The following is a 54,355-nucleotide window of genomic DNA, read 5'->3' on the forward strand; positions in this document are numbered from 1 at the left end:
CCTGCTTGCCGGCCTCTTGAAGGCGCCCTCGCGGCTGTCGCCGGCGCGCGATCCCAAGGCCGCCGAGGAGCGTTCGCAGCTGGTGCTCGGCGCCATGCGCGAGGAGGGCAAGATCAGCGAAAAGGAGCTGAAAACGGCGCTCAGCGCACCGGCGACGCGCTCGCCATCCTACTGGACGGGTTCGGAAAACTATGTCGCCGACACCATCATGGAAGAATTGCCCGACCTGATCGGCGACGTGCGCGGCGATATCGTCATCGATTCTACCGTGGACCTGAACCTGCAGAAACTTGCCGAAAAGTCGATACGCCGGCTGATCGACGACAGCGGCAAGAAGCTCAACGTCACCCAGGGCGCGCTGGTATCGATCGACGATTCCGGCGCGGTACGCGCCATGGTCGGCGGCTACGACTATTCGACCAGCCAGTTCGACCGTGCCTCGGAGGCGCGCCGGCAGCCGGGCTCGGCGTTCAAGCCGTTTGTCTATATGGCGGCACTTGAAGCCGGCCGCACGCCTGACAGCATCCGCAACGATGCGCCGATCAAGATCGGCAACTGGACGCCGGACAATTACGGCGGCAAGTATTTTGGCAAGGTCACCTTGGCGACAGCGCTGGCAAAATCGCTGAACTCGGTTGCCGCGCAGCTGACCATGGAAGTCGGCCCGAACGCGGTGGTGGAAGCCGCGCACCGCATGGGCATCCAGTCCGACCTGCAGGCCAACACCTCGATCGCGCTCGGCACCTCGGAAGTGACGCCACTGGAGCTGACTTCGGCCTATGTGCCCTTCGCCAATGGCGGCTACAAGCCGGACATCCATTTCATCCGCCGCGTGACGACGTCAGACGGCAAGGTGCTCTACGACAGCGCCGGCGGCAGCGCACCGCGCGTGATCAAGCCCGAGATCGTCGGCATGATGAATTCGATGATGACCGGCACGGTCGAGGTCGGCACCGCCAGGAAGGCGGCTTTCGCCTGGCCGTCGGCCGGCAAGACCGGCACCAGCCAGAATTCGCGCGACGCCTGGTTCGTCGGCTATACCGCCAATCTGACCACCGGCGTATGGTTCGGCAACGACGATGGCACGGCGATGAAGAAGGTCACCGGCGGCGCGCTGCCGGCGCAGGCCTGGCACGAGTTCATGGTCGCCGCGCATGAGGGCGTGTCCGTGCGGCCGCTGCCCGGCACCTGGAAATCGACGCCGGCCGACACCATCGTCCCCGACGAGATTCCCTCGGCCAGCACCAACCAGCCGGCACCGGTTCCGTCGGCGTCCGTCGGCCAGCAGCCGCCGGCCGCGCAGGCGACAGCACCGGCAACGCCGGTCCGTGCGGCGCGGCCTGCCCAGACCGTCGATGCCGATGGCTTCGATATGCCGGCGGATGACGGCACCACCGCTTCGGTCGGACATCCGGTGCCGCCAGGCAGCGTCGGCGGTCGGCTCAAGAAACGGCAGACGTCGATCCTGGATATCCTTGGCGGCGGCTGAGCAGCCGGCTGGCGGCGTCAATCCGCCTCTCGCCACCTCAGCGGCATTCGGCTACATGTCCAGCCCGGAGACCGCGACATGACCGAGACCGACACCAGAAAAACCATCGTGCTGACCGGCGCCAGCCGCGGTATCGGCCATGCCACTGTCAAGCGCTTTTCGCGCGAGGGCTGGCGCGTCATCACCTGCTCACGCCAGGCCTTTGCCGAGGATTGCCCGTGGCCGGCAGGGCCGGAAGATCACATCAAGGTCGATCTCGCAGACCAGGAAGATGTCGGTATTGCGGTCTCGGAAATCCGCCATCGGCTGGAAGCGCATGGTGGCCAGTTGCACGCGCTGGTCAACAATGCAGGCATTTCGCCCAAGCTCAAGGACGGCAACAGCCGCATGAACTCGATCGACACGCCGATGCATGTCTGGCGCGACGTGTTCCAGGTCAATTTCTTCGCGCCGATCATGCTGGCGCGCGGCCTGTTCAAGGAATTGGCGGCGGCCAGGGGCTCGATCGTCAATGTGACGTCGATCGCCGGCACCCGCGTGCATCCCTTCGCCGGCACCGCCTATGCGACCTCGAAGGCCGCGCTCGGCTCGCTGACGCGCGAGATGGCGCATGATTTCGGCCCGCACGGCATCCGTGTCAACGCCATCGCGCCAGGCGAGATCGACACCGCGATCCTGTCGCCGGGCACGGAAAAAATCGTCGAGACCATCCCACTGCGGCGCCTGGGCACCACGGCTGAGGTCGCCGACATCATCTTCTTCCTGTGCTCGAGCCAAGCGTCCTACGTGACCGGCTCGGAAATCCACATCAATGGCGGCCAGCACGTGTGAACTGATCGAGCCAAGGCCCGCTAATCTGGCCAGCGTGACAACAGCCTTCGCAGTTCATTCGTGGCTTGATCAACGCGCCTGTGGGCAGCGCCGGCTCAGGCAGCGGACGGTTCAGCGACCCGCGGCTTGTGGCCAAGCACCTCTTCGACAATGCCGCGCGCGATCTCGCGTTCGCCCATGATCACCGTATCGGCGCCGAGCCCCTTGAGATGCTCGACCTCGGCGTCGGAGTGGGCGCGGGCGACGACGTTGATGTTGGGATTGGCGGCGCGTGCCCGCAGCACGATCTGGCCGGCCTCGAACGCGTTGGGAATGGCAAGGATCAGCCGCGTGGCGCCTTCGGGATTGGCGGCGGCGAAGACTTCGGCGTTGGCGGCGTTGCCGGCGACGGTTTCGATGCCGTCCGTTTTCAGCTTCGCCAGCGTCTTGTCGGCATCCTCGATGACCAGGAAAGGCCGTGCTGCTTCTTTCAACGCGGCGCCGACGAGGCCGCCGACGCGGCCGTAGCCGATCAGGATGGCATGACCGGTGAGCACCGTCCTTGGTGGCGGGCCGTCTTCCTTTTTGGATGCCACGGCGACCGAGGCGACATGGCCCGGTTCCGTCGCAGGACCAACCGGCTTGGCGTCCGCCGGCGGCGCCGTCCTGGCAGCGCGGGCCTCGAGCCACGGCTTCATCCAATCGATGACCAGGAACATCAGCGGGTTGAGCACGATCGACAGGATGGCGCCGGCCAAGATGAGGTCCCGTCCCTGTTCGGGCAGAAGCTTCAGCCCGACGCCGAGTTCGGCCAGGATGAAAGAGAATTCGCCGATCTGGGCGAGGCTGGCCGAAATCATCAAGGCCGTGGCCAGCGGATAGCCGAAGGCGACGACGATGACGAACGCCGCCAGCGACTTGCCGATGACGATGATGGCCAGCGTCGCCAGGATCGGCAGGCCGTTGCTGAACAGGCTGAACGGGTCGAACAGCATGCCGACGGAGACGAAGAACAGCACCGAGAAAGCATCTCGCAGCGGCAGCGATTCTTCCGCGGCACGGTGGCTGAGCTCGGATTCGCTCATGATCATGCCGGCGAAGAAGGCGCCCAGCGCCAGCGAGACGCCGAACAGTTTTGCCGCGCCGAAGGCGACGCCGAGCGCTATTGCCAGCACCGAGAGGCGGAACAGTTCGCGCGACCCGGTATGGGCAACGTAGTGCAGGATCCAGGGAATGACCCTGCGGCCGACCACCAGCATGACGACGACGAAAGCGGCGACCTTCGCCAGCGTCATGCCGACGACACCCCAGATGCCGTAACTGGCCGGCAGCGCCAGCAGGCCGCTCGAATGGGCATCGGCCGGTTCCTGGCCGCCGAGTACGCCGGCAAGGGCCGGCAACAGCACCAGCGCCAGCACCATGGCCAGATCCTCGACGATAAGCCAGCCAACGGCGATGCGGCCGCGCTCGGTCTCGATCAAGCGGCGTTCCTGAAGCGCGCGCAGCAGCACCACGGTCGAGGCGACCGATAGCGCCAGGCCAAACACCACGCCCGCCCCCATCGACCAGCCGAGCATCCAGGACAGCCCGGCGCCGAGCGCCGTGGCAAAGCCGATCTGGACAATGGCTCCCGGCACGGCAATGGCGCGGACCGACAGAAGGTCCTTCAGCGAAAAATGCAGGCCGACGCCGAACATCAGGAGGATGACGCCGATTTCGGCCAATTCGTTGGCAAGGCCGGCGTCGGCGACAAAACCGGGTGTGTTCGGCCCAACCAGCACGCCGGCTACGAGATAGCCGACCAGTGGCGGAATGCGGAACCGATTGGCGAGGGCGCCGAAGACGAAAGCCAGCCCCAGACCGGCGACGATGGTGGCGATAAGGGGCGTGTCATGCGGCATTGTCTATGGAGCGCCTTTCAAGCCAGCGATGTCGGATATGCGCCGCCCTAAGCCGCCGCCTGTTTGCAATATGGTGGACGGGGTGTCGGCGATGCAACCCGCAAAGCCGCGAATCAACGTCGAGACGGCAAAAACCTGACCGGCAGCTGAGTGACTGCCGGTCAGGTGCTTGGGTTCAGTGGCGACCGTGCTGCGACCCGATGGGCGCCTTCGCCGCGCGTGGTCAGGCTGCCTGCAGCAATGCCTCGATCTCGAAAATGGCGTGGTTGGTCATGGTCTTCGGGATTTCGGCCGTCACCTTGTCGCCAACCTCCTTATGCAGCTTCTTGCGCATCGCGCCGAGCACCATGGGCGGGGCGACAAGCACAAGGCTGTCGAATGCACCCTCATGTGCAAGCTTGTAGAGGCGGGCGGCAATCTCCTCGGCGAAGCGTTCCTTGCCGATGCGATGCCAGTCGGTCTCCTCGACCGCGCTGCGATGCACGGATGGGCCGTCATTGTATCGACCGGGGCTGTCGCTTCCCTGTTCGCGTGTGGGCGGGTTCTCCTGTTCCATCACCTGCACGACTTCAAGGTTGGGAAACTTGGTGTCGCCGGCGTTCTTGAGCAGGAGCGCCTTTTCGCCGTCGGCCACCAAAACCCAAATGCCATGCTTCAGTTTGATCGTGTTCATAGGGACGCTCCTTGTTGAGTGGTGGCTATACCGGGAACGCATTTTGACCCGTCAACGTTCCACCCGAACGGAGCACCGAGTGGCCGTGCAGACAGGCGCTGAAGACGAAATCACCACCGGACGACTTTAATCTACTGAATTGGTAGAAATTAGAAAAAACTGTTTTGTGGGATCGGTCGCCGGCAGCTAAAAGTGCCTGAAATCAAGGCGCGTTTCAGCAGCCCGGGCGCTCCCGGTGCATGGGCATGGAATATTTTTCTCCTGCCCTTCGCGGTTGCGGAAAAGCGATTGCCTGCCATCACCGGATGCGCGAGTGCTTTGCTTCTGCTTTTTTACGCTTGGGCGTAAAACTGCGACCCTGTTCCCGGATCTGCTTTGTCATGTCGCAAGCCACCACCAAGCTCAACGCCTTCCCCGTCTTCATGCGGGTCGAGGGCGAAGCCGTGGCCATTGTCGGCGGCGGCGAGGAGGCTTTGGCCAAGGCGCGGCTGATCGCCCAGTCGAGCGCGGTCCTGCACATCATCGGTGGGGATGCCGAACCGGATCTGTTGGCCTTCATCGCCGAGACGGGCGCGAACCATATGCCCGGCGCGTATGATGCTTCGCAGCTTGAAGGCGCCGTGATGGTGTTTGCCGCCAGCGGCGACGAGGCGCTCGACCGTCGCGTCGCCGCCGACGCGCGCCGGCTGGGCATTCCCGTCAATGCCGTCGACCGGCCGGACCTCTGTGATTTCTTTACTCCGGCGCTGGTCAACCGCGCACCGGTCGCCGTGGCGATCGGTACCGAAGGCGCGGGCCCCGTGCTTGCCCAGATGCTGCGCAGCCGCATCGACCGCATGCTGTCGCCCTCGCTCGGACCACTGGCAGCGCTTGCGGCGTCGTTCCGCAATGCCGCCGAGAGATTGCCCAGGGGCAATGTACGTCGCCGTTTCTGGAGCGACTTCTTCGGCGGAGCGCCAGCACGCGCCGTCGAGGCCGGCGAATTTTCACAGGCGCGCGAAGCCGCCACCGATTTGCTGTTGTCCGACGCGCCCATTCGCGGCCACATCGCCCTGGTGGGCGCCGGTCCCGGCGCCGAGGACCTCCTGACCCTGCGGGCGCATCGTCTGCTGATGGAGGCCGATGTCATCGTCCATGACGCGCTGGTGCCGGAGGCGATCGTCGCCATGGGCCGCCGCGATGCCGAGCGCCTGCCGGTGGGAAAGCGCAAGGGCTGCCATACCAAGAGCCAGGCCGAAATCAATGCGCTGCTGGTGGATCTCGGCCGTCAGGGCAAGCGCGTCGTGCGGCTGAAATCGGGCGATCCGCTGGTGTTCGGCCGCGCCGGCGAGGAGATGGCCGCGCTTCGTGACGCCGGCATCGCCTATGAGGTGGTTCCAGGCGTCACAGCGGCCTTTGCCGCTGCCGCCGATTTCGAACTGCCGTTGACGCTGCGCGGCGTTTCCTCCTCGATGGTGTTCACCACCGGCCACGATCTCAAGGGCAATTCACTGCCGGATTGGGCCAAGCTCGCGATTTCCGGCGCTACCGTTGCCGTCTACATGGGCCGCTCGGTCGCGGCCGAAGTTGCTGGCCGGCTGATCGAGGCGGGCTTGTCGCCGGACACGGCGGTCGCCGTGGTCGAGAATGCCAGCCTGGCCAATCGCCGACGCTTCCACGGCACGCTTGCCGACCTGCCGTCGCTGGAAGCGCGCGCCGATCTGTCGGGCCCGGTCATGACCATCATCGGCGACGCCGTCGCCGGCGCCAATTTCGAGCAGTCCGAGCCGCTCGCGGCACACAGGCACGAGAGCGTGCCCGTAGCAGCCGCCGAGGGAGTTCAGCCATGAAGATACTGACCGCCAATCGCCTCGGCGACGGCATTGCCGTGTGGTACGCCGATGGCGGCTGGGCCGAGACGGTGGACCATGCGGACCTTGCCCACGACAAGGCGGCCGAGGATCGGCTGGAGGCGATCGGCGCCAAGGCCCATGCCGACAATGAAGTGGTCGACGTCAATCTGATCGACGCGGACATCGTCGACGGCGTTGTCGAGCCGGTGCGGCTGCGCGAGAAGATCCGCGCCGCCGGCCCGACCATCCGCAACGACCTCGGCAAGCAGGCCGAGCGGGCGGCATAGCCAGGACACCAGGTGAACGGGCGGACGCGCCCTGAAAGACGAAGCATGTATCGTTACGATGAGTTCGACCACGATTTTGTCCAGGCCCGCGTCGCCGAGTTCAGCGACCAGGTCGAGCGCCGGCTGTCCGGCGAGATCACCGAGGACCAGTTCCGGCCGCTCCGGCTGATGAACGGTGTCTATCTGCAGCTGCACGCCTACATGCTGCGCATCGCGGTGCCCTACGGCACGCTGAACGGCAAGCAGTTGCGCATGCTCGGCCACATCGCCCGCAAATACGATAAGGGCTACGGCCATTTCACCACGCGCCAGAACATCCAGTTCAACTGGCCGGCGCTGTCGGACATTCCGGCAATTCTGGCGGACCTGGCCAGCGTGGAGATGCACGCCATCCAGACCAGCGGCAACTGCATCCGCAATGTCACCGCCGATCATTTTGCCGGGGCTGCCGCCGACGAGGTCGCCGATCCGCGTCCCTATGCGGAAATCCTGCGGCAGTGGTCTTCGGTGCATCCGGAATTCTCGTTCCTGCCGCGCAAGTTCAAGATCGCGGTGACGGGAGCCGAGCGCGATCGCGCCGCCATCCAGACGCACGATATCGGCCTGCACCTGAAGAAGAACGCCGCCGGCGAACTCGGCTTCGCCGTCTATGTCGGTGGTGGCCAGGGCCGCACGCCGATGGTGGCGAGGAAGATCCGCGACTTCTTGCCCGAAGCCGACCTTCTCTCCTACTGCACGGCGATCCTGCGCGTTTACAATCTCTATGGCCGCCGCGACAACAAGTACAAGGCGCGCATCAAGATCCTGGTCCACGAGACCGGCGCCGAGGAAATCACCCGCCAGGTCGAGGCCGAGTGGCAGGAATTGAAGGACGCGGAGCTGAAGCTGCCCGAGGCGGACATCCGCGCGATCGAGGCCTATTTCGCACCGCCGGCGCTGACCGGGCGGCCGGACGGCGACGCTGCCGTCAAGGTGGCGCGGCTGGATTCCAAGGGCTTCTCGGACTGGCTCGACCAGAACGTGGTGACGCACCGCCACCCTGACTACGCGGCGGTGACGATCTCGCTCAAGGGTATCGGCGAGGTGCCGGGCGATGCGACCGACAGCCAGATGGAAGCGGTCGCCGACATTGCCGAGAAATATGCCTTCGACGAGCTTCGCGTCAGCCACGAGCAGAACCTGATCCTGCCGCATGTGGCGCGTGCCGACCTCAAGGCGGTCTATGACGCGCTGGTCGACATCGGGCTGGCGACGGCTAATTCCAACCTGATCTCGGACATCATCTCGTGCCCGGGCCTCGATTATTGCGCACTGGCGACGGCACGCTCGATCCCGATCGCACAGGAAATCTCGCGCCGCTTCGCCTCGCTGGAGCGGCAGCGCGAGATCGGCGAATTGAAGCTGAAGATCTCCGGCTGCATCAATGCCTGCGGCCACCACCATGTCGGCCATATCGGCATCCTCGGTGTCGAGAAGAAGGGCTCCGAACTCTACCAGGTGACATTGGGCGGTTCGGCCGACGAGAACACTTCGGTCGGCGAGATCATCGGCCGTGGCTTCTCTTCGGAAGAAATCACCGACGCCATCGAGCAGATCGTCGACACCTATCTCGGCCTTCGGCTCAACCCTCAGGAAAAATTCATCGACGCCTACCGCCGTGTCGGTCCCGCGCCGTTCAAGGAGGCGCTCTATGCTGGCGAAGCCAAGGCCGCTTGACCATATTGCCGAGGTCGATGACGGCATCGCCGCCAAAGCGGCGGGGTTTGACGCGCTCTACGGTCATCTCAGCCCGATCGACATCATCGAACGATCGGCCAATGATCTGTTTCACGACGAGATCGCCGCCGTGTCTTCGTTCGGCGCGGATTCGGCGGTACTGCTGCATATGATCGCCAAGATCGACCGCACGCTGCCGGTCATCTTCCTCGATACCGGCAAGCATTTCGAGGAGACGCTCGGCTATCGCGACGCGCTGGTCGCCGATTTCGGATTGACTAACATCCGGGTGATCAAGCCGGACGAAGCGGCGCTCGAACGGATCGACCCGACCGGCAATCTGCACCAGAACAACACCGATGCCTGCTGCGACGTACGCAAGGTCGAGCCGCTGGCGCGTGGCGTCGCACCCTTCCGCGCCTGGTTCACGGGCCGCAAACGCTTCCAGGCCTCGACACGGGCCGCACTTCCGGTGTTCGAGGCGGTCGGGCCTCGCATCCGCATCAATCCGCTGGCGCACTGGACGACGTCGGACCAGGCCGACTACATGCGCGCGCATGCGCTGCGCGAAAACCCACTGGTCGCCTATGGTTATCTGTCGATTGGCTGCTTTCCCTGCACGCAGCCGGTGCAGCCGGGCGAGGATGCGCGCAGCGGCCGCTGGGCCGGCCACGCCAAGACCGAGTGCGGCATTCACCTGTCGGGACTGGAAGTGTCGCTGACCGACGCATCACTATAGGGTATGTTGCCATTCAGGTGAGGCCGGGCTGCAAACGGCGGCTTCCTGCGCTTCCGGTGCTCACGGACTTCAAGTACGTTCCGCTCCGGTTCTCGCAAGCCGCCGTTTTCGACACAGCCTGACCTGAATTTCAACACACGCTCGAACTCTTCGAATTTTAGGAATTTTGATGACTGGACCGACGACACCGGAGACACGGCTCTGGACCCCGGAGGGTTTTCGCGAGGACGAGTGGAGCCATGCCGAGAGCGCCGACGCGCTTTCCGGCAATGGCCGATTCATCCTGCCGCTGCAGGCGTTCCTCGATCTCGACCCGGAGGTGCGCCGCTCGGCGAAGGAGCGGCTCGGCGTCGTGCTGCAGCCCGGCGACCAGCTCGAGAAGATCGCCGACCTGCTCGATCAGCTGTCGCTGGTGGCGCTGGCCTTCCCGGCTTTCGGCGACGGCCGCTCCTTCTCAAAGGGCGAACTGCTGCGCAGCCGTTATCATTTCACGGGCGCGCTGCGTGCCACCGGGCAGGTCTTGGTCGACCCGTTGCCGCACATGCTGCGGCTTGGCTTCGATGAATTCGAGATCTCGAATCCAGTGCTCATGAAGCGCCTGGAAGAAGGCCGCACCGGCGGGTTGGGGCTTTATTACCAGCCGGCCGCCATAACGGAGACCAAGGGACCGAAATATTCCTGGCGGCGCCTTCGCAACAGCTGACGCTTTTTCTAGCAAGGTCGAAGGCCTCTACTCCAAAAAACTGGTCGTACCAATTGTGCGATTTGCACTTTTCCTCCCGGCATCTTGCTCTTAGGATATCGCTGTTATTTCGCAACCCGAAATAAATGGCCACAAAGGGAGGAACCGGGAATGGCTGGCAAGAAGATATTGATGCTCGTTGGCGAGTTCAGCGAGGAATACGAGATTTTCGTCTTTGAACAGGCCATGCATGCCGTCGGCCATACCGTGCATGTCGTTTGCCCGGACAAGAAGGCGGGCGATGTGCTGAAGACATCGCTGCACGATTTCGAAGGCCACCAGACCTACACCGAGAAGCCCGGACACGATTACATCCTCAACAAGACGTTTTCCGAGGTTGATCCGGCCCAGTACGATGCCGTCTACGCGGCGGGCGGGCGCGGTCCCGAATACATCCGTATCGACAAGCGGGTGCAGGCGCTGGTGCGGCACTTCCATGAGACAGGCAAGCCGATCTTCACCATCTGCCATGGCGTGCAGATCCTGATCGCGGTCGACGGCGTGGTGCGGGGCAGGGAAGTGGCGGCGCTTCACTATTGCGAGCCGGAAGTCACGCTGGCCGGCGGCATCTATATCGACGTCGCGCCGAACGGGGCCCATGTCGACGGCAATCTCGTTTCGGCCAAGGGCTGGCCGGGCCTGTCCAATTTCATCCGCGAATGCCTGAAGGTGCTGGGCACGGAGATCCGCCATGGCCAGATCCTGATGCGCGACGAGCGGCAAGCGGCCTGAGAAAGGTTTGGGAAATACCGCCGCGCTGGCGCGGCGGTATGCTCTACGCCGCCATCCGCGCTTCGCGGAACGACACCAGTTTGTGGCTGCTTTCGTCCCACAAGGCCAGTTTGACGCAGCGCAGGCTCTCGAGGAGCGTGACGCGGCCGATGCCGCGCAGCTCGGGATAATCCCGCAGCACTTCCTGCAGCCGGTAGCCGGGCACCTTGGCGGAGAGGTGGTGGACGTGGTGAACGCCGATATTGCCGGTGAACCAGTTCAGCACCGGCGGGAGGTCGTAATAGGACGAGCCGTGCAGGGCGGCGCGCTGGAACTCCCATTCCTCATCCTTCGCCCATTCGGTCTCCTCGAACTGGTGCTGGACATAGAACAGCCAGATGCCGGCCGAACCGGCGAGAATGACGATCGGCAGATGGACGATCAGGAACGCGCCGGGACCGATGACCCAGATGAGGATGGCCGCGGCAAGCGCGATGCCAAGATTGGTGGTCATTGACGACACCCAGGGCGTCAGGCCGCCACGCATCATGCCGATAGGCAGCCTTTGCGAGAAGATGAACAGCCAGATCGGCCCCAGGCCGAACATCACCAGGGGATGACGGTAGAGGCGATAAGCCAGGCGACCCCGCCAGGACATCCGCCGGTATTCGGCGACGGTCAGCGTCCTGATGTCGCCCATGCCGCGTTCGTCGAGATTGCCGGCGCTGGCATGATGGGTGGCATGGGCACGCCGCCAGCAGTCGTAGGGCGTCAGCGTCAGGATGCCCAGTGCGCGGCCGATCCAGTCATCGGCGATGCGATTGGCAAAGAAGGAGCCATGGCCGCAATCGTGCTGGATCATGAAAATCCGCACCAGGAAGCCGGCCGCGGGCAGGATCAGGACCAGTCCCCACCAATGACCATAGGCATAGGCAGCGGAAGACAGAGCCCACAGCGTGGCGAAAGGAATGAGGGTGATGGCGAGTTCGAGTGTGCTACGCCGCCTGTCAGGCTTCTTGTAGCGCGCCAGGATCTTGAGCCAGGCGCGCTTGCTGTTGGCAGCTGCCTCGGGGGAAATCATGTTCATCAGGAAGCATAGGCAGCGTGTGCCGCCACCGCAAGCCAAGGATCACGCAAAGTTACTGTGCGTAATTGTCGCGTAAAGCCCGGGCGGTCCTACTGCCGTCGCCAGCCGGCGTCGCCATCCTCGACCCGGTCGAGATGCTCGAGCAATTGCTCAAACCGGTCCGGGATGTCAGGTTCGATGCGGAAGGCTGGCAAGGTGCGCAGAAAGCGCGTCACTGCCTCGGCGCCGAACTGGCGCCGAACCTCCGCAGCGAGCCTTTCGCCTTTTTCAAGCTTGTTGCGGGTCATCATTTCAAAAATCCTGCGTCGGCTCCGAAACTCCCCCAGCAGCGGAATGGTTCCCGCATCACCGCCTCGTGGCAAGCAAAGCCGGCAAGTACGGTAAAATTTGAATTAAAATCGAGGCGTCCCCATCGTGCTTTCCTGGTCAGGCCGCAGGCGCCTGCGGTCGCTTTCCCCTTGATTTTTGGCCTGCGAACCTCGATATCGGGCACAAAATCCATACCATTCGAGATGACGGGAAACGGCGATGAGCGACCAGGCAAAAGACGAACGCACGCCCAATGAAGCCGAGGCGGCCGAGGCCAATGCCGAGCGCACGGAAGGCAGCACCGATGGCGACTACGAAGCGCTTGTACGGCTGCTGAAGGAAAATGAAGAACTGAAGGACCGCGCGCTGCGGGTCGCGGCCGAGATGGAAAACCTGCGCCGCCGCACCGCGCGCGACGTGCATGACGCGCGCACTTATGCGGTGGCGAATTTCGCCCGCGACATGCTGTCGGTGTCGGACAATCTGCGCCGCGCCCTGGATGCCATTCCGGCCGAGGCCAAGGCATCGGGGGATGCCGGCTTCAAGGCGCTGATCGAAGGCGTCGACCTGACCGAGCGCGCCATGCTGTCGGCGCTGGAGCGGCATGGGGTCAAGAAACTCGCTCCCGAGGGCGAGAAGTTCGATCCCAATTTCCACCAGGCAATGTTTGAAGTGCCCAATCCCGATGTTCCGGCCAACACCGTGGTCCAGGTCGTGCAGCCGGGCTATTCGATCGGCGAGCGGGTGCTGCGCCCGGCCATGGTCGGCGTCGCCAAGGGTGGTCCGAAAATCGCCGCCGACGCGCCGGTCGAGCCAGGGCCGGTCAATGAGCAGGCCGAGAAGGATGCGTGATTAGTGGGGTAGCGATAGAGAGTTGTGAGTAGCAAGGACTGGGCCGGGTAGGCGCCTGCTTCGCCAATTGCCATTCACTACTGACTACTTCACTACTCACTCCATGAACCCGATCGCCCTCCTCGACTATGCCGGCGTTGCGGTCTTCGCGGCGACGGGGGCGTTGGCGGCGTCGCGCAAACAGCTCGACATTATCGGCTTCCTGTTCCTGGCCAGCGTCACCGGCATCGGCGGCGGCACGCTTCGCGACGTCATCCTCAATCTGCCGGTTTTCTGGGTCGCCAACTCTAGCTACGTGCTGATTTGCGCGGCGGCCGCTGTGCTGGTTTTCTTTGCCGCGCACCGTATCGAATCCCGCTGGAAATGGCTGCTCTGGCTCGACGCCATCGGGCTGGCCGCTTTTTCGGTGATGGGTGCGGCCAAGGGACTGGCCATTACCGGTTCGCCGGTCGTCTCCGTCATCACCGGCGTGCTCACCGCCACGTCCGGCGGCATCCTGCGCGATCTGCTGGCCGGCGAACCCTCGGTGCTGCTGAGGCCGGAAATCTATGTTACGGCCGCTCTCACGGGCGCTGCCATCTTCACGGCTGGCGACGTCACAGGATTGCCGCCGATCGTTTCAGAGCTGGCCGGCTTCGCCGCGGCGTTCGCGGTGCGCGGCGGCGCGCTCCGTTTCGGCTGGACCTTTCCAGCCTACAAGAGCCGGCCCGGCCGGCGGCCGGAAGACATTCCGTGAGGAGAGGGAGTAGGGGAGTGGTCAGTAGTCGCCGAAGCGCGAATCGTGTCGTCTTGACTACTGACTACTGCCTAATCGCTCACGCGGCGAAGCGCTGCGCTTCCCCGCCATAATAGTTGACGTAGCGGGCACCGATCTCCTTGACCGGCATCACGACGAAAATGTCGACCGTGGAGAATTCGCGGTCGATGACGCAACCATCGCCGATGCGAGCGCCGACCCGCAGATAGCCCTTGACCAGAGGCGGCATCGCCGCGATCGCCGCCTTGGTGTTGACCGCCTCGATCGGCATCAGGTCCATGGAGCAATAGCGCCCGGACACAGCGCGCACGTCCCAGGCCGAGTTGGTGCGGCAGTGATGGGCAAGATAAGTGAGCGCCTCCGCATGCGCGGCCGGCACGGTGCCATGGAACGAGGCGCAGCCGGTCATCACCCCGATCTCGTAGTGATTGATGTAGGCCCAGATGCCTTGCCATAGCGCTTCGATGGTGCGCTTCGAACGGTATTCCGGCAAGACACAGGAACGGCCGAGTTCAAGGAAGCGCTGGCTGGGATGGCGGGCGATGAGCTTGGTCAGCTCGAATTCGCCTTCGGAATAGAAGCCTCCGGCGGTTGCCGCGATTTCTTGCCGCAGCAACCGATAGGTGCCGACGATGCGACGGTGCTCAGGGCCGGAAAGCGTGGTGTCGAGGACGAGCAGATGGTCGCAGAGCGGGTCGAAGCGGTCGGCATCGCGGCGGTCCTGCGCCTGGAACAGATCCTTCCTGGCGCCAAGCTCGTCATAGAATACACGGTAACGCACTTCCTGCGCGGCCGCGATCTCGGCCTCGTTGCGGGCGAGCCGCACTTCGAGATTGCCGATACGGCCGAGCGCCGCACCCTTTATGACGGAATCGACATTACGTCCGGCGAGCAAGGCGCTGCTGGCGTTCGGCCGAGTGTCACATTCCGGCATAACTGTATGCACGAGTGATTCTCCTTCGAGCCATCCCTCTTGGCACGGGGATACGGTGTAGGTGCAACAGGATTGTGACAGTACCGTGATACGGCGTCGCGGGCAATACTTCGTCGGCTGGCGAAAACGGTCAACCGGCTACGTTGCGTCACAAGACCCCAGGCGCGTCGCGTTCGCGGGCGCCGAAATGGGCTGGTTTTTGGCGGCCTTGACCAGCCACGCACCCCGGAAAAAGCTGGCTCAAGCGGCGACCTGGCCCTCGACGGCACTGACCAGCGCATCGGGGTCGAGCGGCTTGGTGACGAAGCCGCTGGCGCCGTGGGCGAGCACCGCATGGCGGGTCTTTTCCTGGCTGTCGGCCGACAGCACCATGATCGGCACCGGCGGCACGGAGGCCTCCTCTTCATGGCGGCGGATCGCGGCAATGGCGTCCAGTCCGTCCATGACGGGCATATGAAGATCCATCAGAACCACGTCGAAGCGGTGCTTGTGGCCGGCACCGGTGACCGCCTCGACGGCGGCCTTGCCGTTGCCGACCACCTTGACGCGATGCCCGGCCTTCAACAGCGTCGCGCGGGCCAGCATGGCATTGATGTCGTTGTCCTCGGCGATCAGCACGGACAGGCCCTGCTGGCGTTCGCCTGAGGCACGAAGCGCCGGTGCGCGGCGTTTTTCCGGCTGCGGCTGGGCCAGGACCGGTGCGTGGCTGCTCAAAAGGACACGCAAAAGTGTTCCTCCGCGCACTGGCCGGGCAAGGAAAGTCGCGTAGCCGCTGGCACGAAACTCGCCCAGCATGCCGCGGTCGGTGGGTGCGATCAGCGTGACGGCTTCGCAATCGGAAAACCCATGCTGGCGAAGCCGCTTGAGCAGCCTTCCGTCACTCTCTTCCATGGCCGCGTCGACCAGAAGCACGTCGCAGCCGTCGGCAAAGGATGCGGCCTGAGCCACGGTGGTGGCGATTCCGGCCGCGCCGCCATTGGAGCGGATGGTGCGGGCGATGGCGTCGGCCTCGACGGTGTTCTTGGATACGATCACGGCGCGTCGCCCGGCAAGCGCGTTCAACCGGCCCTGCGGCGGCTCGGTGGCTGATGTGGCGGGAATCTCGAAGACGAATTCCGATCCCTGGCCAAGCCGGCTGGAAACCGAAATCGTGCCGCCCATGGCGGCCACCAGGCGCTTGGAGATGGCAAGTCCCAGTCCAGCACCGCCATGTGTGCGCGTCGAGGTGCCGTCGGCCTGCTCGAACTCCTCGAAGATGCGCTCCATGTCCTCGTCGCGCAGGCCGGGACCGGTATCGGCGATGGTGAAGCAGATGCGGTCGCTGGTCTCGGTTCGGGCGCGCGCTACGCTGACCAGCACGCCGCCACTGTCGGTGAACTTGATGGCGTTGCCGATGAGGTTGAGCAGCACCTGCCTGACCCGGCCCGGATCGGCGGTGATCAATTGCGGCACATCCGGTTCGACATGGCAGCCAAGGCCAATGCTCTTGGCGAAGGCGCGCGCGGCCATCAATTCGATGATGTTGTCGGCGATCTCGCGCACCGACATGGGCTGCGGTTCGGGATCGAAGCGTCCGGCCTCGATCTTGGAATAATCGAGCAAGTCCTCGATCAGCGCAAGCAAGGCGCTGGCCGAGGTCGAGATGGCGCCGACATAGGTCTGCTGCTCCGGCGAAAGGCTGGTGTCGGCGAGCAGCCTGGCCATGCCCATGATGCCGTTCATCGGCGTACGGATCTCATGGCTGACGGTGGCGAGGAAGCGCGACTTGGCCTGGCTCGCGAACTCGGCCCGCTCGCGCGCGGTGATCATGGACGATTCAGCGCGTTTGCGTGCTGTGATGTCGCGGGCGATGGCTCGATGCGAAACGGCACCGCTGTCCTTTTCGCGCACCGACAGCTCGATCCAGGAGAACCAGCGCGGGCCTGTCGGCGTGCGGATGGCAACGTCGGTGGAACTCAGGCATTCATGGTCGGAGAAAGCCGCATCGGGAACGATGCCGACCTCGATGCCGAGTTCGGCCAACGTCTTGCCGGCAAGATCGCGCGGATCGGTTTCGACGAGGTCGGCGAACACCTTGTTGGCGTAGACGATGTAGCCGTCGCGGTCGCGATGGATGACGAGATCGCCGAGCGCGTCGATGAGACCGCGAAAGCGCTCCTCGCTTTCCTGCATCTCCCACATGCGGTCGGCCAGCGTCTCGATCTCGGCGCGGTTACGGGCGGTGGTTTCGTCGAGCAGGACGGCAGTGCGGCGTACGCTGCGTCTGGCGCGCAGATGCATGGCCAGGCCAGCAAGGCCGGTTGCCAGCAAGGCAAGGCTGATGAAGACTGGCGCCCCGGTCAGGGATGAGAGGCCGGCCAGCAGCATGACGGCAACGAAGGTCAGGACCGGCAGCCCTTCGCGCTTGGCCGGTTGCTGATCAGGGACCAGCGGCGGCGCGGCGATAAACCGCCGCGCCGATACCTGCGGTTGCGCCGATGCCGCATCGATGTCGTCGCCGGCGTCGGCCTGTTGGCTGTCGGATTCCGCGATCATGCGAAATCCTTTGCCAGACAGAGATTATGGAAAATTGCGGGGGATCGTTCGAATTTTAGCGGATCGGGCGTTTTTGGCCCGGCGGCGACGGATTTGCCAGCCAATGTGGCAATTCCGCCCGGCGCCTGCCACCCCTGAACCGGGTCACATGTCGACGACGACGCGGCCGCGGATCTTGCCGTCGACGATGTCGTGTGCCGCACCGATGATGCCGTCGAAGCCGATGGTCGTGGACAGGCTGGCGAGCTTGTCCACATCGAGATCGGAGCCGATGCGCCGCCAGGCCTCGAGGCGCACGGCTTTCGGCGCCATCACCGAATCGATGCCGAGCAGGGAGACGCCGCGCAGGATGAAGGGGGCGACACTCGACGGAAGATCCATGCCGCCGGCCAGGCCGCAGGCCGCGACCGCGCCGCCATAGGAGGTCATCGACAGCACATTGGCCAGCGTGTGGCTGCCGACCGAATCGATGCCGCCGGCCCAGCGCTCCTTGGCCAACGGCTTGGCGGGTTGGTTGAGCGCGTCGCGCGATATCACCTCGGCGGCGCCGAGGTTGATCAGATAGGGGCTTTCGGCGTTGCGGCCGGTTGACGCGATGACATGGTAGCCGAGGCTGGACAGGATCGAGACCGCGACCGAACCGACGCCGCCGGCAGCACCCGTCACCACGACAGGTCCGCGCTCAGGCAGGATGCCGTGCCGCTCCAGCGCCATGACGCAGAGCATGGCCGTGTAGCCGGCGGTGCCGACCGCCATGGCATCATGCGCGCTCATGCCTTCCGGCAGGGGCACCAGCCAGTCGCCCTTGACGCGGGCGCGCCCGGCATAGGCGCCGAAATGGGTTTCGCCAACACCCCAGCCATTCAGGATGACCTTGTCGCCCTTGCGCCAGTCGGGATTGGAAGAAGAGATGACGGTGCCTGCAAGGTCGATGCCCGGCACCAGCGGCCATCGACGGATCACCGGCGCCTTGCCCGATATCGCCAGTCCATCCTTGTAGTTCACCGTCGTCGCCTCGACCGCGATGGTGACGTCGCCCTCCATCAGATCGGCGTCGGTGAGATCGGTCACGGCGACCGACTGTTTTTTCTCGGCATCGCGCGAAACGAGGATGGCTTTGAAGGTTTCGGTCATCTTTTTCTCCGCGAACTTGCTCGGCGTGACTGTGCGGCGATGGCCGCGCGGGGTCAATCCTCGGAAGGCTTGGCGTTCGGAGGCGTGGGTTCACGCCGCCAGCCGATGAGTTCGTCGAAGACGACCAGGGCCGCGCCCACCGAAATGAAGGCATCGGCAAGGTTGAAGACGGCGAAGGACCAGACCGGCGTGTGGAACAGGATGTAATCGATGACGTGGCTATAGACGGCGCGGTCGATCAGATTGCCCAGCGCGCCGCCGATGATCAGGGCAAAGCCGGTGCGGGCGATGACATGGCCCGATGGCGTGCGCGTGGCGAGGTAAAGCACGAAAGCGACGACCAGCACCGCGATGACAACCAGGCCGATGTCACCGAAGGAGGAGAACATCGAGAAGGCGATGCCGGTGTTGTAGGTGCGAAACAGCGCCAGGAAGGGCAGGAGGTCGAGCTTTTCCTGGAAGGGCAGTCCGGCTTCGACCCGCGTCTTTATCCACTGGTCGAGCGCGATGGCCACGATGACGAGCAGCGCGTAGGGAGACCATGATTTCACGATTGGGCAACCCTCATTGCTGGTCCGAAATTGGTTCGAGCTTCAGCGCGCCGCGCCGGATCTCGAACAGCATGATGCCGGTGGCGACCGCCAGATTGAGCGAATCGGCACGGCCCGCCTGCGGAATCCTGAGCAGCCTGTCGCAGCTTGCCGCCAGGCTTTCGGGCAGGCCCTGCTGCTCATTGCCCATCATCAGCAGCACCGGCCCGCGGGAAAAATCGACCGAGCGATAGTCGACCGCGCCTTTCAGATGCGTGCCGGCAACCAGCCCTGAAAAGCCGCCACGCCAGGCAAGGAATGCCTCCGTAGTTGCCTTGGCCACCGGGATGGCGAAGATCGACCCCATGGTGGCGCGCACCGTTTCCACCGAAAACGGATCGGTCGTGTCGCCGACCAGGATGACGCCCTTGGCGCCGACGGCATCGACGGTGCGGATGACGGTGCCGAGATTGCCGGGATCGCGCACCCGGTCGAGCGCCACCCAGACATCGCCATTGTCGGCACGGATGTCCTTCAGGGCCAGGAATTTCTGCGAGAAGACGCCGACCACCATTTGCGGATTGTCGCGGCGGGTGATGGCGACAAGCACCTTTTCCGATACTTCGAGCACGGTGCCGCCGGCGGCGACGGTGCGTGCCGCGACCTTTTCCACGGCCGCGTTGCCGCGTCCGGCCTTGGCGAAAACCAACGTCCTTATCTGCCAGCCCAAGTCGAGCGCATCGATGACCAGCTTCAGCCCCTCGGCCATGAAGGCGTTCTGCTGGTCGCGGAATTTCTTCAAGGCAAGAGCCTTGATGTCCTTGACCAGCGGATTGGCAAGGCTGGTGACTTCCTTCACCTGACCGGGCGCGCCGGCATGCCGTTCGTTCATGTCAGGCCACCCAGCGCGAAAACAGTGACGTCGAAAGCGCCCGGCCGGCGGACTTTTCACGGATGATCAGCTCACCCGATTCAACCTTGCCGCCCATGCCGGCGAACGTGTCGCGCACCAGAGCGTGGATGGCGAAGAAGGAGGCACGGATCGAATAGGCGGTCAGCACCACGGCAAGCGGTCTTGGGGTCAGGATCGAGCGACAGAGGTCCGTCAGATCGGGAAGATCTTCGAACAATTGCCAGACCTCGCCCTTGGGGCCGCGGCCATAGGCCGGCGGATCGAACAGGATGATGTCGTAGCGGCTGCCGCGACGCTCCTCGCGCTCGGCGAACTTGACCGCGTCGTCGACGATCCAGCGGATCGGCTTGCCGCCAAGTCCGGATATCTCCTGGTTTTCGCGAGCCCAGCCGATCGCCTTCTTCGAGGCGTCGACATGGGTGACCTCGGCGCCGGCGCGCGCCGCCACCAGCGAGGCAAGGCCGGTATAGCCGAACAGGTTGAGTACCTTGACTGGCCGCCTGGCGGCCGCGATCAGCCCGGCCATATAGTCCCAGTGCGACGCCTGCTCGGGAAAGACGCCGACATGGCGAAACGAGGTGAAGCGGCCGAGATAGTCGATGCCGTCATGCTTCATCGGCCAGGTTTCGCCGAGCGGCGTCCTGGGAAAACGCCAGCGACCGATGCCTTCCTCGTCGGTGTCACCGGTGAAGATCGCGTCGGCACGCTCCCAGTCCTTTGCCGGCAGAGCTTTCTGCCAGATGGCCTGGCCCTCGGGCCGCACGATGCGGTAGGGGCCATATTGTTCAAGCTTTTGTCCAGCGCCGCTGTCGAGCAGCGCGTAATCCGCGTTGGGTGCCACTTCGAGGATTACCGGAAGTTGCTCAGCGGGCAGGACGCCGTCGCGACGGGCAAGGTTGCGGGGCGTGGATTTCGGTGCGGGCTGGTCCGGCTTCAGGTCTTGCCGCGGCCTGACCTCCGGCCTGGCCACGCCGCGACCTTCCGGTGGACGCGATTGCGCGGCTTCGCCTTTACCCGGCTGGTGCGGGCGGCCGTCGCGGCGTTTGTCGCGAAAAGACTTCAAGAGACAGCTTCTCCGGCGGTTCGGCCCGCTTCTGCCACAGCTATGCCCATCGGCGCAACAAACCCGCGCGACATTGCGACTGCGCGATTGGGGCGATTGGGGCAATTGCGGCGATTGCGGATGGCTTAGCCGCCACGCCCGATCGAAAGCAGTGCGACAACCAGCGAAACGAAGCCGGCAGCCTTGGCCGCCGTGACGGCCATGTGGCCGGTTTCCCAGCGCAGCCGTATGGCGTCGAAATTGTCTGGAATCGGCCCTGGCACCCAGGTGGCGAGAACTTTATTGGCCGGTTTGACGAGAACGAACCAAAGTACGAGGGATAGCGCATAGAGCAAGGTGGCGGCGAGTGCGAACCAGAACGCCGACCGATCTTGGCGCAGCAGCCACGCCAGCAGTCCCGGGCAGATGACTGCCGCGACATCCAGCGGCGCGCCAATGATTGCGAAGAGCAGGAATTGGCCGTTGAAAACGGTGGCCTCGCGCCAAAGCGCCGGGGACCATCGGGTGAGCCGGGGCGCCGATTCCAGAACGTGGGCGAAAGACGGTCCGAGGCTGAGTGCGGCGACCATGGTGGCCAAGACAGACCAGAACAGCAGGAAGCCATATAGTCGCATGACGCAACAACGGTTCCGGGCCGAAGCCGTTCCGAACGGCCGCACTTGCCATTGCCGCGGCCCCAGCCCTATCGTTTGGCACTCCGGCACTGCGGGCCGATTAGCGGGCAAGCGTTGGCCGACGGACAACTGGCCAATTAGGAACAGAAATGAGCGCGTATTGGATCGCCGTGGCGTCGGCCGAACATGTCCGGCGCGGCCGCAAGGGCGGCTTCATGCAGGTCAACCATGGCAAGGCGGCACCGCTGCGCCGCGTCAGGCCCGGTGATGGCATTGTCTATTATTCGCCGACCACGGTTTTGGGGGAGAAAGACGGTCTGCAGGCGTTCACAGCGATCGGCATGGTGCGGGAAGGAGACCCCTATCAAGGCGACATGGGCGGCGGCTTCACGCCGTTCCGTCGCGATGTCGACTGGGCGCAGGCACAGGAAACGCCGATCAAGCCATTGCTTGAGAGGCTGGAGTTCACCTCAGGCAAATCGAACTGGGGTTACCCGTTGCGCTTTGGCTTGTTCCCGATCAGCGTGGCAGATTTCGCTTTGATCGCGGAGACGATGGGCGCCAAACTCGCTTCGACTAGCCCCTGAGCGCCTTGTAGACGGCAATGCCGGCCGCCAAGTCCTCCAGCGCGGCACCGACCGACTTGAACAGCGTAATCTCGTCCGGGCTGCCGCGACCTTCCTTTTGGCCGCGCGCCAGTTCGTGCAGGTCGGCGACGATGGCTTGTGGTTTCAGCACGCCTGAGGCCAGTGGCTGGACGATGTCGCCGGCTTCCTTGGTGGCGCCGGCGCGGGTGTCGACATAGACGCGGGCGCGCATGATCGCGTCGTCATCGCTTTCGCGCATCGCAGGCGTAAAGCCGCCGACCAGGTCGACATGGGTTCCCGGCCGCAGCAACGTGCCCTTGATCAGCGGCGTGGTGGTGATTGTCGCCGAGGAGACGATGTCGGCCTGGCCAAGCTCGGCATCGAGATCGGTCGCGGCGCTGGCCGCGAAGCCCTCGGCGCGCAGATCGGCCGCGACTTTCTCGGCGTTGGCCGGGGTGCGGTTCCAGATGCGGATGGTCTTGATTGGCCGCACGGCGCTGTGCGCCTTGGCCAGGAAGGGCGACAGCGCGCCGGCGCCGACCACGAGCAGCCGCGAGGCATCGTCGCGGGCGAGATAGGACGCCGCCAGCGCCGAGGCGCACGCCGTGCGCCACTGCGTCAGCCGCTGGCCGTCGATCAGGGCTTCCGGCTCGCCGGTGCTGCCATCGAGCAAGAGATAGAGCCCCATCACGGCGGGCTTGCCGACGGCGTTGTTGTCGGGCGAGACGGTGACGATCTTGACGCCGATATGGCCGCCGGCGGAACGGCCCGCGGCGTGAAAATCGGTCCATGCGGGCATCAGCAGCAAGGTCGACGCCGCGCCGTCTGGCCTTTCGACCGCGTGATGATGCCTGACCGGCTGCACCGCGCCCTCGCGAAATGCCGTGCGCAATGTCTCGACCAGTCCAGGAAAGGTCAGCGCACGATCGACCTCCGCGGCCGAAATGGTCAGCATGAAAAGCTCCGCGAAAAGAAACGCGCCGACCTGCGGCTCAATTGGTCGGCTTCGGCAACGCCGACCCTTGGGCCGGTGCTTGGGCTGATGCCTGCGGCACCGAGGGCGTGCGGCTGACTGCCTGGCGCAGGTTTTCGGCCTCGACACCGCGCTGGCGCGCCAGTTTGCGGTAGTGGCCCTGCTTCACCCATGTCGCCAGGCTGCCGACGACCATGCCGATGGCGAGCGCCAGGAACAGGAAGATGAACAGCGGCAAGGTGAGCGTCAGCTTCGGATTTCCGGGATTGAACGGGTCCAGCGTGAAGGCGACGAGTTCGCGGTTGGCGACGGCCAAAGCGATCAGGATGATCGCCAGGGGCACGAAGACCACGATGAGCATGAAGCGATTGAGCATGATGTTTTCCGTCGCAAGCGGGCCGATAAGGCCGTCCAGCGCTGACGCGCCTACTTGCCGCCGTTCAGCCTTTCACGCAACTCCTTGCCGGTCTTGAAGAACGGCACCCATTTCTCCTCGACCTCGACGGATTCGCCGGTGCGCGGGTTGCGGCCGGTGCGGGCAGGTCGGTTCTTCACCGAAAAAGCGCCGAAACCGCGCAATTCGACCCGGTTGCCCTCGGCAAGCGCGTCGGTGATTTCATCGAAGATCGCGCCGACGATGTTTTCGACGTCGCGCAGGAAAAGATGCGGATTGCGCGTGGCAATAATCTGCACAAGCTCGGACTTGATCATCAGACGGGTCCCCGTGAAAGCAGTTCGGCCAAAATTATCAGGATGATTTTATTTGCTTTTTCAGCTGTCCCAACGCGTCTCAAGGGTGCCAGACGGAAACGAGACCGTCAAGAAACAAGCGGTCGGCGCCAAGTTCATGGATCACGTCGCCGCCGGAGTCCGGCAGGCCGAGCGCGCCGGCGATCGTGCGTGCCATCGCCTTCGAGAACAGGAAACCGCCGCGCCGTTCCGTGTCCTTCCACTCGACCACCTTGAGCTTGGCATCGACACCCTTGGTCGCCAGCCAGTCGATCGCCACGGACTCGCCGCCGACGGCGTCGATCAGCCCGTTGGCAACACCCTGGCGGCCAGTGAAGATCGAACCGTCGGCCAGCGCCAGCGCCTGTTCGTGGGTCATCTTGCGACGTTCGGCGACGATGCCGACGAACCAGTCGTAGCTGTCCAGAATGAGCTTGCGGACCATGGCGCGCTCGTCGTCATTGGTCGGCTTGAAGGGCGAGGGTGAGGCTTTCAGCGGCGAGGACTTGACCTCCTCCAGCTTGACGCCGAGCTTGTCCATCAGGCCGCTTACGTCGGGATACTGGATCAGCACGCCGATCGAGCCGACGATCGAGGTCTTGCGGGCGACAATATGGTCGGCGGCACTGGCGATCATGTAACCCGCCGACGCGGCGAGCGTGCCGACCTCGGCCACGACAGGCTTGTCGGCGGCCAGCTTGCGCACCTCCTCGTAGATCGATTCCCCGCCGACGGTGGTGCCGCCAGGAGAATCGACCACAAGGATCACGCCTTTTACTTTCGGCGACTGGCGGATAGCCTCCAGCCGCTTGATCAGTTCGTCGTCCTCGGTGATGGTGCCTTCGATCCTGACCTTGGCGATGTGGTCGACGGCGGAGCCGCCGAAATCGTCGCCATAGAACCAGGCCGACAGCGCAATCACCCCGAGCGCCACGATGCCGAAGGCCGCGACACGCCAGAAAGTCAGCTTGCGCCGCAAGCGGCGGCGGTCGATCAGGTCGTCGGCTCTCAATGCCATCGTCAGCCTCACAGTCATCGGGAAGAGACGCTTTTAGACCATGATGTCTTGATCGGGAAGCAGTTCCGTCCCGCACATGGCGCGGCAATCCGCGCGCGGCGGTCCGTGTTGTCTGTTTTGTGACTGGCCTGTGCGGGCGACGCAAGGTAAGTGGGAAGAACTTCGGTGGTGAAAAAAGACGCAAGGGCGTCTATTTCTGCTATGAAGCACTGGCTGTTGCGCTGACCCGGGTTTCGTTTGTGCACGGCAGCTGTCACATTTTTGCGGTTTTCGTCGGCTTGTGCTTGCGCGAGGGCGCTGGCGTCCCACCTATAGGCGGTGCTCCCGGGGCAGGGTTTTAGAAGAAAGCAGTCATGTTAGCGCGACCGAATGAACCGACCAGCCCGGAGACGGAGTTGGCTCCCCCGGCGGATGACTGGACGCGGGGCGAAGCTTTCGACCGCGCCCAGCGTCATTCACGCCGCGTGCGCGTGCTCAAATTCGCCGTGCCCTTGGCCGCGGCATTGATCGCCGTCGCCTTCCCAGTCTATTCCTACCTCGCCGCGCCCGTTTCCGTCGCGGTGCAGGCCGAAGGCACCGCCTTCTCGAACGGTAAGCTGGTGATGGCCAATCCCAAACTCAATGGTTTCACCAAGCAGAAGCAGCCCTATTCGATGACGGCGCTGCGCGCCATCCAGGATGTGAGCACGCAAGGCATCATCGAACTCGAAGGCATCGACGCCAAGGTGCCGATCGCCCCCGACAATGTCGCGGCGATTAAAGCCTCGCGCGGTACCTACGATCGCGACGGCAATACGATGAAGCTGAACAGCGACGTCACCATCAGCACGACCGACGGCCTGCAGGCCAAGTTCAAATCCGTCTTCCTCGACATGGGCAAAGGCACTATGAAGACGGATGATCCCGTCGATGTCAGCCGTGGCGGGTCGCAGATCAGGGCGGATTCGATGTCGGTCCAGGACAATGGCAAGATCCTGGTGTTCGAGAACAAGGTTCGTGTCAACATCGATCCCGCCGTTCTGAAGGCGGCTGAGGCAAAGGGCGAAGAAGCGAATGTGGCTCAATAATTCGACACGGCTTGCGGCCGCAACTTCGGCGCTGTTCCTGCTCAGCCTGGCGCCGTCGCTGGCGCAGTCGGGAGCGGCCAGCCAGGTGTCGGGTCTCAAACTGGCCGGCGACAAGCCGATCCAGATCGAAAGCGACAAGCTGGAAGTCCACCAGGCCGACAGCGTCGCGATCTTCACCGGCAATGTCACCGTCGTCCAGGGGCCGACGCTGATGAAGGCCGGCAAGATGATGGTCTACTACGTCAAGGACCCCAATGCGGGCGCCAAGGGCGCCGAAGCCGCCGGGGCGGCAGCCATGACCGGCTCGGCCAACATCGATCACCTGGAGATCTCCGACAAGGTCTACATCAAGTCGGATCAGCAGGTCGCGACCGGCGATCAGGGCAGTTTCGACATGAAGAGCCAGGTGCTGGTGCTTTCGGGCAAAAAGGTCGTCCTTTCGCAAAACGACAATGTGCTGGTCGGCTGCAAGCTCACCGTGCAGATGAAAACCGGGCTGGCCCAGGTCGATCCATGTGCTGGGCAGCGTGTGCAGATGTCGATCACGCCGCCGCCGAAATCGGGAGCGACGAACCCCTGATGGTCAGCCTGTCGTCGCTGACGGCACGTCTTCCGGGACGGGCCGCAGGTAAGCTTTCGGCGCCGGCCACGGTCGACAAGGCGAAGTTCAAGGGAACCTTGATCGCCAAGGGTCTGACCAAGAGCTACAAGGGCCGCAAGGTCGTCAGCGGCGTCACGCTGGGCGTGCGCGCAGGCGAGGCCGTCGGGCTGCTCGGCCCCAACGGCGCCGGCAAGACGACCTGTTTCTACATGGTCACCGGCCTGGTGCCGGTGGATGAAGGCACGATCGAGATCGACGGCTTCGACGTCACCTCGATGCCGATGTATCGTCGCGCGCGCCTCGGCATCGGCTATCTGCCTCAGGAGGCCTCGATCTTTCGCGGGCTCAATGTCGAGCAGAACATCCGCGCCGTGCTCGAAGTGGTCGAAAAGGATCGCAAGGTCCGCGAGCGCAACCTCGACGAACTGCTTGAGGAATTTCACATCAGCCATCTGCGCAAGGCGCCATCCATGTCGCTCTCGGGCGGCGAAAGGCGGCGCCTGGAAATCGCGCGCGCGCTGGCGACGCGCCCGGCCTACATGCTGCTCGACGAGCCCTTCGCCGGCATCGATCCGATCGCCGTCGCCGATATCCAGCAATTGGTGCGTCACCTGACGGCGCGCGGCATCGGGGTCCTCATCACCGACCACAATGTGCGTGAGACGCTCGGCCTGATCGACCGCGCCTACATCATCCACGCCGGCCAGGTGCTCACTCATGGCCGCGCCGACGAAGTGGTGGCAAATCCCGACGTGCGGCGGCTTTATCTCGGCGAGGGTTTTACGCTCTGAGCGTGAAATTTGTTTTCTGATACGATTTTTTGCGCGCCGGCGACCTGTTTTCCGCGATTTTGCTCCGGGATAACGCTCCGGTAAGCGGGTTTTGCTAGGCTTTGCCTTGACAAGCAAAAGCCGGGCCAGTTTCTATGGCCGGCCGTGAAATTGATTTCCGGAAGTTGGGGACGCGTAGAGGAGGCGTTTGAAACCGAACCATGGCATTGGCGGCCAAACTACAGCTCCGACAGTCGCAGTCGCTGGTGATGACGCCGCAGCTGATGCAGTCGATTCGGCTGCTGCAGTTCACCCATACCGAGTTAGAGCACTTCATCGACGAGGAGATCGAGCGCAACCCGCTTCTGGAGCGCGCCGAGCCGCAGGATGATGCCGCGAGCGACCAGGCGCAGAAGCTCGACGTAGAGCCGCAAGCGGCCGCCGATGGTGACTGGTTCGAGAACGAGGTGGGATGGAGTGCCGAGGCCATCTCGGAAAAGCTCGATACGTCCCTGGAAAACCTGTTTCCCGACGATCCCGGCACCAGCGAGCGATTGGGCCCCGACCTGACGGCGCAATGGAAATCGGCTTCGGGCAGTGGAGGCTCCTCGTCCGAGGGGCTCGACGCCGGCGACATGGCTGCGAGCGGGATCACGCTGCGCGACCATGTCGGCGAGCAGGTCGCGCTCGCCTTCATCGATCCCGTCGCGCGGCTGATCGCCGGAGAACTTGCCGATGGGCTCGACGAGACCGGCTATGTCAGGGCCGATCTGGCGGAGATCGCCACGCGGCTTGGCACCGACGAGGTGGCGGTGGGCAAGGTGCTGGCCGTGTGCCAGACCTTCGAGCCGGCCGGCCTGTTTGCCCGCGACCTCGCGGAATGCCTTTCGCTGCAGCTTGCCGTGCGTGACCGTCTCGATCCGGCCATGAAGGCCCTGGTCGCCAATCTCGAACTGCTGGCGCGCCGCGATTTCCAGACGCTGAAGCGGCTCTGCGGCGTCGACGAGGAGGATTTGCTGGACATGCTGGCCGAAATCCGGGCGCTCGACCCGCGGCCGGGCATGGCGTTTTCTGGCGGCGCCAGCGATGCGATCGTCGCCGATGTCGAGGTGCGGGCGGCCAATGACGGCAGCTGGACCGTCGAACTCAATGCCGAAACGCTGCCGCGCGTGCTCGTCGACCACATCTATTTCGCCCAGGTGTCGCCGCACGCGAAGAACCAGGCGGAAAAGGATTTCCTGGCCGAGTGCCTGCAGAACGCCAACTGGCTGACACGGAGCCTCGACCAGCGGGCCAAGACGATCCTCAAAGTGGCCTCGGAAATCGTGCGCCAGCAGGACGCCTTCCTGGTCCATGGCGTGCGCCAGCTGAAGCCACTCAACCTGCGCACGGTGGCAGACGCCATCGGCATGCACGAATCGACGGTCAGCCGGGTGACCGCCAACAAATACATGCTCACCCCGCGCGGCGTGTTCGAGCTGCGCTATTTCTTCACGGCCTCGATCGCGGCATCGGGTGGTGGCGATGCGCATTCCTCGGAAGCGGTGCGTGATCGCATCAAGCAAATGATCGACGAGGAGAAGCCCGTCGATGTGCTGTCGGACGATGCTATTGTCGACATGCTCAGGGAAAGCGGCGTCGATATCGCCCGGCGCACGGTCGCCAAGTACCGGGAAGGCATGAATATTCCCTCCTCGGTACAGCGCCGGCGCGAGAAACGGGCGCTCGCCAGCGCCGGCCGCTAGGCGTTCACGATTTCCACAGCTTTCAAGTTTCATTGACAAGCCACGGTGAAGTGGCTAGAAGCCCGCCCGCATGAGACGGGCTCGATGCCCGCTAGCGGATGGTCCGTCACGACAATGACCCGGGACGGTCAAGAAGGCGGCTTGTGATCAACCGGAAAGTTCGGATTTAAATCGGCGCGAGTGACGCCGCAAAGCTTGTGCGCACGGATCACGAGTATAAACTCGGGCCAGTTTGAAGCCTGAGCAAGGAAGGTCAGTTTTCAGATGAATCTGCGCATTTCGGGAAAGCACATGGATATCGGCGATGCGTTCCGTACACGCATCAACGATCGTGTCGGTGAAGCGATCGGCAAATATTTCGATCGCGGCTTCGCGGGGCATGTCACCGTCATCAAATCGGGCTCGCGCTATTCCGCGGATTGCATGATCCGGCTGGATTCCGGCGCCTCGCTGCAGGCCACCGGCGATGCCCAGGACCCGACACTCGCCTTCGAGGCCGCGGCCGATCGGCTGGAGACCCGGCTTCGGCGATACAAGCGCCGTCTGAAATCGCACAATTCAGGCAATGGCAACGGCGAGTTGACCGACATCGCTTACACGGTGATGGCACCGCTTGCCGATGACGATGAGGAAATCCCGGAGGATTTCGCACCGGCCATCGTCGCCGAATCGACCATGACGCTGAAGACCATGTCGGTGGCCTCGGCGGTCATCGAACTCGATACCAAGGACAGTCCCGTGCTTGTTTTCCGCAATGCCGGAACCGACCATCTCAACATCGTCTATCGCCGGCCCGACGGAAACATCGGCTGGATCGATCCGTCCACGACCAAAGTCGCACAGGGATAAAAGCCAGCCGCACGAGGGGTGGGGACTGGCGCGGCAGGCGAACAAGGATTTTCAAGCATGGATCTGAGCGATCTTATCAGCGTTCCGGCGATTTTGCCGGCGTTGAAGGCGAACTCCAAGAAGCAGCTACTGCAATTGCTGTCCGAGCGGGCAGCGACGATTTCGGGCATTCCGGAACGGGAGGTGTTCGACACCATCCTGCAGCGCGAGCGCCTGGGCTCGACCGGCGTCGGCAACGGCATCGCCATCCCGCACGGCAAGCTCGCCGGCGTGAAGCGCATCGCCGGCGTTTTCGCCCGGCTGGAGACGCCGGTCGATTTCGAATCGCTGGATGACCAGCCGGTCGATCTGGTGTTCCTGCTGCTGGCGCCCGAAGGGGCGGGTGCCGATCATCTCAAGGCACTGTCGCGCATCGCGCGCGTGCTGCGCGACGCCGACACCGTGGCCAAGGTCAGGGGCACGCGCGACGCCGCGGCGATCCATGCGCTTTTGTCGGATACGCAGGCCTCGCACGCGGCCTGAAGCCATCTTTTTAAATATTGTACCAAGGGCCGCCATGAGCGGCCCTTTTCAGTTCAGCCAACCAATTGTCTTTAATGAATGGCGACGGTGGTCAGGTCGTTTTCCATGGCGCCGGCCAGCGCGCGGTCACGCGCGTCGGAAAGCAGGATCGGCTGGCCATTGGCCCCAAACAGGGCCCACAGCTCCATGCCGGGAGCGATTTCACCGATGTTGGGGAAGCGGCCGAGCAGTTCGTCGCTCGAGACCTTGCGCAGATAGGCGACAGAGCCTTCGCCGAGATGGGCGAATTCGCCGCTGGTCATGGTGATGGTTTCGTCAGTTCTGGTCATTTCAAGCCTCCTTGGCGCGAGGACGCCGCTCAAGGCCATCCCGCATGAGAGCCATCGGTGAAGATCAGTCTTTCACCGATATGTTTATTTTCCGTACCAGCCGTTCCGACTCCGGCCGATCAAGGTCGATCGACAAAAGGCCGTTCTTCAGCTCCGCCGCGATCACACGCATGCCGTCGGCCAGCACGAAGCAGCGCTGGAACTGGCGTGCGGCAATGCCGCGATGAAGGAATTCGCGCTCGGTATCGTCGGTCTGGCGACCGCGCACGACCAACTGGTTTTCCTCCGTTGTCACATCGAGATCGCTTTCGGCGAACCCGGCGACGGCGAGTGTAATGCGCAGCCTTTCGGCCTTGCCGTCGGCACCGCTCAGGCGCTCGATGTTGTAGGGAGGGTAGCTGTCACCGGACTTCGCCAGACGCTCCAGGGTCTTTTCCATGGCGTCGAAACCCAGGAGAAGCGGGCTGGAGAAAGGCGTCATTCGGCTCATGTTACACTGTCCTCTCAAGAGCGACATAAACTGGAAAAACCCAAATGGCATTTTTCCCGATGGTCTTGATATGGTCCGCCCCGCGACCAAGTTCAAGCCACCAAAAGACCCGCCCAAGGAGACCATGTCGCGGACCCACGGAAATAGCCCAGGATCATCGTGGACTCACAGGAATAATCGACATGGCGCTTGAATCGACGCGCGGATGCAAGGAGAAGCGCGCAGGCCGGAACCGTCCCCCGTCAAGCGGTTCAGCAGCTTTGCAGCCGGTTGGCGTCTTTCGGGCGCAGGACCGGCCCGGTGAGCTGATGGCCAGCCAAACAAGGAATTGAAATGCCCCAACCACGCAAGATCATCATCGACACCGATCCCGGCCAGGACGACGCCATCGCCATTCTGCTGGCGCTTGGCAGTCCTGAACTGGAGATCGCCGGCATATCGGCCGTCGCCGGCAACGTGCCGCTGAAGCTCACCGAAAAGAACGCCCGCAAGATCTGCGAACTGGCCGGCCGGCCCGAAATCAAGGTCTACGCCGGCGCCATCCGTCCGTTGGCGCGCGAACTGGTCACGGCCGAGGAGGTCCATGGCAAGACCGGCTTGAACGGACCGGATTTGCCCGACCCGACAATGAAGCTGCAGGACCAGTATGCCGTCGATTTCATCGTCGAGACGCTGATGAAGGAAGAGAGCGGCACCATCACGCTCTGCCCGCTCGGACCGCTCACCAATGTTGCGCTGGCGCTGATCCGAGAGCCCCGGATTGCGCCGCGCATCAAGGAAATCGTGCTGATGGGCGGTGGCTTCTTCGAGGGCGGCAACGTCACGCCCACGGCCGAATTCAACATCTATGTCGATCCGCATGCCGCCGACGTCGTCTTCCGGTCCGGCATCCCGATCGTGATGATGCCGCTCGATGTCACCCACAAGGCGCTGACCACGTCCAAGCGCATCGAGGCGTTCCGCAAGCTCGGCACCAAGGTCGGCATCGCCGCCGCCGAGATGTTGGAATTCTTCGAGCGCTATGACGAAGGCAAATACGGCACGGATGGAGGGCCGCTGCACGACCCCTGCGTCATCGCCTATCTCCTGAAGCCCGACCTGTTCAAAGGCCGCCATTGCAACGTCACCGTGGAAACGGCCTCCGAACTGACCATGGGCATGACCGTGGTCGACTGGTGGGGGGTCACCTCCAGGGAAAAGAACGCCATGGTGATGCGCGACATCGACCATGATGGGTTTTTCGCGCTGCTGGTGGAAAGGCTGGGGCGGCTTAACTGACGTTTGGAATCGCCGACAAGCGCGCGGTGTCACCGGCGCGCGTTGTCACCCATTGAGCAATCGATAGGTGTCGACGCCGCGCTTGTGGTGTTGACGTTCAATAGGAACGAGTGAGCCAACAAGATGCGGTCGCTCGACGTCGTCGTCGATCGAAATCCGCGTGTTGCCGTCATCAAGGCGCACGTCGTAGGTGTAGTATAGATTGTGACCTACCATGGCATACGGGCTGACAGGTTTCACTCTGATGTATTCTACCACGGCCATCACGCGTTGAGTGGTGACGACCGGATTGGCCTGGAGCCCTACAACCGCAATGGATTTCATCAGCGCAAAGGCGCAAAAGAAAGCGGTGCCGATCACTGCGTCGCTGTACTCGTATTGCCAAATAAGCAAGCGATCCCGAAAGGAAACGTTTGATTTGCGCATAGTGAAGAGTTGTGCAGCAGCGTACAATTCTTCAATATGTCTCCGCAAAAATTTATGGAGAAGGCGCTTTCGCCGTTACTTTGCCTTCGAAAACGCCAGCCACAGGCCGCCGCCGACCATGAAGCTGCCGCTGATCCGCGACAGGAGCTTGATGCGGCTGGCTGACAGCATGCGCCCGGCGCGGCCGGCGGCGAGCGCATAGGTCGAGTCCGACATGGCGGCGAAGATCATGGCGGTCAGGCCCATGATGACGATCTGCAGTGGGTAGTTGCCGGCGGGAGAGATGAACTGCGGAAAGAAGGCGCCGAAGAAGATCAGCGTCTTTGGATTGCTCAGCGCCACGGCCAAGCCCTGCAGGAAGAAGCCGCCGCGTGGTTTGCGGGCGGTTCCGTCGGCGTTCAGCGTGCCCTTCGAGCGGAACATCTGCACGCCCATCCAGATCAGGTAGGCCGCGCCGATCAGCCTGACCCACTCGAACCAGTGGCCCATGCCCGAAATCAGCGTGTTGAGGCCGATGCCGACGATGACGATCATGACTGCTAGGCCGGCTTGCGTGCCGGCGACATTAGCGAGACCGGCGCGAGTGCCGTGGCGGATGCTGTTGGCGATGATCAGCGTCACCGTCGGTCCCGGCACCAGTATGATGACGATGCAGGCAAGGACATAGGCGGCGTAGAGTTCCAACGACATGATTTTTCCTCGCAATGCCGCTATCGCGGCCTAGCATGCAACAATCAATGCATGACGGCGAGGACGACGCAAGCCGGCGCGCCGGTCTGGCTCAGGCTCCGGCGGGCCAGGGCAGCGTCGTCTCATAGGCAGCCGCGGCCTTCAGCACGGCGAGGTCGCCGCGTGGCCTGCCGACCAGCTGCATGCCCATCGGCCGGCCCCTGTCGTCGAAGCCGACGGGAACATTGACCGCCGGGCAACCGCCCAGGGTGGCGAAGGCCGAAACCTGCATCCAGCGATGATAGCTGTCCATTGCCCGCCCCCCGACCTCGCGCGGCCAATGGGTGCCGACATCGAACGGAAAGACCTGCGCGGTCGGCAGCGCGATGAGGTCGAAGCCGTCGAAGATCGACAGCAGCGTGCGGTACCAGGAGGTTCGGACGACCGAGGCCCCGCGTATCTGCGGCGCCGTCAGCCGCATCGCGTTTTCCACTTCCCATACGGCTTCCGGCTTCAGCAGGCCACGCCTGGCGGGGTCGTCATAGTGTACTTTCAGGGCGCAGCCGCTGCTGGCCTGGCGCAGCGTCACGAAGGCCTGCCAGAGTGCCTCGAAATCGAAATCCGGTCGCAAGGGCTCGGTCAGGAAAGATACATCCGTGAACCGTGCGAGTGCTGCCTCGCATAAGTCGAGGATGCCGGGCTCGATCGGCAGATGGCCGCCGAGATCGCCGAGCCAGGCGATACGGCCACCGGTCGCCGCCGTCGCCAGGCCTTCGAGGAAGGAGCCTTGCTTCTCATAGGAGAGAGGCGCCTGCGGATGGTAGCCGGCCTGCACGTCGAGCAAGAGCGCCATGTCGGCGACGTTGCGGCCCATCGGCCCCTCGACGCCCATCTGCGCGTGGAAGACCTCGAAGTCGGGACCGCTGGGCACGAGCCCCTGTGACGGCCGGAAACCGTAGACATTGTTCCAGGCCGCCGGGTTGCGCAGCGAGCCGCCGAAGTCGCTGCCATCGGCGACGGGCACCATGTCCAGCGCCAGCGCCACCGCCGCTCCGCCGCTTGAGCCGCCCGCGGTCAGCGCCGGATCGAAAGCGTTCAGCGTCGGCCCGAAAACATTGTTGTAGGTGTTGGAGCCGAGCCCGAATTCGGGAACGTTGGTCTTGCCGATGATGATGGCGCCGGCGTCGCGGATGCGTTCGACGAAGAAATCGTCTTCCCGCGGCACGAAATCGGCGAAGATCGGCGAGCCGAACGAGGTCCTGAGGCCGGTGGTCGAGGCAAGGTCCTTGATGGCGATGGGTAGGCCAAAGAGCGCGCCGGTGCCATCGGTCCGGCTGATATCGGCGGCATCGGCCTCGCGCAGTATGTCGGCACGGTCGCGCAACGAGACGATGGCGTTGACCAGCGGGTTGACCGCATCGATGCGATCGAGGAACGCCGTCACCACCTCGCGCACGGAGAGCTTCTTTCGGCGGATCGCGTCTGCAAGTTCGACAGCCGACAGGCGGCAGATGTCGCTGGCCGCCGGTACGGCATGCTTCGTGCGGGGACGCATCATTTCAACCGGCCTCTTGCAGCGCCTGGTCGACATCCTTGGCCAGTGGGATCGCCGGTTGGGCGCCGGGCTTAAGGCAAGCCAGCGAGCCGGCGGCGCCGGCACGCGCCAATGCCTGTTCGAGCGTGAGGCCCGACGACAGGCCGGCGGCGAAATAGCCGCAGAAAGTGTCGCCGGCCCCGACCGTGTCGACCGGCGTGATCTGCAAAGCAGGGAGGGTCAGGAATTCGCCTGGCGTTGCCGCCATCACGCCGTCGCCGCCGAGCGTGACGACGATGATGCGTCCAGTCTTGCTGGCATAGTCGCGCATGCGCGCTGCACGATCGCGGCCTTTCAGGGCAAGGGCTTCGCCATAGAGGTCGAATTCGGTTTCGTTCGCGACCGCATAGTCGGCCTTGCCGAGGAAGGCGGCTGCCCCGCCATGGAAAGGGGCCGTGTTGAGGACAGTGATCGCGCCGGCCACCCTTGCCTGGTCGAGGGCCGCATCGACCGTCGCGAGCGGAATCTCGTGCTGCAGCAGCACGACGTCGCCCTTTGTCAGAAAAGCCTTGGAGAGGTCGCCGGGCACCACGGAAGCGTTGGCGCCGGGCACCACGGCGATAATGTTTTCGCCGTCATCGCCGACCATGATCAGCGCCGTGCCGGTCGAGGCAAAGGTCTCTCCCACGCCCGACAGGTCGACCTTGGCCTCGCGCAGCAAAGCCAGTGCCTCGGGGGCGAAATTGTCCTTGCCAACGGCGCCGACCATGCGCACCTGAGCGCCGGCACGCGCGGCGGCGAGTGCCTGGTTGGCGCCCTTGCCGCCGGGGGCCGTCGTAAAGCTGGAACCGCTCACCGTCTCACCGGGGCTCGGCAAGCGGTCGACACTGGCGATAAGGTCGAGGTTGATCGAACCGACTACGATAATCAAGAAATGCCTCCTGCTGATGCGCGGAAGCTATCCTGCCAAGCCGTTCGATGCCAGACCACGCGAATGGTCCAGCGTGATTTGCCGCGTCATTCACAAAGCACAGTGACGATGCCCTGATAGTTGCCGGCGGGAAAGATACCGCTCGACTTGGTGGCGGTGAGGTCGATCTGCATGGCGTGGGTGCCATTGGCGACCCTTTGCGGCACGCCCCCATTATTGTCGACCCCCGAGCCATCGAGGCGGAAGACCGAGGCGAAGGTCACGTTGGTGCCGCCGCCGCTCGGCGCGGACGAGAATGCGGCAGGCGCCGATGCTGAAACCGAATAGCAGTCCAGCAAATTGAGCAGCGAGCACAGCAGGGAACTTGCCACCACGGTGGCGCTGGCGCTTGATCCGCCTGCCTGCTTGGAGCCCAGTATGCCGATGGCCGGATTTGCGGTCATCGTGCCCGATGCCCCGACCATGATGCTGCAGGTGCCGATGATCGCGGCCTGCGCCGGAAGGCAGCAGCCGGCGAGCGCGGCCATCGCGAGCAGCGCGCTGCTATTTCTTCTTCTTTTTCTTGCCATCGCCGCTTCCGGTTCTGATGCTCCAGCCTTCGTTGGCCCATCCGGGTGACGCGGCCACGGGCGTAGGTGCGCTGGCGGCCACGCTCGCGGTCGGCCCGTCACCGCCCAGGCCCATCTTGAGGAGCTTCAGCTCCAGCTGCAGGCGCTCGACCTCAAGCTCGTAGAGGCGGCTGCAATCGACGCGCTTCGGCGTACGCCCGATCGGAATCACCACGCGGCCGTAGGTGGCGACGTCGTTGTTCGCCTGATTGTTGCCTCTGATGACGCCCAGGTCGAGATAGGCACCGGTGCCCGATACGGCGGACCGGCAGGTGGTTCCGTCGGAAGCGTGGACCTCATCCTGCCCTTGGGGCAAGGTCACGCCGGGCAAGTTGAAGCCGCTCTCATTCTGATTGAGGTTGTAGACATCCTCGGCCAGAACCGGCGAGATCCCTGCCCAGGTTGCCGCAAACGCGACTGTCAGGACTTGCGGTGCCCAAAAAACTTTCCGCATATCTGTGCCCTTATCTGCGTCTGTTGATTGGGAAAGGGGATGCTCTCGGTACAGATACGCACTTTACGCTCGGCAGCGCCGCCGAAGGGCACGACCACAAGGACAGGACGGGAAGCCTGCGAGCCCAGTTGGAAAACGCTCGGAGAGATCTTGGCATCCACTGGCTGAAAATTCTGATCGTAAACGTGGATTTCGACCTTGATCTTCTGGCCGTAGGGATTGGCGGGAAACACGCGGACCGCGAAGGCGTCGGTGAAACTGTTGACCTCACCCCGCATCGGCGACATCGACTGGGCGTTGGCGGCAAGGGCCGGCAGGCCGACGGCCAGCGCCGCCGCCAGGATTCGTGCATGTTTCAAGGACCCCTCCTTCGCGACGGCTATTCGCAGCGCAGTGTTACCGTTGCCTGATAGTTTCCGGTGGCGAAGCGGTTGCTGCCGCCCTTGGTGCCAGCGAGATGGACCGAGACAAGGTCGGCGCCGGGGACAGCGAGGGCGGTGGCGGCCCCCGTTTCAGCGGTCGTGTGGGCGCCGCTGGCCGAATAGGTCGGTGTCCAGGTGGTGGCGGTGCTGTCGGCGGCGGGCACGGTGGTGAGGGTCACCGGATCGACGCTAAGTGAAACACCTCCGGTGGTGGTGAGCGTGACTGTTCCAGCCGAACCGCCGCTGTTGTGGGAGCTCAGCGACTGAAGGTCGGCGCTCACCGTCATGGTGCCGTTGGTGCCGACGACAAGCGTACAGGTCGCGGTGACCGTGCCATTGAAGATGACATTCTGCGTTGTGGCCATCGCCGCGTGGTCCAGGCACGCGACCAGCAAGGCTGCACCAAACACGGTGCGGAACAACTTCATCGAGATTCTCCTATTAAGTCGGATCGCCCGAATTAATATGGGTCATCATCGCTTTATCGTGGTTAATTTAGCGTAAACTTAAATAAGATATCGAAATAACGCTCGTGAAGAAACCGGCGGTTGTCCACGGTTGTATCCAGAAGTTCCAAAATCAAGCGCAATAATACTGCGTATTTCCAAATACTCATATATTTTCTGTGGCAGAAAGCAAAAATCGACATTTCACGACGAAATCTGCCCTGCCTCCCAGCCGAGGATGGCGCGCTTGCGGGTCAGGCCCCAGTGATAGCCGGTGAGATCGCCTGATTTGCCGATGGCGCGGTGGCAAGGCACCACGAAGGAGAGCGGGTTGGCGCCGTTGGCGGCGCCGACCGCGCGGCTGGCGCTCGGCGCACCGATGCTGGCCGCGATCGAGGAATAGGTACGGGCCTTGCCCATCGGAATCTGGAGCAGCGCCTCCCAGACGCGGACCTGGAAGTCGGTCCCGATCATGACGACATGAAGCGGCTGATCGGCGCGCCACAGCGTCGGCTCGAAGATGCGCGCGGCATAGGGCCCTGTCGCTTCCCTGTCCTCGATATAGAGCGCGTTCGGCCAGCGGCCGGACATGTCGGCAAAAGCGGTGCGTTCCTCGCCTGCGTCGCAGAAGGCGAGGCCGGCAAGCCCGCGGTCGGTGGCCATGATCAGGGCAGTGCCGAACGGGGAGGTGTGATAGCCGTAGCGGATGGTGAGGCCGGCGCCGCGCGTCTTGTAGTCGCCCGGTGACATCGCCTCATGGGTGACGAACAGGTCGTGCAGCCGGCCGGGGCCGGACATGCCCAGTTCGAAGGAGGTTTCGAGCAGAGGCATGCCGGAATCAAGCAGCCTGCGCGCATGATCCAGCGTCACCGCCTGCAGGAAAGCCTTGGGCGACAGGCCGGCCCAGCGGGTGAAGAGTTTTTGCAAGCCGGTCGGCGTCTCGCCGACCTCCTCGGCCAGTTCTTCCAGCGATGGCTGGTCGCGATAGTCGAGACTGATCTTTTCGATGGCGCGGCGTACGATTTCGTAGTCGCTGCCCTCAGGCGTGATGTCCTTCTTGAGGACTGCCGTGTGTGTGCTCATGGACTGTCTCCTTGGGCTGGAATATCGCCCCTCGGGGCGCCGATCGCCACCCGAAACCTGCCTTCTTGCAGCACTTGCCCAGATAGACTCGGGATTCGAGCCAGGGAGCCGCTGATGGCTGGCGAAAAAGTCCATCTGACAGGGGCAAAAGAGAGCTTGCTCATGACACTCTACGGCAAGGCTTTCCCAACGGAAATTTCCTGGAATTGCTTTTAGCGCGCCTTGGCGGTCGCCAGCGCGCGCGAGAAGGCGGTGGCGAAGCTCTCGCGCGAATCGGGGTCGAGGAAGCCGCCGATCGGCACGTTCTGGCCTTGTGCCTCCACGGTCATTCTGATGATGCCGATCTCGGCGTGCCGGGCGATCGAAAACCGTACCCAGAACGGATTGAAGCGATGCGCTTCCGACTTTCCCGAGGGGGCCGTCTTGCGAATGTCGAGGCTGGTGCGCGAGACCGACACTTCCTCGCGGGCGCGTGCAGCCCGGTAATTGACGCGGAAGGCGATGTAGACGGCCACCACGTCGAGGCCGAAGAAGCCGAACACCGGCCAGGCACCGCGCGACAGGAAAAACGCACCCGTCACCAGCCAGCCGAACATCAGTGCGCCCATCAGGATCAGGAAGCCCGTCCTGCCCAGCGACCGGTGCGGGGTCAGCAACGCATGAAAGAAGGGCTCGTCAGCCTGAAACGAGGCGTTTGTGTCACTCATGACAGACTATTATAGGAGGGAAATGGCGCGTCCCAAGTCCAATGAGTCTTCCATGCCCGAAAAAGAGCTGCCGGCCGGACGCCGTGATGGCTCCAATGCCAAGCCGCGCCCTCGGCCGGCGCGGCGCTCGTCCCGCTACAGCCCGGCTGAAGTGCATGAGATTTTCCGGCGTTTTTCGGTGCAGCGGCCGGAGCCGAGGGGCGAACTCGAACACGTCAATGCCTTCACGCTGCTGGTGGCGGTGGTGCTTTCGGCGCAAGCGACCGATGCCGGTGTCAACAAGGCAACGCGGGCTCTGTTCAAGGTTGCGGACACGCCGCAAAAGATGCTGGCGCTCGGTGAAACCAAGGTCGGCGACCATATCAGGACCATCGGTCTCTGGCGCAACAAGGCCAAGAACGTCATCGCCCTATCGCAGGCGCTGATCCGCGACCATGGCGGCGAGGTGCCGGATGACCGCGATGAACTGGTCAATTTGCCCGGTGTCGGGCGCAAGACCGCCAATGTCGTGCTCAACATGGCCTTCGGCCAGCATACGATGGCGGTCGACACGCATATCTTGCGCATCGGCAACCGGCTTGGCCTGGCGCCCGGCAAGACGCCGGAACAGGTAGAGCAGGGGTTGTTGAAGATCATCCCGGACGAATATATGCGCCATGCGCATCACTGGCTGATCCTGCACGGACGCTATGTCTGCAAGGCGCGCAAGCCGGATTGCCCGGCCTGCGTCATTGCCGATATTTGCAAGGCAGAGGTGAAGACGACCAGCATTCCGGCGCCCCTGGTGCCGATCGCCCCGCTTGAAACTGTCGCCGCCGACGATCAGGCGCCGTAGCCGCGCGCCATCGCCGCCGCGAACACCGGGATTAGGCTCGGCCGGACTATCAGAAGAACGACTATCTGGGCTGGATCGGCCGCGCCAAGCGTCCGGACACCAGGCGAAAGCGGCTCGACCAGATGCTGGATGAATTGGAGCGTGGTGGTGTCTACATGAATATGGTCTGGCACGGCTGAAGTTCTGCTTCGATTACTAGGCCTTCCCTGGATGATGGCGCGCATCCCCCTGGCCCTTGCCCCGCACCAGCGATTTGCTAAGCGCTGAAGATCAGCGAGGCATATCGTCATGAAAAATCCGCACGGTGTTCCGGTCATCGAGACCCAGCGAACCATTCTAAGGGCGCACCAACTGAAGGATTTCGACGCCTATACCGCCATGTGGGCCGACCCCGTCGTCACCCGTTTCATCGGCGGCAAGCCGCGCACGCGTGAGGAAAGCTGGATGCGCTTCCTGCGCCATGCCGGCCTGTGGTCGCTGCTTGGCTACGGCTTCTGGGCCATCGAGGAGAAAGCGACCGGCCGTTTCATCGGTGAGGCCGGGAACCACGATCTGAGGCGCGACATGGAGCCGTCGATCGAAGGCATCCCCGAGGCGGGGTGGGCGCTCGCACCGGCCGCGCACGGCGCCGGCCTTGCCACGGAGATCGTCAGCCGCGTGCATGGCTGGGGCGACGAGACGTTCGGACGTGCCAGAACCGTCTGCATCATCGATCCCGAAAATACGGCTTCGCTGAACGTCGCTAGGAAGTGCGGCTATATCGAGCTGACGCAGACCCTCTACCATGATGCGCCGACCATGCTGCTGGAGCGGCTGCCCTGAGGGGTGTCAGGCGAGGCGAGGGCGCCGACAATCACCCGGCCAGGCGCTACAAACGCGCAATCCGGACGGAAAACCGCTGCACACCTTGACCTGCCGCAACCGGCCTTGGGCGCGCAGCTTCCTTACAGGGGCGGCGAGCGGAAGTTGGAGGCCTTTCCGATGCCATCACCGCGGGAGCTAGGGCAAAGCCGCCGTCGCGAGGCTCGCCTGCTCCAGCATGGAGGCATCCTCGCCGAAGGCGCGAGTGGCGCGGGCCGCCGCCTCGAGCAGCGGGCGCTTCATGCGCTCAAGGAAGGCAGCGTCGACGCGCGTGCTTGGACCAGCCAGCGTCAAGGCGCCAAGCAGCGCGTGTCCCGGCCCGAAAACCGGCGCCGAGACGCCTGCCGTTTCGGGGTCGCGGTCACCCACAGCGAGACAATTGCACGTTTTGCGAATGGTTTCGTAGGGTTCGCCCTGCTGTCCCGAAAAGGCCGCCAGCACGCGCCCGCCCGAGCCGGCCAGCAGAGGCAATACGTCGCCTTCGCGTATCGTGTAGCGGATCGGATGCTTGGATTCGACCCGGTAAAGACAGGTGCGCACGTCTCCCGAGCGGACGTAGAAGGCAACACTCTCCCAACTTCGTTCGGAGAGATCGCGCATGATCGGCAACAGGATGTCCACCGCCACCACCGAACGCTGGTAAAGCGCGCCCAGCCGAAAGGCGGCGGGTCCGACGCGATAGCGCCCATCGTCCAGGCGCTCGAGCAGTTGCCCGCGCAACAGCGAATTGGCGAGCCGCAGGATCGTGCTTTTGTAAAGACCGGTGCGCATCGCGATTTCAGCAAGACTTAGCGAGCAGTCGGCCGTGCTGAAGGCATCGAGGATGGCGATCGCCCGGTCGAGTGCCGCAACACCTTCGACGGAGGTGCGCCGGATTTCCCCATCAGCCGAGTTGCCTGGTAAGTCCATTGCGGTTCCCAATTCGGTGAAGCCCGAGCGGAACCACTCTGTCGCGCCACCGGACCGTTCTGTCCAGTAGAATGTCGTTCCTGTTGACGGAACAAGGTAAAATCTGCTTGAACTTGATCACGGGTCTGTGAACAGGCGCGTTTTGGCAGGCACCGGAGGAGGTGTCGTGATCTGGAGGAATCCCATGCTGAACAGACGCAGATTTTTGATGAGTACGGCGGCGGCTGGTGCGGCCGGGCTGGTGGCATCGCATTTCTCACCCGCCTTCGCCGAAGGTGCGCCTCAAGTCCAGATCTTCGTGCCGGCGGCACCTGGCGGCGGCTGGGACCAGACGGCCCGCACGATGGATCAGGTGCTGCGCGGCGAGAAGCTCATCTCCGGCTCGCAGATCACCAATGTCGGTGGTGCCGGCGGCACGGTAGGGCTGCCGCAGTTCATCAATCAGTGGAGCGGCAAAGGCAATGCGCTCATGGTCGCGGGCATGGTCATGGTGGGCGCCATCATCGCCAACAAGGCGGCCAACAACCTGACCCAAGTCACGCCCATCGCCCGTCTCACCGGGGAATTCGAGGCGCTGGTGGTGCCGGCGGACTCGCCGTTCAAGACGGCCGCCGATTTCGTCGCGGCACTCAAGGCCGATCCGACGAAGGTTCCTGTCGCGGGCGGCTCGGCCGGTGGGTCCGACCACATCCTGTTCGGCCTGATCGCCAAGACGGTCGGCGTTCCGGCTCCCAGCCTCTCCTATGTACCGTTCGCGGGCGGCGGCGAAGCTCTGTCGGCATTGCTCGGCAACCAGGTGGCGGCCGGCATTTCCGGCTTCGGCGAGTTCTCCGAGCAAGTCAAGGCGGGCGCGCTCAGGCTGCTCGCCATTTCGGCCGACAAGCGCCAGGACGGCATCGACGCGCCGACGCTCAAGGAAGCCGGTATCGATGTGGAACTGTTCAACTGGCGCGGCGTCTTCGCGCCGCCCGGCATTTCCGACGCCGACAAGGCGGCCATGATCACGCTGGTCGAAGCCATGGCCAAGAGCGATGCATGGGCGACCGAATGCAAGAACCGCAACTGGACGTCCATCCTGCTCACCGGCGACGACTATGCCAAATTCGTCACTGAGGATTCGGCTCGCATCGAGGCCATCCTCAAGGATCTCGGTCTCGCCTGATTTCCCCAAGGGGGCGGCTCGTGCCGCCTCCTCCTTTTCTCGACGCATCGATCGCATGCGGCCATGCAGCGTGAAGGTACGACGAAGCCGGCTGCTGGAGGCGGCTGTTTTGGCCACCTGATCGTAGCCATCCATAGCGGGGAGGACATTCATGAGCACCACCGACCAGCAGGCAGTGCCGCCGCGACTTGCCGTACCGGAATTGTTGATCGGCGTCGGCCTCCTGGCCTGCGCCGGGGCCGTGGCCTGGCAGACGCTGGCGATCCCGGTCTCGCCGCTCTATTCCAAGGTTGGTCCGACCGTCTTTCCCTATCTGACCATGGTCGGCCTGATTGTGCTTTCCCTGCTGCTCATCCTCGCCGCGCTTCGCGGCGGCTGGCAGCCGGAGGAGGAAAAGGAAACGCCGACCGACTGGAAGGCGATGGGCTTCGTCGTCATCGGTCTGCTGGCCAATCTTGTGCTCATCCAGCCGCTCGGTTTCACCGCCGCGTCGGTCATCATGTTCGTTCTCGTCTGCTACGGCTTCGGCAGCAGGCATACGCTGCGCGATGTGCTCACCGGCCTGGTGCTGGCGCTGGCTGCTTATTTCGGCTTTGCCAAGGCGCTCGGCGTCAACATCGGCGCTGGTGTCGTCGAGAACCAGCTGAACATGGTGATCGACGCGTTCACCAGCACGCTGGGAGGCTGACGCCATGGATACGCTCGGCCATCTCGCACACGGTTTCGCGGTCGCTTTCAGCCCGACCAATCTTTTGTGGTGCCTGCTCGGGACGACGCTTGGCACCGCCATCGGCGTGCTGCCTGGCCTTGGGCCAGCACTGACTATCGCGCTGCTCTTGCCGATCACCTATCAGGTGGCGCCGGAGGCGTCCTTCATCCTGTTCGCCGGTATCTATTACGGCGCCATGTATGGCGGCTCGACGACGTCGATCCTTCTCAACACGCCCGGCGAGAGCGCAACCATCGTGACGGCGCTGGAAGGCAACAAGATGGCCCGCTCCGGCCGCGGCGGCGCAGCACTCGCCACCTCGGCGATCGGCTCTTTCGTCGCTGGCACACTCGGCACGCTGGGCGTCGCCTTCCTGGCGCCTATAGTGGTCAAGTTCGCGCTGGCCTTCGGCCCGGCGGAGTATTTCTCGCTGATGGTGCTGGCATTCATCACTGTTTCGGCGGTGCTTGGGTCGTCGTCTGTGCGAGGCCTGACCAGCCTGTTTGCCGGCTTTGTAATCGGGATGATCGGCGTCGATCTGCAGACGGGCCAGCCGCGCTTTACTTTCGGCATGACCGAATTGCTCGACGGCGTCGACGTCATCATCGCCGCCGTCGGCCTGTTCGCGGTTGGCGAGACACTCTACATGGCCTCGCGCCGCTATGCCGGCAAGGACGAGATCGTGCCGCTGAAAGGCTCGCTCTACATGACGGCGGCCGAGTGGGGGCGTTCGTGGAAGGCCTGGCTGCGGGGAGCGGCGATCGGCTTTCCGATCGGCGCCATGCCGGCCGGCGGCGCCGAGATCCCGACCTTCCTGTCCTATGCCATCGAAAAGAAACTGTCGAAGCACAAGCAGGAGTTCGGTACGGTCGGCGCCATCGAGGGCGTTGCAGGCCCCGAAGCCGCCAACAACGCGTCCGCCGCCGGCGTGCTGGTGCCAATGCTGACGCTTGGGTTGCCGACCTCGGCGACGGCGGCGATCATGCTGTCGGCCTTCCAGAGCTACGGCATCAACCCCGGACCGCTGCTGTTGACGACACAGGCCGATCTCGTCTGGGGGCTGATCGCCAGCCTGTTCATCGCCAATGTCATCCTGGTCATCCTCAACCTGCCGCTGATCGGTCTGTGGGTGCGGCTGCTGAAAATTCCCGCGCCGCAGCTTTATGCCGGGATCCTGGTGTTCGCCACTGTCGGCACCTATGGCATCTCGCAGTCGCCGATCGATCTCGTCATCCTTTATCTCCTGGGCGCCGCGGGCTTCCTGATGCGGCGGTTCGATTTCCCGACCGCGCCCGTCATTATCGGCATGATCCTGGGGCCGCTCGCCGAAACCCAGTTCCGCCGGGCGATGACCATCTCCAACGGCGACTGGTCGGTGTTCTACAAGCATCCGCTGTCGCTGACCCTGCTGACGCTCGCCTTCATAGGCCTGGTCGGGCCGCATATCTGGGCCTTCATCGAGCACCGGCGGCGGCGCGGTCCCGAACATGTGCCGGGCGATGCCTGAGCGATCTGAAAAGATATGACAGACCTGCTTTCCGGTATCCGCGTCCTCGACCTGACCAATGTGCTCGCCGGGCCTTACTGTGCCTATCAGCTGGCCTTGCTGGGAGCTGACGTGATCAAGGTCGAGGGGCCGCAAGGCGGCGACTTGGCGCGCCAGCTTGGCGGCTCTCCAAAGCTCAACAGTGCCGGCATGGGCGCATCCTTCCTGGCCCAGAACGCCGGCAAACGATCGGTCATGCTCGACCTCAAGAAAGAGACGGATCGCGAGCGCTTCCTCGACCTGGTCGCCAGCGCCGATGCGCTGGTGGAGAATTTTCGGCCCGGCGTGATGACACGCCTCGGGCTTGGCTACCAAATGCTGAGGGCGGTCCGCCCGGGCCTCGTCTATTGCGCGATATCGGGTTTCGGGCAGAGCGGGCCGATGCGCGACAATCCGGCCTATGACCAGATCATCCAGGGTCTTTCCGGGATCATGAGCATAACCGGCACGCCGGAAACCGCGCCGCTGCGCGTTGGCTATCCCGTCGCCGACACGCTGGGAGGCTTGGTCGGCGCGTTCTCCATCGCCGCGGCACTGGTCAGGCAGAAGACATCGGGCGAGGGTGCGTTCCTCGACGTGTCGATGCTCGAATGCACGCTTTCCGCGCTTGGCTGGCCTGTTTCCAATTACCTGACGGCAGGGGTCGATCCCAAGCCGATGGGCAATGAGAACATGACGGCGGCTCCCTCCGGCGCCTTCCGCACCGGCGATGGGCTCATCAACATCGCCGCCAACAAGCAGGAGCAGTTCGTGACGCTGTGCCGGCTGATCGGACGGCCGGAACTGGCGTCGGACCCGCGCTTTGCCGAGCGTGAGACCCGCAAGCAGAACCGCGCCGCGCTCAAGGTCGAGATCGAGGATGCTCTGGCAAGCGATCCGGCGGCAATTTGGGAAGAGACGCTCAACCGAGCCGGCGTGCCGGCGGGCCGGGTACTGACGATCCCGCAAGTGCTGACCGAACCACAAGTGCTCGAACGCCAGGTGACGGCTCGTTTCGAGGATGTGGCTGGCATGGATGGGCCGCTGACCGTCCTGCGCGGCGGGTTCATGGTAGACGGTACGGCACCGTTGCCGACGCGGCCGCCGCCTGTGCTGGGCGAGCACATGGACGAGGTGTTCGCCGGCCTGCCGCCGCGCGCCAAGGCAAAGGCCCTGACATGAGCGGCGTGGAGAAGAAAACAGGCCGCGCGCGCGGCGAGGAATGGTGGCAGACCGGCATCATCGAGATGAGCCCGGGTGTGATCCGGCTGCGCGGCTACGAGATCCAGGACCTGATCGGCCGCGTCAGCTTCCCGGCTGTCATCTGGCTGATGCTGCGTGGCGAATTGCCCAGCGAAGACGAGGCGGCACTGCTCGGCATTGCCTTGGGGGCGGCCGTCGACCACGGGCCGCAGGCGCCGTCGATCGCCATCGCCCGCATGGCGGCCACCTGTGGCGTCGGCATCAACAGCGCCATGGCCTCGGCCATCAACGTGCTGGGCGACGTGCATGGTGGCGCCGGCGAGCAGGCGCTTTCCTTCTATGGCGATATTGCCGTGGCGCTTGATGGCGGCATGGGCCTCAACGAAGCGGTTTCGACACGTCTCGACCGGTTCTTCGGGCAGGAGAAGGGCTATGTGCCGGGCCTTGGCCATCGCTTCCATCCTGTCGATCCGCGCGCGCCGCGCCTGCTGGAACTGGTCAGAGATTTTGCCGCGCGTGGCGTGGTCAACGGCCGCTTTGCCGACATTGCCGAGGCGATCGAGGCCGACGTCGCGCGGCGCAAGGGCAAAAAAATCCCGCTCAACATCGATGGCGCCACCGCCGTCATCTATGGCGAACTCGGCTTTCCGCCGCCGCTGACGCGCGGACTCTTCGTGCTGTCGCGTTCCGTCGGCATCCTGGCGCATGCCTGGGAGCAATCTCAGCAGTCCGAGCGCAACAAGGGGCCGCTGCCGCGCGAATGGCTGTGGGCCTATAGCGGCCCGCCGGCACGGCCGCTTCCTGAAGATGAGGGCGCGGACAATTGAGGCTTATGCCTGCTCGAGCGGCGCGGGTCCGGGAAACTTCAAGGTGTTCACCAGCGTCGAGAGATCGGGCTCGTCGATGAGCATCGCGGCGTCGGCCGGCGCCAGCCAGGCCCGCTGCCGCCGCTTGGCTTCCTGCCAATCGGCAAGCTCTTCCGTCACTTCCAGCAGAAACACGACGACGTCGACGCGGACAAAGCGGTTGGCCAAACGTTTCCAGTAGGAATAGGTGCCCGCCGGCTGCTTCAGCGTCTTGCCGAGCACGCCGGCTTCCTCCAGTGCCTCGATGGTGGCTGCCTTGCGCCCGCTCTTGCCTTTCATCGGCCATCCCTTGGGCACGATGAAGCGTCTCGTGGTTCTCGATGTGACCAGCATCACCTCGATGCCGCCATGCGCATTCAGCCGGAAGGGGATCGCCGCCACCTGGCGGATCCTTTCGCCTTTCTTGGCTTGGCGTACGGTCTTTTTCTTGGTGGCTGCCATCTCGATAATCCAGTCGCTGCAATGCCCCTTAGCGTGCTGCGACGCCTTTGCAAAATCCAAACTGCCGCAGGGGCACCTGAAGTGCCCTATCATGTAAGTCGGCTAAATAAAAGAAGCTGCCGTTCGTCAGCGGCAGGTGCTCACGGCGGTGTTGCCGATTATCTGCGTCTGGCAGCTCGGCCTAACCTGCGGCACGACCGGCGGCGGTTGCTGGACGATGATGCGATCCTGGGCACGATACTGCTGTTGCTGCTGCTGAAACTGCTGCCGCTGAACCCGGTTTTGCAACGCCTGCAGATCGTTCTGCTGGATGACTGTGTTGTTTCTGACCGTGGGATTGAGCACCTGCGCGGAAGCGGGCATCGCAAAGCCGGCGCAAACCGCTCCAGCCAGCACCACCAAGGTTGATATCATCGATGAACGACGCGCACACATCCATCTATTCCTGCAAAAAAATCTCATCACACCAGATATATAGGGCTTTTGCCCGACGATGCCATGCGAGAATGCCGATCACCCTCACACGAACCGCGCCCGCTCAAGGGCTGCCACCCGCGCTGGCTGCGTGTTTCCGGCAAGGAAGAAGGGTCGGTTGCAGGTTTCAACTTTTTTCCACCAAGGAGTGGGAGATCGAAGGCCGCTTCGGCGCGGCGGAGAATCTGCTGGCACCCCCCGCATTGCACTTGACGGAGGCGATCGATTCGCCGCTCTATCGGGTCGGCGCCGGCCTCGAGCTGAATTGCGTCGATGGCGTCGTCATGTCCGTCAGATATAATGGCGCCTTCGGGGAAACGGTCAAACAGAATGCAGTCAGCGCGTCTCTCAAGGTCAGTTTCTAGGCTGGCTCGAGGCGGAGCCGGGCGGGAGAGATCTTGATGAGGAAATACGCGTATTTCGCAGCAGTGCTGGGTGCTACCTGCATCGCAGGCCTGCCGGCCATGGCGGCGCAAACCAAGGGCGACAAGGTGGCGGCAACGCCGCCCGCCGCAGCTGACGTGCCGCAACTGCCGGGTGGTGCTTCGGCCTTGTCCGAAACCCATGGCGACTGGACGGTCAATTGCCAGATATCGGGCACGAACAAGGTCTGCAGCCTGTCGCACCAGCAGTTCAACAAGCAAAGCAACCAACGGCTTTTGGCGATCGAGCTGTCGAGCAAGACCGGCGAGGATGCGACCGGAACGCTTGCCCTGCCTTTCGGTCTGGCGCTTGCCAAGGGTGTCGCGCTGACCATCGACGATCAGAAGCTCGACGGCAGCCTGCCGTTTAGCACCTGCCAGGTGGTCGGCTGCCTGGTGCCGGTGGCGTTCGATGCCAATGTCACGCCGCTGCTCAAGAACGGCACCACGCTCAAGATCGATGCGTTCGCGGCCGATACGGGGCAAGTCGTAAGCTTTTCCATCCCGCTCAATGGCTTCGGCGGTGCGCTTGCCCGCACGGCGGAGCTTTTGGCCAACTGACGGCTTGGCTCACCGCAAGCGACAGGATGTTGGCGGCAAACGCTTCCGCCGGCACTTGTCAGACGACGATGATTTTCAACCGCTCGGCCATGAGCGCGGCAAGCCGTGCCGCTACCTCGTCCTTGGTCATTTCAGGCCATTCCTCGACGCCGGCCTTCGACACGATCCGCACCCGGTTGCGATCACCCCCCATCACGCCTGAAGGACCGATGCCGCTTTGGTGCGACACATCGTTGGCGACGATGAGATCGGCCCCTTTCTTCGTGAGCTTGGCCTCGGCGTTGCGCAAGAGATCCTGCGTCTCGGCGGCAAAGCCGACGACTAGGCCTGGTCGCTGCTTGTGATGGCCGACACCCGCCAGGATGTCGGGGTTTTCGACCATGCGCAGCACCGGCGGGCCTTCGCCCGCGACCTTCTTAATCTTCTCACCGGCTGAATTCTCGGTGCGCCAGTCGGCAACGGCGGCGACGAACACCGCGGCGTCGGCGGGCAGAAGCTGTTCCACCGCGTCGCGCATCTCCTGCGCCCGTTCGACATGGAGGGTCTTCACTCCGGCCGGATCGGCGATGGTGACGGGACCGGAGACGAGGCGCACATCGGCGCCGAGCCTTGCCAATGCCGCGGCGATGGCGTGGCCCTGCTTGCCGGACGAGCGGTTCGCGATATAGCGCACCGGGTCGATCGGCTCGTGCGTCGGGCCTGACGTGACGATGATCTTGCGCCCCGCCAGTGGCCTGGGGCCGGCATCGAGCAGCGCCTCGACCGCGGCGACGATCTCAAGCGGTTCGGCCATGCGGCCTTCGCCGGCCTCATTGCTCTCGGCCATCTCACCCTTGGCGGGGCCGACGAAGGTGATGCCGTCCTTGCCCAAGCTCGCGCGGTTGCGGCGGGTGGCGGGATGCGACCACATCCTGGGGTTCATCGCCGGGGCCATCAGCACCGGCTTGTCGGTGGCGATGAGCACGGTCGAGGCCAGATCGCTGGCATGGCCATTGGCGAGCTTGGCCATCAGGTCGGCAGTGGCGGGCGCCACCACCAGGAGGTCCGCCTCGCGCGACAGCCTGATGTGGCCGACATCGTGCTCATCATTGCGGTCGAACAGGTCGATGAAGACATGGTCGGCGGAGAGCGCACCGACCGAAAGCGTGGTGACGAACTCCTGCGCCGCCGATGTCATGACGACGCGCACCGCCGCGCCGCGCTCGCGCAGCCGGCGAATGAGATCGAGCGCCTTGTAAGCGGCGATGCCGCCGCCGATTATAAGCAGGATGCGCTTGTTGGAAAGCGTGCCTCGCGGCAAGCTCTTGCCTGCTAATGCCGACGCCGGGGTGGGGGTGCCTTGCGAGGTGGCCAGTTCGTGCAGCGCTTTCTCGATCTGGTCGAGACGGCCAACAGGGCCGACCTGGCTGTCGACGGCGGCCCGGATCATCACCCGCGCCTGTTCTTCCATGGAGCGATCGTTTTCCGCCGCCAGCCGGCGCAGCAACTCCTTGACCTCATCGTCCAGGTTGCGGATCGTGATGCTGGCCATGTGATTGCACTCTACTCATCCGGCTTGATGGCGATGATAGCAATGCAATCAAATTGCCGCAAGCAGCTGGCTTGCCGCGAATACGGGCCTAATGAAGCTGCCAGGCAATGTAGACCAGCGTCAGCGCGATCACCCATAATGCGACACGGCCGGAACGGCTGTAGCGCGCTTCGGCCTTGCCTATGGCGCGGGCGGTCGCCTCATCGAAGCGCAGGCCGTGCTCGGCCATCAGGTCGATCTCTCGCGACAGCCGTTCCGTACGGGCCGCGAGTTCCGGCGCCTGGCGGATCAGCGCCAGCATCGCCTTGCCGCCGTCGCGCGCGTCGGCCAGCAAGCCGCGTGGCCCGAGGTTCCCGGCTATCCAGCCGCCGACCACCGGTTCGGCGGTCTTCCACATGTTGAAAGCCGGATCGAGCGTGCGCGCCACGCCCTCGACAACCACCATGGTCTTCTGCAGCAGGATCAATTCCGGCCGTGTCGCCATGTCGAAGAGTTCGGTCACCTCGAACAGCAGCGTCAGAAGCTTGGCCATCGAAATGGTTTCGGCGGGTTGGCCGTGGATCGGCTCGCCGATGGCGCGGATCGCCTGCGCGAAGGCAGAGACATTGTGCTGGCGCGGCACATAGCCGGCCTCGAAATGCACCTCGGCGACGCGCAGATAGTCGCGTGTGATGAAGCCGTAGAGGATTTCTGCGAGGAAGCGGCGCTCCTTCTTGCCAAGGCGTCCGGCAATGCCGAGATCGACGGCAACGATGGTGCCGTTCGCCTCGACGAACAGATTGCCCGGATGCATGTCGGCGTGGAAGAAGCCGTCGCGCAGCGTATGGCGCAGGAAGGACTGGATGAGGTTGGTGGCGATTGCCTTCAGGTCATGGCCCGCGCTTTGCAGGCCGGCGATGTCGTTCATCTTGACGCCGTCGACCCATTCCATGGTCAGCACGTCGCGGCCGGTGCGTTCCCAGTCCACCGAAGGGACGCGAAAGCCAGGGTCTTCCCTGGTGCTTTGGCCAAGTTCCGAGAGCGCGGCCGCCTCGAGGCGCAGGTCCATCTCGATCCTGGTGGTCTGCGCCAGCGTCTCGGTCACCTCGACCGGCCTCAGCCGGCGCGACGACGGTATGTATTTCTCCTGCAGGCGGGCGGCGAGGAAATAGCTTTCGAGGTCCTGGAAGAAGCGGCGGCGCACGCCCGGCCGGATGACCTTGACCGCTACCTTCCTGGCGACGCCACCATCGACGGTTTCAGCGGCATGGACCTGGGCGATGGAAGCCGCGGCGACCGGGTCGCCGAACTGCTTGTAAAGATCGCCGAGTTTGCGCCCGAGCGAGGCTTCGACGGCGGCCACCGCTTCGGCCGTCGGGAAGGTGTGCATCTTGTCCTGCAGCATGGCGAGATCGAGCGCCATGTCGTTGCCGACGACATCGGGCCGCGTTGCCAGGAACTGACCAAGCTTGACGTAGGATGGGCCGAGCCGGACCACCGCCTTGGCCAGCCGATCGCTGCGCTCATAGGCGAGCGCGCGGCGGCGGGTGAACAGCCGCGCCAGCCGCCAGCCGAATTTCGGCAGGCCGGATAGTTCCTCGCCGGGCAAGGCGGCAACGACGCCCTCGCGCACCAGCACCCAACCGGCCCGTACGAGCCGGAACGCCGCGCTGACGGTGCTCATGGCCACGTCCGCCCTACCGGTTCATCGAACTGGCGCAAGGCTCGTCGCGTGAGGAAGATCGGCGACGGCTTCAAAGCTTCCAGCCCGAATGCAGGGCCGCTATGCCGCCGGAATAGTTGCGGAAGGAGACGCGGTCGAAGCCGGCCCGAGAAATCATCGCCGCGAAGTTTTGCTGATTGGGGAATTTTGCGATCGATTCGACCAGATAGGAATAGGGCTCGCCGTCCCCGGTGACCAACTTGCCGATCCTGGGGATGGCATTGAACGACCAGGCTTCGTAGACCTTGTCGAGCAGCGGCATCTCGACCTCGGAGAACTCCAGGCACAGGAGACGGCCGCCGGGCTTCAGCACGCGGAACGCCTCGCCCAGGGCCACGTCGATATGCGGGACATTGCGAATGCCGAATGCGATGGTGTAGGCGTCGAAACTGGCGTCGGGGAAGGGCAGTTCCTCGGCGTTGGCCTCGACGAAATCTGTGTTGCCGGACAATCCCTTCTTTTCGGCCCTGTCGCGCCCGACGGCGAGCATCGAGCCATTGATGTCGAGCACGGTGGCATGGGCATGGCCATGGCTCGCATCGACGATGCGAAAGGCGATGTCGCCGGTACCGCCGGCAACATCGAGCACGCGCCAGCCCGCGCGCTTGGGCGGATTGAGCCAGGCGACCATGGCATCCTTCCACAGCCGGTGCAGGCCAGCAGACATCAAATCGTTCATCAGGTCGTAGCGGTCAGCGACCTTGTGGAAAACATCGTTGACCAGGGATTGCTTCTCGCCTTCCCCTACACGCTTGAAACCATAGGAGGTTTCCATGCCGCCGGCGGCCGTGGTTCTCTCAACTGACATTTTTTTGATCCGTCATAAAACCGGCGGGACCATAGCCGATCGATGATGCGGGCGCTATTGTTTAAGGCGCGGTGTTCAGCCGCGCTTCCAGGTGGTGGGTTTCAAGACCTGGACTGACCGACGGGATGTTTGAATGCCTCTGAAAGCGGAACTGCACTGCCACATCGAAGGGGCAGCGGCGCCCGATCTCGTCATCCGCCAGGCGCAGAAATACGGCAAGGACACCTCGCCTTATATCCAGAACGGTTCCTTCGTCTGGCACGATTTCACCTCCTTTCTCGCGGCCTATGACTTCTCCGCCGACCTGTTCCGGACCGAGGAGGATTATGCGCGGCTGGCCGACCACTATCTGACCAGTCTGGCCCGCGATGGCGCCATCTACTCCGAGGTATTCACCTCGCCGGACCACGCGGCGAAAGCCGGGCTGTCACCCAAGGCCTACACCGATGCGCTCGGCGAAGGCATGCTGCGCGCCAAGGC

Annotated in this window: 62 protein-coding genes (2 of these 62 running past the window's edge); 29 read left to right on the plus strand and 33 right to left on the minus strand. The window is 63.8% G+C overall.

The features are described from left to right. Positions 1–1,489: the 3' portion of a transglycosylase domain-containing protein gene (locus FJ943_RS09905; protein ID WP_140721131.1), read on the plus strand. Its footprint begins 779 nt before the window's first position; the window shows 1,489 of its 2,268 coding nt (coding positions 780–2,268); its start codon lies beyond the left edge, outside the window; the stop codon is at positions 1,487–1,489. A 78-nt stretch (positions 1,490–1,567) separates the two neighbouring features. Beyond that, positions 1,568–2,320, plus strand: coding sequence for an SDR family oxidoreductase (locus FJ943_RS09910; RefSeq protein ID WP_140721133.1), 753 nt, complete (start codon positions 1,568–1,570; stop codon positions 2,318–2,320). Between the two features lie 95 nt (positions 2,321–2,415). Here FJ943_RS09910 and FJ943_RS09915 read toward each other — a convergent pair whose 3' ends face one another. After that, on the minus strand, positions 2,416–4,200 hold the full coding sequence (locus FJ943_RS09915; RefSeq protein ID WP_140721136.1) for a cation:proton antiporter: 1,785 nt from the start codon (positions 4,198–4,200) through the stop codon (positions 2,416–2,418). A 223-nt stretch (positions 4,201–4,423) separates the two neighbouring features. After that, a complete protein-coding gene (locus tag FJ943_RS09920; RefSeq protein ID WP_015315693.1) occupies positions 4,424–4,873 on the minus strand; it encodes a host attachment protein in 450 nt (149 codons plus the stop codon). Between the two features lie 380 nt (positions 4,874–5,253). Between FJ943_RS09920 and cysG the strand changes: the two genes are divergently transcribed. The 6 genes from cysG to FJ943_RS09950 all read left to right on the plus strand — a co-directional run bounded on the left by cysG (position 5,254) and on the right by FJ943_RS09950 (position 10,921). Next, positions 5,254–6,702 (plus strand): siroheme synthase CysG, encoded by a 1,449-nt coding sequence (gene cysG / locus FJ943_RS09925; RefSeq protein WP_140721139.1) that lies wholly within the window; start codon positions 5,254–5,256, stop codon positions 6,700–6,702. Next, complete coding sequence (locus tag FJ943_RS09930; RefSeq protein WP_015315695.1) at positions 6,699–6,992, plus strand: DUF2849 domain-containing protein; 294 nt, start codon at positions 6,699–6,701, stop codon at positions 6,990–6,992. The genes cysG and FJ943_RS09930 overlap by 4 nt, the downstream gene beginning before the upstream one ends. A gap of 45 nt (positions 6,993–7,037) precedes the next feature. Then, entirely contained in the window at positions 7,038–8,708 is a 1,671-nt protein-coding gene (locus FJ943_RS09935; protein WP_015315696.1) for a nitrite/sulfite reductase, read from the plus strand. Then, a complete protein-coding gene (locus FJ943_RS09940; RefSeq protein ID WP_140721142.1) occupies positions 8,683–9,447 on the plus strand; it encodes a phosphoadenylyl-sulfate reductase in 765 nt (254 codons plus the stop codon). Before FJ943_RS09935 ends, FJ943_RS09940 begins: the two co-directional genes overlap by 26 nt. Before the next feature lie 169 nt (positions 9,448–9,616). Beyond that, positions 9,617–10,150 carry a DUF934 domain-containing protein gene (locus FJ943_RS09945; protein WP_140721145.1) on the plus strand — a complete coding sequence of 178 codons (534 nt, stop codon included), beginning with the start codon at positions 9,617–9,619 and terminating at the stop codon, positions 10,148–10,150. A gap of 150 nt (positions 10,151–10,300) precedes the next feature. After that, positions 10,301–10,921, plus strand: coding sequence for a DJ-1/PfpI family protein (locus FJ943_RS09950; RefSeq protein WP_015315699.1), 621 nt, complete (start codon positions 10,301–10,303; stop codon positions 10,919–10,921). A 43-nt stretch (positions 10,922–10,964) separates the two neighbouring features. Here FJ943_RS09950 and FJ943_RS09955 read toward each other — a convergent pair whose 3' ends face one another. Beyond that, positions 10,965–11,987 (minus strand): fatty acid desaturase, encoded by a 1,023-nt coding sequence (locus FJ943_RS09955; protein WP_140618886.1) that lies wholly within the window; start codon positions 11,985–11,987, stop codon positions 10,965–10,967. An 89-nt stretch (positions 11,988–12,076) separates the two neighbouring features. Beyond that, entirely contained in the window at positions 12,077–12,277 is a 201-nt protein-coding gene (locus tag FJ943_RS09960; protein WP_023781176.1) for a hypothetical protein, read from the minus strand. Between the two features lie 238 nt (positions 12,278–12,515). Here FJ943_RS09960 and grpE point away from each other — a divergent pair, with 238 nt between their 5' ends. Both grpE and FJ943_RS09970 read left to right on the plus strand, forming a co-directional pair. After that, positions 12,516–13,148, plus strand: coding sequence for a nucleotide exchange factor GrpE (gene grpE, locus FJ943_RS09965; protein WP_015315702.1), 633 nt, complete (start codon positions 12,516–12,518; stop codon positions 13,146–13,148). A 103-nt stretch (positions 13,149–13,251) separates the two neighbouring features. Further along, positions 13,252–13,884, plus strand: a complete 633-nt coding sequence (locus tag FJ943_RS09970; RefSeq protein WP_140618884.1) for a trimeric intracellular cation channel family protein — start codon at positions 13,252–13,254, stop codon at positions 13,882–13,884. Between the two features lie 79 nt (positions 13,885–13,963). On the opposite strand, the gene FJ943_RS09975 is transcribed toward FJ943_RS09970, so the two are convergent. The 7 genes from FJ943_RS09975 to FJ943_RS10005 form a co-directional block, all read right to left on the minus strand. After that, positions 13,964–14,839 (minus strand): GNAT family N-acetyltransferase, encoded by an 876-nt coding sequence (locus FJ943_RS09975; RefSeq protein ID WP_041163320.1) that lies wholly within the window; start codon positions 14,837–14,839, stop codon positions 13,964–13,966. A 240-nt stretch (positions 14,840–15,079) separates the two neighbouring features. Next, positions 15,080–17,374 carry a PAS domain-containing hybrid sensor histidine kinase/response regulator gene (locus FJ943_RS09980; protein ID WP_140721149.1) on the minus strand — a complete coding sequence of 765 codons (2,295 nt, stop codon included), beginning with the start codon at positions 17,372–17,374 and terminating at the stop codon, positions 15,080–15,082. 144 nt (positions 17,375–17,518) lie between these two features. Then, positions 17,519–18,508 carry an MDR family oxidoreductase gene (locus FJ943_RS09985; RefSeq protein WP_140721152.1) on the minus strand — a complete coding sequence of 330 codons (990 nt, stop codon included), beginning with the start codon at positions 18,506–18,508 and terminating at the stop codon, positions 17,519–17,521. A gap of 53 nt (positions 18,509–18,561) precedes the next feature. Then, positions 18,562–19,059, minus strand: coding sequence for a signal peptidase II (gene lspA / locus FJ943_RS09990; protein WP_015315707.1), 498 nt, complete (start codon positions 19,057–19,059; stop codon positions 18,562–18,564). A gap of 13 nt (positions 19,060–19,072) precedes the next feature. Continuing rightward, complete coding sequence (locus FJ943_RS09995) at positions 19,073–19,930, minus strand: RNA methyltransferase (RefSeq protein WP_015315708.1); 858 nt, start codon at positions 19,928–19,930, stop codon at positions 19,073–19,075. A 1-nt stretch (position 19,931) separates the two neighbouring features. After that, positions 19,932–21,014 carry a class I SAM-dependent rRNA methyltransferase gene (locus FJ943_RS10000; protein WP_140721155.1) on the minus strand — a complete coding sequence of 361 codons (1,083 nt, stop codon included), beginning with the start codon at positions 21,012–21,014 and terminating at the stop codon, positions 19,932–19,934. A gap of 125 nt (positions 21,015–21,139) precedes the next feature. Beyond that, complete coding sequence (locus FJ943_RS10005; protein WP_140721157.1) at positions 21,140–21,628, minus strand: DUF1772 domain-containing protein; 489 nt, start codon at positions 21,626–21,628, stop codon at positions 21,140–21,142. 149 nt (positions 21,629–21,777) lie between these two features. On the opposite strand from FJ943_RS10005, the gene FJ943_RS10010 reads away from it, so the two are divergent. After that, positions 21,778–22,215, plus strand: a complete 438-nt coding sequence (locus FJ943_RS10010; RefSeq protein WP_140721160.1) for an EVE domain-containing protein — start codon at positions 21,778–21,780, stop codon at positions 22,213–22,215. Here the strand turns inward: FJ943_RS10010 and FJ943_RS10015 are convergent. The 4 genes from FJ943_RS10015 to sppA form a co-directional block, all read right to left on the minus strand. After that, positions 22,205–23,170, minus strand: a complete 966-nt coding sequence (locus tag FJ943_RS10015) for an ornithine cyclodeaminase family protein (protein WP_140721163.1) — start codon at positions 23,168–23,170, stop codon at positions 22,205–22,207. The two genes, FJ943_RS10010 and FJ943_RS10015, sit on opposite strands and share 11 nt — an antisense overlap. Before the next feature lie 37 nt (positions 23,171–23,207). Further along, entirely contained in the window at positions 23,208–23,564 is a 357-nt protein-coding gene (locus tag FJ943_RS10020) for a hypothetical protein (RefSeq protein ID WP_015315713.1), read from the minus strand. Between the two features lie 50 nt (positions 23,565–23,614). Beyond that, a complete protein-coding gene (locus FJ943_RS10025) occupies positions 23,615–23,899 on the minus strand; it encodes an integration host factor subunit beta (RefSeq protein ID WP_006200394.1) in 285 nt (94 codons plus the stop codon). A 79-nt stretch (positions 23,900–23,978) separates the two neighbouring features. Next, positions 23,979–24,935, minus strand: coding sequence for a signal peptide peptidase SppA (gene sppA / locus FJ943_RS10030; RefSeq protein ID WP_140618873.1), 957 nt, complete (start codon positions 24,933–24,935; stop codon positions 23,979–23,981). A 353-nt stretch (positions 24,936–25,288) separates the two neighbouring features. Here sppA and lptC point away from each other — a divergent pair, with 353 nt between their 5' ends. From lptC to ptsN, 6 genes are all read left to right on the plus strand, one after another. Further along, positions 25,289–26,002 (plus strand): LPS export ABC transporter periplasmic protein LptC, encoded by a 714-nt coding sequence (gene lptC / locus FJ943_RS10035; protein WP_015315715.1) that lies wholly within the window; start codon positions 25,289–25,291, stop codon positions 26,000–26,002. Then, positions 25,989–26,582 carry an LptA/OstA family protein gene (locus FJ943_RS10040; RefSeq protein ID WP_015315716.1) on the plus strand — a complete coding sequence of 198 codons (594 nt, stop codon included), beginning with the start codon at positions 25,989–25,991 and terminating at the stop codon, positions 26,580–26,582. Before lptC ends, FJ943_RS10040 begins: the two co-directional genes overlap by 14 nt. Next, positions 26,582–27,394 (plus strand): LPS export ABC transporter ATP-binding protein, encoded by an 813-nt coding sequence (lptB, locus tag FJ943_RS10045; RefSeq protein ID WP_015315717.1) that lies wholly within the window; start codon positions 26,582–26,584, stop codon positions 27,392–27,394. Before FJ943_RS10040 ends, lptB begins: the two co-directional genes overlap by 1 nt. Before the next feature lie 200 nt (positions 27,395–27,594). Next, positions 27,595–29,118: an RNA polymerase factor sigma-54 gene (gene rpoN / locus FJ943_RS10050; protein ID WP_140721166.1), complete on the plus strand. Its 1,524-nt coding sequence runs from the start codon at positions 27,595–27,597 to the stop codon at positions 29,116–29,118. A gap of 264 nt (positions 29,119–29,382) precedes the next feature. After that, positions 29,383–29,967, plus strand: a complete 585-nt coding sequence (gene raiA / locus FJ943_RS10055) for a ribosome-associated translation inhibitor RaiA (protein ID WP_015315719.1) — start codon at positions 29,383–29,385, stop codon at positions 29,965–29,967. Positions 29,968–30,024: 57 nt separating this feature from the next. Next, complete coding sequence (ptsN, locus tag FJ943_RS10060; RefSeq protein WP_015315720.1) at positions 30,025–30,489, plus strand: PTS IIA-like nitrogen regulatory protein PtsN; 465 nt, start codon at positions 30,025–30,027, stop codon at positions 30,487–30,489. A 71-nt stretch (positions 30,490–30,560) separates the two neighbouring features. Here the strand turns inward: ptsN and FJ943_RS10065 are convergent, their stop codons facing one another. Then, positions 30,561–30,818 (minus strand): DUF1150 family protein, encoded by a 258-nt coding sequence (locus FJ943_RS10065; protein WP_015315721.1) that lies wholly within the window; start codon positions 30,816–30,818, stop codon positions 30,561–30,563. Between the two features lie 64 nt (positions 30,819–30,882). Then, a complete protein-coding gene (locus tag FJ943_RS10070) occupies positions 30,883–31,308 on the minus strand; it encodes an Hsp20 family protein (RefSeq protein WP_013893014.1) in 426 nt (141 codons plus the stop codon). Between the two features lie 333 nt (positions 31,309–31,641). Between FJ943_RS10070 and FJ943_RS10075 the strand changes: the two genes are divergently transcribed. Further along, on the plus strand, positions 31,642–32,586 hold the full coding sequence (locus FJ943_RS10075; protein ID WP_140721169.1) for a nucleoside hydrolase: 945 nt from the start codon (positions 31,642–31,644) through the stop codon (positions 32,584–32,586). 45 nt (positions 32,587–32,631) lie between these two features. On the opposite strand, the gene FJ943_RS10080 is transcribed toward FJ943_RS10075, so the two are convergent. The 10 genes from FJ943_RS10080 to FJ943_RS10125 all read right to left on the minus strand — a co-directional run bounded on the left by FJ943_RS10080 (position 32,632) and on the right by FJ943_RS10125 (position 39,866). Next, entirely contained in the window at positions 32,632–33,039 is a 408-nt protein-coding gene (locus FJ943_RS10080) for a hypothetical protein (RefSeq protein ID WP_181173958.1), read from the minus strand. 48 nt (positions 33,040–33,087) lie between these two features. Continuing rightward, positions 33,088–33,702, minus strand: coding sequence for a LysE family translocator (locus FJ943_RS10085; protein ID WP_140661711.1), 615 nt, complete (start codon positions 33,700–33,702; stop codon positions 33,088–33,090). Positions 33,703–33,793: 91 nt separating this feature from the next. Further along, positions 33,794–35,239, minus strand: a complete 1,446-nt coding sequence (locus FJ943_RS10090; RefSeq protein ID WP_140721172.1) for an amidase — start codon at positions 35,237–35,239, stop codon at positions 33,794–33,796. Between the two features lies 1 nt (position 35,240). Beyond that, a complete protein-coding gene (locus tag FJ943_RS10095; protein WP_140721175.1) occupies positions 35,241–36,146 on the minus strand; it encodes a ribokinase in 906 nt (301 codons plus the stop codon). Between the two features lie 86 nt (positions 36,147–36,232). Next, positions 36,233–36,715, minus strand: coding sequence for a hypothetical protein (locus tag FJ943_RS10100; RefSeq protein WP_140713223.1), 483 nt, complete (start codon positions 36,713–36,715; stop codon positions 36,233–36,235). Beyond that, entirely contained in the window at positions 36,690–37,208 is a 519-nt protein-coding gene (locus FJ943_RS10105; protein WP_015315727.1) for a hypothetical protein, read from the minus strand. The genes FJ943_RS10100 and FJ943_RS10105 overlap by 26 nt, the downstream gene beginning before the upstream one ends. Then, on the minus strand, positions 37,175–37,567 hold the full coding sequence (locus tag FJ943_RS10110) for a hypothetical protein (RefSeq protein WP_015315728.1): 393 nt from the start codon (positions 37,565–37,567) through the stop codon (positions 37,175–37,177). The genes FJ943_RS10105 and FJ943_RS10110 overlap by 34 nt, the downstream gene beginning before the upstream one ends. Positions 37,568–37,587: 20 nt before the next feature. Continuing rightward, positions 37,588–38,058, minus strand: a complete 471-nt coding sequence (locus tag FJ943_RS10115) for a hypothetical protein (protein ID WP_140721178.1) — start codon at positions 38,056–38,058, stop codon at positions 37,588–37,590. Between the two features lie 222 nt (positions 38,059–38,280). Continuing rightward, positions 38,281–39,159, minus strand: a complete 879-nt coding sequence (locus FJ943_RS10120) for a bifunctional helix-turn-helix domain-containing protein/methylated-DNA--[protein]-cysteine S-methyltransferase (protein ID WP_140713225.1) — start codon at positions 39,157–39,159, stop codon at positions 38,281–38,283. Between the two features lie 212 nt (positions 39,160–39,371). Next, positions 39,372–39,866, minus strand: a complete 495-nt coding sequence (locus tag FJ943_RS10125) for a DUF2244 domain-containing protein (RefSeq protein WP_140713227.1) — start codon at positions 39,864–39,866, stop codon at positions 39,372–39,374. 22 nt (positions 39,867–39,888) lie between these two features. On the opposite strand from FJ943_RS10125, the gene nth reads away from it, so the two are divergent. From nth to FJ943_RS10140, 3 genes are all read left to right on the plus strand, one after another. Further along, positions 39,889–40,701, plus strand: coding sequence for an endonuclease III (nth, locus tag FJ943_RS10130; RefSeq protein WP_140721181.1), 813 nt, complete (start codon positions 39,889–39,891; stop codon positions 40,699–40,701). A 74-nt stretch (positions 40,702–40,775) separates the two neighbouring features. After that, positions 40,776–40,880, plus strand: coding sequence for a YdeI/OmpD-associated family protein (locus tag FJ943_RS10135; RefSeq protein WP_246671862.1), 105 nt, complete (start codon positions 40,776–40,778; stop codon positions 40,878–40,880). 109 nt (positions 40,881–40,989) lie between these two features. Continuing rightward, positions 40,990–41,523, plus strand: a complete 534-nt coding sequence (locus FJ943_RS10140) for a GNAT family N-acetyltransferase (protein WP_140721184.1) — start codon at positions 40,990–40,992, stop codon at positions 41,521–41,523. Between the two features lie 177 nt (positions 41,524–41,700). Here the strand turns inward: FJ943_RS10140 and FJ943_RS10145 are convergent, their stop codons facing one another. Then, the gene (locus FJ943_RS10145; RefSeq protein ID WP_140721187.1) at positions 41,701–42,471 is read right to left on the minus strand and encodes an IclR family transcriptional regulator; all 771 of its coding nucleotides are present in this window, start codon (positions 42,469–42,471) and stop codon (positions 41,701–41,703) included. A 184-nt stretch (positions 42,472–42,655) separates the two neighbouring features. On the opposite strand from FJ943_RS10145, the gene FJ943_RS10150 reads away from it, so the two are divergent. The 5 genes from FJ943_RS10150 to FJ943_RS10170 all read left to right on the plus strand — a co-directional run bounded on the left by FJ943_RS10150 (position 42,656) and on the right by FJ943_RS10170 (position 47,897). Then, positions 42,656–43,633 carry a tripartite tricarboxylate transporter substrate-binding protein gene (locus FJ943_RS10150; RefSeq protein WP_015315736.1) on the plus strand — a complete coding sequence of 326 codons (978 nt, stop codon included), beginning with the start codon at positions 42,656–42,658 and terminating at the stop codon, positions 43,631–43,633. A 151-nt stretch (positions 43,634–43,784) separates the two neighbouring features. Then, positions 43,785–44,321, plus strand: coding sequence for a tripartite tricarboxylate transporter TctB family protein (locus tag FJ943_RS10155; protein WP_015315737.1), 537 nt, complete (start codon positions 43,785–43,787; stop codon positions 44,319–44,321). Between the two features lie 4 nt (positions 44,322–44,325). After that, positions 44,326–45,849 carry a tripartite tricarboxylate transporter permease gene (locus FJ943_RS10160; protein ID WP_140721190.1) on the plus strand — a complete coding sequence of 508 codons (1,524 nt, stop codon included), beginning with the start codon at positions 44,326–44,328 and terminating at the stop codon, positions 45,847–45,849. A 15-nt stretch (positions 45,850–45,864) separates the two neighbouring features. After that, a complete protein-coding gene (locus FJ943_RS10165; RefSeq protein ID WP_140721193.1) occupies positions 45,865–47,049 on the plus strand; it encodes a CoA transferase in 1,185 nt (394 codons plus the stop codon). Then, positions 47,046–47,897, plus strand: a complete 852-nt coding sequence (locus FJ943_RS10170) for a citryl-CoA lyase (protein ID WP_140618843.1) — start codon at positions 47,046–47,048, stop codon at positions 47,895–47,897. Before FJ943_RS10165 ends, FJ943_RS10170 begins: the two co-directional genes overlap by 4 nt. Positions 47,898–47,900: 3 nt before the next feature. On the opposite strand, the gene FJ943_RS10175 is transcribed toward FJ943_RS10170, so the two are convergent. Continuing rightward, positions 47,901–48,377, minus strand: a complete 477-nt coding sequence (locus FJ943_RS10175; protein ID WP_140618841.1) for an NUDIX hydrolase — start codon at positions 48,375–48,377, stop codon at positions 47,901–47,903. A gap of 126 nt (positions 48,378–48,503) precedes the next feature. After that, positions 48,504–48,812, minus strand: a complete 309-nt coding sequence (locus FJ943_RS10180) for a hypothetical protein (RefSeq protein ID WP_140618839.1) — start codon at positions 48,810–48,812, stop codon at positions 48,504–48,506. Between the two features lie 71 nt (positions 48,813–48,883). Here FJ943_RS10180 and FJ943_RS10185 point away from each other — a divergent pair, with 71 nt between their 5' ends. Continuing rightward, entirely contained in the window at positions 48,884–49,216 is a 333-nt protein-coding gene (locus tag FJ943_RS10185; protein WP_140721196.1) for a hypothetical protein, read from the plus strand. A 36-nt stretch (positions 49,217–49,252) separates the two neighbouring features. Then, positions 49,253–49,834, plus strand: coding sequence for an invasion associated locus B family protein (locus FJ943_RS10190; protein WP_140721198.1), 582 nt, complete (start codon positions 49,253–49,255; stop codon positions 49,832–49,834). 58 nt (positions 49,835–49,892) lie between these two features. On the opposite strand, the gene coaBC is transcribed toward FJ943_RS10190, so the two are convergent. The 3 genes from coaBC to ubiE form a co-directional block, all read right to left on the minus strand. Next, complete coding sequence (gene coaBC / locus FJ943_RS10195) at positions 49,893–51,365, minus strand: bifunctional phosphopantothenoylcysteine decarboxylase/phosphopantothenate--cysteine ligase CoaBC (RefSeq protein WP_210242404.1); 1,473 nt, start codon at positions 51,363–51,365, stop codon at positions 49,893–49,895. An 88-nt stretch (positions 51,366–51,453) separates the two neighbouring features. Next, positions 51,454–53,028, minus strand: a complete 1,575-nt coding sequence (ubiB, locus tag FJ943_RS10200; RefSeq protein WP_140721201.1) for a 2-polyprenylphenol 6-hydroxylase — start codon at positions 53,026–53,028, stop codon at positions 51,454–51,456. A gap of 70 nt (positions 53,029–53,098) precedes the next feature. After that, on the minus strand, positions 53,099–53,875 hold the full coding sequence (ubiE, locus tag FJ943_RS10205; protein ID WP_140721204.1) for a bifunctional demethylmenaquinone methyltransferase/2-methoxy-6-polyprenyl-1,4-benzoquinol methylase UbiE: 777 nt from the start codon (positions 53,873–53,875) through the stop codon (positions 53,099–53,101). Positions 53,876–54,008: 133 nt separating this feature from the next. Here ubiE and FJ943_RS10210 point away from each other — a divergent pair, with 133 nt between their 5' ends. Then, positions 54,009–54,355, plus strand: partial view of an adenosine deaminase gene (locus FJ943_RS10210; RefSeq protein ID WP_140721207.1) — the 5' end (the start) only. It continues 628 nt past the right edge of the window; only the first 347 of its 975 coding nucleotides appear in the window; its start codon is at positions 54,009–54,011; its stop codon lies beyond the right edge, outside the window.

The sequence above is a fragment of the Mesorhizobium sp. B2-3-10 genome, from assembly GCF_006442275.1.
GTDB lineage: Bacteria > Pseudomonadota > Alphaproteobacteria > Rhizobiales > Rhizobiaceae > Mesorhizobium > Mesorhizobium australicum.

Coding starts and splice junctions, on each gene's coding strand:
- FJ943_RS10145 (WP_140721187.1), bottom strand. CDS start 42,471: ATGGACTTACCAGGCAACTCGGCTGATGGGGAAATCCGGCGCACCTCC.
- FJ943_RS10140 (WP_140721184.1), top strand. CDS start 40,990: ATGAAAAATCCGCACGGTGTTCCGGTCATCGAGACCCAGCGAACCATT.
- FJ943_RS10180 (WP_140618839.1), bottom strand. CDS start 48,812: ATGTGTGCGCGTCGTTCATCGATGATATCAACCTTGGTGGTGCTGGCT.
- FJ943_RS10120 (WP_140713225.1), bottom strand. CDS start 39,159: ATGAGCACACACACGGCAGTCCTCAAGAAGGACATCACGCCTGAGGGC.
- raiA (WP_015315719.1), top strand. CDS start 29,383: ATGAATCTGCGCATTTCGGGAAAGCACATGGATATCGGCGATGCGTTC.
- lptC (WP_015315715.1), top strand. CDS start 25,289: ATGTTAGCGCGACCGAATGAACCGACCAGCCCGGAGACGGAGTTGGCT.
- FJ943_RS10075 (WP_140721169.1), top strand. CDS start 31,642: ATGCCCCAACCACGCAAGATCATCATCGACACCGATCCCGGCCAGGAC.
- FJ943_RS10190 (WP_140721198.1), top strand. CDS start 49,253: ATGAGGAAATACGCGTATTTCGCAGCAGTGCTGGGTGCTACCTGCATC.
- FJ943_RS09945 (WP_140721145.1), top strand. CDS start 9,617: ATGACTGGACCGACGACACCGGAGACACGGCTCTGGACCCCGGAGGGT.
- FJ943_RS10065 (WP_015315721.1), bottom strand. CDS start 30,818: ATGACCAGAACTGACGAAACCATCACCATGACCAGCGGCGAATTCGCC.
- FJ943_RS10150 (WP_015315736.1), top strand. CDS start 42,656: ATGCTGAACAGACGCAGATTTTTGATGAGTACGGCGGCGGCTGGTGCG.
- nth (WP_140721181.1), top strand. CDS start 39,889: ATGGCGCGTCCCAAGTCCAATGAGTCTTCCATGCCCGAAAAAGAGCTG.
- FJ943_RS09915 (WP_140721136.1), bottom strand. CDS start 4,200: ATGCCGCATGACACGCCCCTTATCGCCACCATCGTCGCCGGTCTGGGG.
- FJ943_RS10015 (WP_140721163.1), bottom strand. CDS start 23,170: ATGCTGACCATTTCGGCCGCGGAGGTCGATCGTGCGCTGACCTTTCCT.
- FJ943_RS09975 (WP_041163320.1), bottom strand. CDS start 14,839: ATGCCGGAATGTGACACTCGGCCGAACGCCAGCAGCGCCTTGCTCGCC.
- FJ943_RS10105 (WP_015315727.1), bottom strand. CDS start 37,208: ATGCGGAAAGTTTTTTGGGCACCGCAAGTCCTGACAGTCGCGTTTGCG.
- FJ943_RS10175 (WP_140618841.1), bottom strand. CDS start 48,377: ATGGCAGCCACCAAGAAAAAGACCGTACGCCAAGCCAAGAAAGGCGAA.
- ptsN (WP_015315720.1), top strand. CDS start 30,025: ATGGATCTGAGCGATCTTATCAGCGTTCCGGCGATTTTGCCGGCGTTG.
- FJ943_RS09985 (WP_140721152.1), bottom strand. CDS start 18,508: ATGACCGAAACCTTCAAAGCCATCCTCGTTTCGCGCGATGCCGAGAAA.
- FJ943_RS10125 (WP_140713227.1), bottom strand. CDS start 39,866: ATGAGTGACACAAACGCCTCGTTTCAGGCTGACGAGCCCTTCTTTCAT.
- FJ943_RS10085 (WP_140661711.1), bottom strand. CDS start 33,702: ATGTCGTTGGAACTCTACGCCGCCTATGTCCTTGCCTGCATCGTCATC.
- FJ943_RS09930 (WP_015315695.1), top strand. CDS start 6,699: ATGAAGATACTGACCGCCAATCGCCTCGGCGACGGCATTGCCGTGTGG.
- FJ943_RS10020 (WP_015315713.1), bottom strand. CDS start 23,564: ATGCTCAATCGCTTCATGCTCATCGTGGTCTTCGTGCCCCTGGCGATC.
- coaBC (WP_210242404.1), bottom strand. CDS start 51,365: ATGGCCAGCATCACGATCCGCAACCTGGACGATGAGGTCAAGGAGTTG.
- FJ943_RS10160 (WP_140721190.1), top strand. CDS start 44,326: ATGGATACGCTCGGCCATCTCGCACACGGTTTCGCGGTCGCTTTCAGC.
- FJ943_RS09960 (WP_023781176.1), bottom strand. CDS start 12,277: ATGATGACCCGCAACAAGCTTGAAAAAGGCGAAAGGCTCGCTGCGGAG.
- FJ943_RS10040 (WP_015315716.1), top strand. CDS start 25,989: ATGTGGCTCAATAATTCGACACGGCTTGCGGCCGCAACTTCGGCGCTG.
- FJ943_RS10100 (WP_140713223.1), bottom strand. CDS start 36,715: ATGGCAAGAAAAAGAAGAAGAAATAGCAGCGCGCTGCTCGCGATGGCC.
- FJ943_RS09955 (WP_140618886.1), bottom strand. CDS start 11,987: ATGAACATGATTTCCCCCGAGGCAGCTGCCAACAGCAAGCGCGCCTGG.
- cysG (WP_140721139.1), top strand. CDS start 5,254: ATGTCGCAAGCCACCACCAAGCTCAACGCCTTCCCCGTCTTCATGCGG.
- ubiB (WP_140721201.1), bottom strand. CDS start 53,028: ATGAGCACCGTCAGCGCGGCGTTCCGGCTCGTACGGGCCGGTTGGGTG.
- grpE (WP_015315702.1), top strand. CDS start 12,516: ATGAGCGACCAGGCAAAAGACGAACGCACGCCCAATGAAGCCGAGGCG.
- FJ943_RS10070 (WP_013893014.1), bottom strand. CDS start 31,308: ATGAGCCGAATGACGCCTTTCTCCAGCCCGCTTCTCCTGGGTTTCGAC.
- FJ943_RS09995 (WP_015315708.1), bottom strand. CDS start 19,930: ATGAACGAACGGCATGCCGGCGCGCCCGGTCAGGTGAAGGAAGTCACC.
- FJ943_RS09980 (WP_140721149.1), bottom strand. CDS start 17,374: ATGATCGCGGAATCCGACAGCCAACAGGCCGACGCCGGCGACGACATC.
- FJ943_RS10010 (WP_140721160.1), top strand. CDS start 21,778: ATGAGCGCGTATTGGATCGCCGTGGCGTCGGCCGAACATGTCCGGCGC.
- FJ943_RS09940 (WP_140721142.1), top strand. CDS start 8,683: ATGCTGGCGAAGCCAAGGCCGCTTGACCATATTGCCGAGGTCGATGAC.
- FJ943_RS10185 (WP_140721196.1), top strand. CDS start 48,884: ATGCCGATCACCCTCACACGAACCGCGCCCGCTCAAGGGCTGCCACCC.
- FJ943_RS09910 (WP_140721133.1), top strand. CDS start 1,568: ATGACCGAGACCGACACCAGAAAAACCATCGTGCTGACCGGCGCCAGC.
- ubiE (WP_140721204.1), bottom strand. CDS start 53,875: ATGTCAGTTGAGAGAACCACGGCCGCCGGCGGCATGGAAACCTCCTAT.
- lptB (WP_015315717.1), top strand. CDS start 26,582: ATGGTCAGCCTGTCGTCGCTGACGGCACGTCTTCCGGGACGGGCCGCA.
- FJ943_RS09920 (WP_015315693.1), bottom strand. CDS start 4,873: ATGAACACGATCAAACTGAAGCATGGCATTTGGGTTTTGGTGGCCGAC.
- FJ943_RS10005 (WP_140721157.1), bottom strand. CDS start 21,628: ATGCGACTATATGGCTTCCTGCTGTTCTGGTCTGTCTTGGCCACCATG.
- FJ943_RS10115 (WP_140721178.1), bottom strand. CDS start 38,058: ATGAAGTTGTTCCGCACCGTGTTTGGTGCAGCCTTGCTGGTCGCGTGC.
- FJ943_RS09935 (WP_015315696.1), top strand. CDS start 7,038: ATGTATCGTTACGATGAGTTCGACCACGATTTTGTCCAGGCCCGCGTC.
- sppA (WP_140618873.1), bottom strand. CDS start 24,935: ATGGCATTGAGAGCCGACGACCTGATCGACCGCCGCCGCTTGCGGCGC.
- FJ943_RS10170 (WP_140618843.1), top strand. CDS start 47,046: ATGAGCGGCGTGGAGAAGAAAACAGGCCGCGCGCGCGGCGAGGAATGG.
- FJ943_RS10155 (WP_015315737.1), top strand. CDS start 43,785: ATGAGCACCACCGACCAGCAGGCAGTGCCGCCGCGACTTGCCGTACCG.
- FJ943_RS09970 (WP_140618884.1), top strand. CDS start 13,252: ATGAACCCGATCGCCCTCCTCGACTATGCCGGCGTTGCGGTCTTCGCG.
- rpoN (WP_140721166.1), top strand. CDS start 27,595: ATGGCATTGGCGGCCAAACTACAGCTCCGACAGTCGCAGTCGCTGGTG.
- FJ943_RS10025 (WP_006200394.1), bottom strand. CDS start 23,899: ATGATCAAGTCCGAGCTTGTGCAGATTATTGCCACGCGCAATCCGCAT.
- FJ943_RS10165 (WP_140721193.1), top strand. CDS start 45,865: ATGACAGACCTGCTTTCCGGTATCCGCGTCCTCGACCTGACCAATGTG.
- FJ943_RS10090 (WP_140721172.1), bottom strand. CDS start 35,239: ATGATGCGTCCCCGCACGAAGCATGCCGTACCGGCGGCCAGCGACATC.
- FJ943_RS09950 (WP_015315699.1), top strand. CDS start 10,301: ATGGCTGGCAAGAAGATATTGATGCTCGTTGGCGAGTTCAGCGAGGAA.